Origin of the sequence: Paenimyroides viscosum (assembly GCF_003858535.1) — a bacterium.
GTDB lineage: Bacteria > Bacteroidota > Bacteroidia > Flavobacteriales > Flavobacteriaceae > Flavobacterium > Flavobacterium viscosum.
In genome coordinates this window covers 57672-112046 of record NZ_RQTJ01000009.1, presented here as the reverse complement: position 1 = coordinate 112046, position 54375 = coordinate 57672, and the positions used below count along the sequence as shown (strand labels likewise).

The window sequence follows — 54375 nt, the reverse complement described above, 5'->3', positions numbered from 1 at the left end:
CAATACAATATACTGATTTTTAATCTTTTGAGCAACTTTTTCTATAATGCACTACGGGTTAAAATTGTAAATTAAAATACTATGCTGCTAGTGAATATTTTATATTTGAAAGTTTTAATTACAACTTAAAAATGCTTATGAAACTATTATTTAGTGCAATAATCTTGCTTTTATTAAGCATCTCACTAAATGCTCAAACTAATTGTAAAGAACTATTAGCGCAGAAAATTAATTTTTATGATGGTGATTTTGAAAAAACGCAGCTTGAATTGGCTACAAACTTTTCCCAACTTACTGCTTGCGGATTAGACGAAACAGATATTGTCTTTTTTGGACAGCCACCTTTTTTAGCAACATTGGTTATTGGTTGGTTAAATGAGGATTCTGAAATGGTAATCTATAAAAAGCTATTAGATGAAATATTAAAAATGAAAGCAACGCCTGAATATAAAGAGTCAGTTACGTTTTATAATGATTTTATAACCTTACGCAATAAAAAAATTAATCTTGCTAATTGGGAGGCAGACAGTCAAATTTTATTATCGTTGGTAAAGGACGAACGTGCCGTTAATGCCATTTATCAAGTTATTAAAGAAAATCCAGATCAATTTGAAACTTATGGTGACATGATGGATGAATTTAATAAGCTTGCTGATTCAATGATAAGTAACAAAGAACCTATGGTAGAAGAAACTCCTTTTTTTACTGATGCCGAAATAATTGATTACGATGAGTTGCTTTTAACTGCACAGATTTGGGGTAAACCTTTACTGATTTATTTTACCGCTTATGCGGATGTTAATTCTCGAAAAATGGAGGAGGCTTTTTTATATGACAGTGATATACAAGAGTACTTAGAAGCAAATTATTTTACAGTAACATTATTTGTTGATAATAAGAAAGAGGTTTTTAAAGAATTTATTACAAAAAATGAAAAAACAGGAAAATTAATGAAAACCTACGGAGCTTTTTATAGCAAGATACAAGAAGAGCGTTTTAATAATCAAAGTCAGCCTTACTTTGCGATTGTGTCTACAGAAGGAAAAATTTTAAAAACACAAGGTTTCACCCTAAAGAAAAAAGAATTTAAAAAATTTTTAAAGTAGATACTTCTACCACATTAGGTACATGCGAAATTTAGAATTTTAGTAAGCCTATATAAATACACCTAGTTTTAACAATCGGTGTCCTCCTCATCCAAAAAATCAAGCTCCTCGTCTTGTTGCTTGTAATCATGTGCAATGCCTGGTGGGTTGAACAAGCTCCACGAATCGGTAATAAAGTGTTTTTGGTTGAATCTGCCTACCCATTCCACAAACAACAGTCGGAATTCTTCGATTTGTAAACGAATAATCTTGAAATATTCCACCTCTTCAAAACCGAGCATTTTCAGGGTGTGGTACGAAACCATTAAATCACGTGCCGCCTTACGGATTAAAGTCGCATTTTCCATTTTTATATCATACAATTTTACTCCAAAAGCGCCGGTTAATTTAGCCTGAATGAGCATGGCATCGCCTAACAACTGCCCTTTTAAATCGGATAAAATAAGATCATCTTCTGGAAATAAATCAGTAATTGCTTTTAGTGTTTCAAAAATTTCTTCGGATTTTTTATAAATGGGTGTTTGCAAATAGTTTTTCATCTGTTACCGTTTGTATAAACATACAAAATTTTCTTGAATTGTAATGGCATAAAAGTTATTTACTTTCTTAAAACCACCTTCATTATTTTTGCTACATTGTTATTAAACTCTTGTACCCAGCCGGTTTTGTAAATTAACAGCATAAAAGTACCGGCAAAGAAAGTACATCGGACAAGAAAAGAGAACATTCCGAAAACGTTTAAAGGCAAAGCAAAAGCAATTGCCAATAAAACCAAACTGCTTACAATAGTTTTTATGTAATTAGCATTTATAGGCAGCATATTAAATTTGCGGTAAATAAACCAAAGTTTGGTACTATTGAAAACCAGCATAGCGAAGAGCGATGCCCATGCTACACCGATGATTCCGTAAGTAGTCTGCGTTAAAACGTAATAATTTAAGCCGACGTTTAAAATAGCAAGTATTACGATTGCTATTAAATTAAATCGGTAAAATTTTGAATAGGCAATAATTTCGGTATTAAAACCGGTTGCCATATTTAACACCACATTTCCGCCTAAAATATACAGTACGGGTAAAACAGGCAGTAACTTATCGGCAGTTGGTAAGATCTCAAAAAAATCTTTCATACCTAAAAGCACGCAACCATATAGTATAATTCCTATAAAAAAGAGGTTTTTGGCTACATCGGCATACTTTATTTTTAGTACTGATAAATCGTTTTTCTTTAGGGCTTCTGAAATTAACGGACTGTACAAGGCAAACACTCCGGCAGCCGGAATCATTAAGGCATTTGCCAAATTTACCCCAATATTAAAATCTCCGTTGGCTGTATTTGATAGGAATTGCGGAATCATAATAGAATCAATTCTAAACGCAAAAAAAGATCCTAAACTTGCCGAAAAAGCGTACAGGCTGTATTGATAGTATTGTTTTTTGGGGATTTCTTGAAACAGATCTTTGTAGTTTAAAGTATATACCGGCTTAAAATATTTAAAAAGATAAAAACCAATGGCGATCAACATAACTGCAAACGATACCACATACCATGAAAAACCAACTATTTCACTAACATAGCCGTATATTATCAATAAAAAAACGAGTGGTAATGTAATTTTAGGGATAATTTTCTCGAAAAAAGTGGGTATTGCCAATTTCTGTAAATTAGTTGCTTGTCGTTTAAAAACATCAATATACGCAAGGCAAATCGCTATAAAAAAACCGTAAATAAAATATTGTTTGTTTTTTAACTCTCTAAAAAAAAAGTCATCTATAAAGTACACTAACGATACACCAATGGCACAGAAAAATACCATCCAAACAACAGAAATCATACTGTACGAAAATAATTTTCGCTGTAATAAATCGTTCAGTTTGGGTTGAAAATTTAATAAAGCAGTTGATGCACCCAAAACCATAATTGGATAAAGAATCTGTGCAAAACCATCGACAAAACGAATAATACCCAGTAAATCTTTATCGTTTGGGTAGATGAATAGCGTGGACACCGTGCCAATTAGCACGCCGAAATAATTTATCAGCGTAAACCACAAAGCCTGTTTACTAGAAAACTTGGTATCCATTCTACATTTTTTACAAATATAATCGTTAATCTTTAAATTGATTTTAATTACTTTTACCAATTACAATTTTCTATTATGTACGAAAAAACCTATCCGAAAGAACGCTTTAAAATTACCATGGATTTTTTAAGGAAAAACCTTTCTAAAGATGCAAAAATTTTAGATTTAGGTGTAGAAAATCCGCTATCTGTATTGATGAAAGAGGAAGGATTTAACGTACAAAATACCACCGGAGAAGATTTAGATGAAAACCAGGAAGCATTGCAACAAACAAATTATGATGTTTTGACTGCTTTTGAAATTTTTGAACATTTGTTGAATCCATATACCGTTTTAAAAAACTGTAAGGCTAAGAAAATTATTATTTCGGTTCCGTTGCGTTTGTGGTTTTCGCCGGCGTATCGCAGTAAAACAGATGTTTGGGACAGACATTATCACGAGTTTGAAGACTGGCAGTTGGATTGGTTGCTTGAAAAATGTGGTTATAAAATCACGGCTCGAAAAAAATGGGCGCATGCTGTGAATAAAATCGGGATACGTCCATTGTTGCGAAAGTTTACTCCGCGTTATTATATGATTTTGGCAGAAAAAATATAGTATGAAGGTTTATTGTGTAATACCTACTTATAACGAAGAAGCTTTTATTGCCCAAACATTGAATTCGTTGGTGCAGCAAACCGTTGTACCCGATAAAATTGTGGTGGTAAACGATAATTCTACCGATAGCACTGCTGATATTATTGCCGATTTTGAAAAGAAACACGCGAATATTTCGCAGGTTTTTAACGCATCTGAAAACAAACATTTACCCGGAAGCAAGGTTATTCGGGCTTTTAACAAAGGTTTTGAAACATTAGACGATTCGTTTGATATTATGGTGAAATTAGATGCCGATTTGATTCTTCCCGATAATTATTTTGAGCGAATCATTGAAACATTTAATAAAGACCCCAAAATTGGAATGGTGGGCGGTTTTGCTTATATCGAAAAAAACAACGAATGGGTTTTAGAAAGTTTAACCAATAAAGACCATATTCGCGGAGCTTTTAAGGCGTATCGCAAAGCCTGTTTTTTAGAAATTGGCGGATTGAAACCTGCCATGGGTTGGGATACGGTTGACGAATTGTTGTGCCGTTTTTATAATTGGAAGATTGTTACTTTAGAAGATTTAAAGGTAAAGCACTTAAAACCAACTGGTGCTACGTACGATCAATCTGCGCGATACAAACAAGGCGAAGCCTTTTACACCTTGGGATATGGTTTATTAATTACTACAATTGCCAGCTTAAAATTAGCTTTACGCAAACAAAAACCTTTGTTGTTTATTGATTATTTAAAAGGATTTTTTAAAGCCAAAAGCAATCAAACTCCGTTATTGGTGTCAACCCAACAAGCTAAATTCATTAGAAAATACCGTTGGAAAAAAATGAGAGAGAAGTTCTTTTAATTTAAAAAACTATTCATTATCAAAATCTATAATAGCAATATCATTCTTTAATCGTAAAGTATAGTAAATATTTCTGTCTATAACTGGGTAATCATCGATGTTTTTGAGAATCTGCTCACGTTTTTCACCTCCTATATATTCACTTGCAATATTATTAAATTTATTCATTCTTATAATTCCCCAACCCCAGCCGTTATTTTCATAAACTGGTGCTAATTTATTAATGAAAGGCATTGTTTTGTCGTTTACCGTGTTATTACGGTGAGCCCTTTTAATAGTACCTTTTATTACTAACTTTATACGCTGATGCTCTGTAACCTTTACACGCTCATAATCTACAAGCTTGGGAGATACTAAATTTATAATAAAGTCTGAGAATTCATCTTGGTTTTTTAAATACATTCCTAGCTGAGAAGAAATAATAAAAGAATAATAAATCATTGGTGTAAACGCTGTCACTAAAAGCACGTTCTTAAAAAAAGTTTCTTTATTAATAATTATTAAAAAGTAAAAAGCATATATAGCAAATCCCCAGCCAATCATTCCTCTTGGCACCCATCGTGGTTCATAAACCACCATATTTATACCAGCAGCAAATATTATTATTAGCATAGACAAAATCGAGACAGCAACTACTTTAAATATTAAAATATTATTAAAATATTTTTTAACATTAGTTTTCAAATAAATTAATAGCCCAATAGCCGAAAAAGTAAGCAAACAATAAAGGGTATATCTATATGATGAATTAGTTAATGTACCAACAAGTTCTTGTAATCCCACATAACGATCTTTAAATACCTGTTTTAAATTTTCATCTTTAAAAACAAAACTTCCTCTATCGTCTTTCAACAATTCTAGCTTTAGAATTTTAACTAAAGTTTGATAACTTAAAAAACCTAAAATAAATGATATAAATGACAAACCACCATTTATAATTACATTTCTAAATTCATTATTCCAAATATCTTTAATAAGAAAAAAACATAATACAATACAATAAGAAAGGGCTGTTGTTTGATAAAAACTTAAACTTAAAAGCACCCCTAATAAAGATGTTATAAAAAATATTTTTTTGTTTTTATAAAACAAAAAAGGCAATACAACACATAGAAATGATAAACTAATAGGGATACAATCAAATCTATAAACTAAAATTTCTAGGATAAACGGACAAGTTGTTAAAATTAAACTCCCTATAAACAACTGAGTTTTATTACGAACACCAATTGCATAACATAAAATAAAACCTGAAAGTGATAAAATTAATACACTTGAAATATTTGAAAAAGGAAATAAACTATAAACAATCTCACTTTGAAAAGACAATAAGTGCATAATGAATGAGCTACTAAACCTACCATCATGCTCCCAATCATAACCCTCAACCGTACGGTTTAAATCATCTACATAATATGTATTTGCTAAAAGTATAGGTAGAATATATATTATTGAAACTATACCTATTAAGAAAATAAAAGTTTTATTGTTATTGATTTTATCTACAATACGGTAATATTTTTTTAATAAAAATGAATTCTCAAACATTATTTACTTTTTTAATTAATTTATGTTTTATAATATAACGTGGTCTGCGTTTGCTTTCTAAATAGGTTCTGCCTAAATATTCGCCTAAAACTCCGATCCCGATGAGTTGAACTCCGCCAAAAAATAGGATAGCAACCATTAACGACGCGTATCCCGATGCGTTTATCCCAAAGAATAGTTTTTCAATGATGATTTTTAATCCGTATAAAAAAGATATAAAAGCAATGACACTTCCAAAATATGTCCAAACTTTTAAGGGCAAAGTAGAAAAAGACGTGATTCCTTGTACTGCTAAATTCCATAATTTAATGTAGTTGAACTTGGTTTTTCCTTCTTTACGGCTTGGACGTGTATAATCAACTACAACCGTTTCAAAACCAACCCAGCTCATTAATCCTTTCATGAATAGTTGATTTTCCTGTAAACTCACAATTTCATTTACAACTTGGCGGGTCATTAATCTAAAATCTCCTACGTTTTCTTCTAGTTTTAAGGTCGACATTTTATTGTTCAATCTGTAAAACCATTGTGCCGAAAATCTTTTTACAACGGTATCGGTTCCTCTGTTGGCTCTTCTTGCCAAAACAACATCGGCTCCAGTTTCGTGGGCTTTAATCATTTCAAAAATCAATTCAAAAGGATCCTGCAAATCAACATCCATAGGAATCATTAAATCGCCTACAGCATGTTCCAAACCAGCAAATAAAGCGGCTTCTTTTCCAAAATTTCTTGAAAAAACTAATGCTTTACAGTTTACATTTTCTTTAATCAATTTGTTTAAAATGGCCGCTGTTTTATCTTTACTTCCATCATCAACAAATAAAACGCTAGCAGTATATTCTGTTTTAACTAAAGTTTCTGTAAACTTTAAAAACGCGTTAAAAAAGGTTTCAATACTTAATTCTTCGTTGTAAACCGGGACAATTACAGAAATTTGCTTCATAAATAAATGCCTTTATAAGCAACCAAAAATACATTTTTTAAAACGATATCTTTTAATTTTACTAAACTAAAATATAATTTTATTTGGTAAATTAGCAGACTAAAATAGTGTTATGATTAAAATGTTAGCTAACATTGGGAAATATTTCATCATGCTGGGCGAAATTTTTCGTAGACCAACAAAATGGCGCATAATGAAAAATCTTATTTTTAAAGAAATCGATGAGTTAATTATTGGTTCTTTAGGAATTGTAGCCTTTTTATCGTTTTTCATTGGCGCGGTTGTAACCATACAAACAGCCCTAAACTTAAACAACCCTATCATTCCTAAATATTTAATTGGTTTTACGGCTAGGCAGTCAATTATTTTAGAGTTTTCACCTACGTTTGTATCAATTATCATGGCAGGTAGAATGGGTTCTTATATTACATCGAGTATAGGAACCATGCGAGTTACCGAGCAAATTGATGCCTTAGAAGTTATGGGTATTAACCCGTTAAACTACCTAGTTTTCCCTAAACTAATCGCCTCTATAACCTACCCTTTTGTAATTGCTTTAAGTATGTTTATTGGTATTTTTGGAGGATATATTGCAGGATCTTTAGGTGGTTATTTAGCTCCCGAAGAATTTGTAAAAGGTTTGCAAGACGATTTTACGCCGTTTCACATAGTATATGCTTTTATAAAAACAGCCGTTTTTGGATTTATCTTAGCCACAGTACCGTCGTTCTACGGATATTATATGGAAGGCGGCGCATTAGAAGTTGGTAAAGCATCAACCAAAGCATTCGTTTGGACATCGATTTCCATTATTATCTGTAACTATATCTTAACCCAAATGTTATTAACCTAATGATAGAAGTAAAAGACTTAAAAAAATCTTTTGATGAAAAAGAGGTTTTAAAAGGGATTACCACCACCTACGAAGCCGGAAAAACTAATTTAATTATTGGACAATCGGGCTCTGGTAAAACCGTTATGCTTAAAACATTGTTAGGTGTGCACTTACCAGACAGTGGACAGATTTTGTTTGATGGTAGAGATTTTTCTACGTTAGATCCTAATGAAAAAAGAAATCTTAGAACAGAAATGGGGATGGTTTTTCAAGGAAGTGCTTTGTTTGATTCTATGACTGTTGAAGAAAACATTGGTTTTCCTTTAAAAATGTTCACTAAAAAAACCAATGCTGAAATTAGAGATCGTGTACAAGAAGTAATTGACCGTGTAGAGCTGATTGATGCTAATAAAAAAATGCCTTCTGAAATTTCGGGTGGTATGCAAAAACGTGTGGCTATTGCACGCGCTATTGTTAATAACCCAAAATACTTGTTTTGCGATGAGCCCAATTCGGGTCTTGATCCTAAAACAGCAATTGTAATCGACGAACTTATTCAGGAGATTACCCACGAATACAACATTACAACGGTAATTAATACCCACGATATGAACTCGGTTTTACAAATTGGCGAACACATTGTTTTCTTGAAAGACGGCAAGCTGGTTTGGGAAGGTACCAATAAAGAAATCATGGTAACCGATCATGAGGATATTGTTGACTTTGTTTATTCGTCTGAATTATTGAAAGAGATTCGTCGTTTTCACACAAATAAAAAATAATCGGGATTTTTCTCGATTTTTTGTTCGATTTAAATTGATAAATATGTTTTCGTTTTTTAAAAGCAGTATCGAAAAAGATTTGATAAAACTAGGGTTTGAAGAATTAGTGAAAGGATACAAACAAAAAGTAAAAAGCAGCGAATGGAGCAAACTTCAGTATAACGACGCTTTAAAAAGTTTGCACACCAAACATAAAAACCAATTAAACAATATTGGCAATGTTAATGTAGCAACCCGACAGTCTTTTGATGTTGATGATGCTATAGTGCCATTGAACCTGCAAAACATTCAACAAGAATTTATAGATTACGATTATATTTACAGCACGCTGCTTTTTGAATATAACAGTAACAACCGCATACATACTAAGGCGTTGCATGAACTTGATAAATTACTTCAAGAGAATTTCCCCGATGCTGAAATTTTGAAAGAGGAAGAAGCAAATGTAAAACAGCTTACTTTACAACAGTTAATTAACGAAGCTACCTTACCATTTTCGGCTGAAAACAGTAATTATTTAAAAACGGTTTTTAGCGAGCTGCTTTTAAGAAACAAGAGCCTTATCAAAGAATAATTTATTAATAGGGTTCTTGTTTTTCTTACAGCTTTGTGTTACTTACAACAAAACTTACTTTAAGCCATTATTTAACGCTAAAAACAAAAAAGAAAAACGAGAAACTTTCATTTCCCGTTTTCACTACTAACAACAATAACCATTCTTTTTTTTCAATTCCCTAAATCTCTTCAGTAATACATAAAAAACTATTGCCCAATGTTTTTTATGTTTATTCAACTGCTTCAACAATTCAAAAATACAACAGATGAAAATAGTCTCGTGTAGAATGATTTCTTCAATAAATGTAGAACTAATTCTACACGATTATATAGCATATTTATGCTATTTTTTGGTGAAATAATAATATCATGGTTTATGAGTATTCTGTTAAAATACCGAAAACCAGTGATTGTGCTGCTTTAATAAACGTAATACTTTTGAAGTACTAACATTTAATTATTTACATCATGAAAAAATTAGTACTAAGTGCAGCAGTAGCGTTTTTAGCAACAGCTTCGGCAATGGCACAAGACAATCGCGATTATTCTGCTCAAATGGGCAATGATAACACCGCAACAACAATCCAAGATGGAGATTCAAACGTGAATTTCTTACTACAAAGTGGAGACGACAACACATTTACAGTTACACAAACTGAAGAAGGAAACGTAAGTGGAGCTATCCAGTTTGGTAATGAGAATATCGGAATGACGACACAAGAAGGAATCGAAAACACTAGCACTATGCTACAAACAGGAGATTCCAACGAAGCAACTGTGGACCAATGGGGTGCAAATAACATCTCAAATCTATCACAAGATGGTACTGGAAACGAGGCTACTATTACACAAGCTAGAAGAGATGCATCTCCAAGTAGCTCAAATTCAAACACTTCTAATGCGACACAAAGCGGAACCAACAACGAACTGATTGTATCTCAATATGGTGTGGGAAATCATAATGCAGAAACTTCTCAAAGTGGTGATGACAATTTCGCACGTGTTAGACAAGGTGGTAATGGTCATAATGCCTTAATATCGCAAAGCGGAAGCGATAACGATGTGTATAGCCAACAATCTGGAAGTTTAAACCAATTAACTATAGGTCAAGATGGTAACAACAATTTTTCAACAGAGTTTACATACGGAACTGAAAATATTGTAAATATAACTCAAACAGGAAATAACAATACATCAGAAGGTTATAGAATGGGCGACAATAATAGAACTTTTGTAACACAAACCCTTAATAATAACAAAGCTGATGTAGATCAGTTGGGAGATTTAAATAGTGTAACTATCGATCAATATGGTTACAGTAATGATGCTGGCGTTGATCAAACCGGAGATGCACACGTTGCAACTATTGGTCAAATCGGAATCGGAAATAATGCGGGAATTGCTCAAACCGGAAATAACCACACTGCAGAAATTAATCAAATAGGAAGTGATAACAACGCTACGATTGAGCAAAGAGGGCATGTGAGCAGCTTGATGAATTCAGTTAATAACACTGGAACTATTTCTCAATTCGGGAATGCAAACGATGCTTTACTACTTCAAGTTGGAGGCAACAATAGCGGAAGTTTAGCACAATTAGGAAATTCAAATACAATAGATGCGTTCCAAAACGGTAATTTTAACACGGCATCAGCAAATCAAATCGGTTCTCAAAACAGGTTGGATTTAGTGCAAACAGGTGCTTGGAATACTGCAACAAATACGCAAATAGGATCAGAAAATATTGCTGATATTTATCAAGCATCTTCAGGACATTTTCATTTCGGTGTACAAGTTGGAACTGGAAACGAAATTTCTGTAACACAATCTAACTAATATCCTTTTCAAAGATATTATTGTTTAATTGTTAAAAAACTGTTCTTAATAAATTTCTGTGTGATTATATGAATTTTATTAAGGCAGTTTTTTTTTTAAAATAAAACTAACAGCATTTAAAGCATTCTTTATGAAAAATACTGCAACATTACTTTTTACATTTTTCTGCGTATTTACTTTAAGTGCGCAAACAAGTCAAGCATCTTTTTTAAATGATAAAAAAGAATTACAAAAAATACATCCGGAGGCTTTAATTCTTACCGAATTAAACAGAGTAGATGGTACACAGGTGGTGCAAATTGGTGATTATAACTTAGCAACTATTGAAAGTCAACAGATGCAGGTTAACCAAATTGGTAATCATCAGTTATTGTATTATAACGAAACATCGAAACTACAGCCATCTAACCTTAACGTAAACATGGAAGGTGCTAATAATTACATTGAAATTTACGGTAATAACAGCATTATGGAAAACATGAGTATAAACGTACAAGGTAATGACCGTAGCGTAATAATAAGAAATTACTAATGAGCAGATTAATATTAATATTCGCTTTTTGTAGCATGTTTGCTAACTTTTGTTTTGCACAAGAAAACAGAGATAGTTTAATTGTTGCAAGAATTGAGGTAGTACAATCTGAAAACACCTTAACTTTTAGACCAACAGTTCAAAACAACGGCGGGTATCATTATGAATTAGATTATTTATTACTTATAAAAAAAACAGATGAGAACAAAAACTTATCTGTTAATCAACAAAAAGGAAAGTTTACGTTAGAGCCTAATCAAATTGAAAGCCTTTCAACAACTACCATTAATCAAACAGAAAAACAAAAAATAACTGCGATTATATTTATTCGCGACGAAGTTCAAAACCGGTTAATAACTAAAGATTCTATACAAATTACTACTAAAGAGTTAAGACCGATTAATGAATCTTCGTTAACCGTTATGAAAGGAATTGTTACCGATGATTCTAAAACAAAAATGGGCAAAGACTATTACGATTTTTTTTATTCAACCTATAACCTATACCCTACCAAATTCGATTTTATTATTAATGTAAGCGAATTACCATACAGGGGATTATCAAGCATAATACAAGTAAAAGTAGACCAAGACCTTATTCACGAATTTTTTACAAATCCAGATGAAGAATTTATTAAAGAACAAGTGGCAACTACTTTTCAGCGATTAATTAATTATGCAAGCCATAGGGGGAAATTAAAAAATGAATTTACATATTAAACAATTAATCACATGAAAACAATATTACCTACTATAATTTTATTGTTGTTCGCAGGCAAAATAAGTTATGCACAACAATTAGTATATACACCAGTAAACCCAAACTTTGGCGGAAATCCGCTAAATTACAGTGGTTTATTAGCATCTGCAAATGCACAAAATAAATTTGATGACAACCAAAGATCATCAAACAGTAGTTTACTAGATAATTTCTCTGAAACCGTTAAAAGGCAGATTTTATCGCAACTTTCAAGAGGTCTTTTTGATAATAACGAAAATTTAGAAAATTTAGAAGAAGGAACTTTTGAAATTGGCGATTTAATTATATCTATTGATGAAACCAGAACCGGAACCGTTATAAGAATTATAGATAACAAAACCGGCGAAACAACTGAAATTATTCTGTAAACAAGTATCTTAATCACACATGAAATTATTTAAAACAAATCGTTTGCTTGTTTTAATATCTTTAGTTACTCTGCAAAGCTGTGGTGTGTTTTTTACACCGCCTGCCGGAATAGAAGCAAGTTCCGTTATTGGTGAAGTAACGCCAACCGAAAAAGATTTTAAAAAATTACCAAAACCACAAGAACCTATTGTTGTAGGAGTATATAAATTCCGCGATCAAACCGGACAATACAAAGCTAGTAACGTAGGTGCCAACTGGAGTACAGCTGTACCCCAAGGCTTAACTACAATTTTAATAAAATCGTTAGAAGACAGTAAATGGTTTGCACCAATAGAACGCGAAAACATTGGAAACTTACTAAACGAAAGACAAATAATTAGAACTACCCGTCAAGAATATTCTAACGGACAAAGCACAGACAACCTACCTCCTCTGCTTTTTGCAGGAATTCTATTAGAAGGTGGGGTAATATCTTACGACACCAATATATTAACCGGTGGTGCAGGTGCCCGATATTTTGGCATTGGCGGATCTAGCGAATACAGACAAGATCGTATAACAGTGTATTTAAGAGCAGTATCAACAAGTTCGGGTAAAATATTAAAAACCGTTTACACGTCTAAAACCATACTTTCACAATCTATTAACGCTAGTATGTTTAGATATGTTGATGTAGAGCGTTTAATGGAAGCCGAAGTAGGTATCACCAACAACGAACCTGTACAAATGGCAGTTACCGAGGCTATAAACAAAGCCGTATATTTAATGATTTTAGAGGGTATTAAAGACGACGTTTGGGCTACCAAAAATGAAGAAAAAGCCAAAGTAGACCTTTTAATGAAAGAATACAATCAAGAAATTATAGAAAGCAATAAAAGAGTTGCAGGTAAAGGAGATTGGGACACTAACAGACGTTCACGTTATGCTATTGGCGGTAGCTTTACATTAAATTCTTTAAAAGGTGATTACCCTGATATTGCAACCCACACTGGTGCAACAGGTAATTTTAAATATCTTTTTTCAGACTATTTTAATCTTGAATTATCATACGGATATCAAAATTTAGGATCCGAAAGATACTTTAAATCACAATTTACATCAGGCGAGGTTAATTTAGAATATCTTATGTTACCTTTTAACAATTTCACCCCTTATTTTTCTGCCGGTGTAGGTTCTATGAGAGATATGGAAACCCCTCTTAGAAAAATGCAATTTAAGTCGCAAGTGGGTGTTGGTTTGGAATACTTAGTATCTAAACAAGTTGGCATTAGGGGTTTTGGCAAATACCACATGGGCTTTAACGATGATTGGGACGATATGATATCTGGCAAAAGAAACGATCACTTTTTACAATATGGCATAGGTATACAAATATATCTAGGTAAATAACAACAATATATCTTATAAAAAATGAAATCAATATACTTTTTAATAATAACTTTTCTCTCACTTATTTTTATTAGCTGTAGCGAAGATGTTATAGATGGTAACGCAAAAGGGACTTTAACAGGAAGTGTGCGTTTAGAAGCAACAAATGAGCCATTAGCCAATGTTAAAATTACAACAACCCCTGCAACTACAACGGTTTTTACTGATGAAAAGGGTAATTTTGAAATTTTAGGCACACTTCCTTTGGGAGATTTTTCTGTACGTGCAGAACTTAAAGGTTATGTAACAGAATACCAAGCAATAACTATTAGCGAATATGAACAAAAAGTACAGATTGTTTTTGAAATGATTACAGACGAATCATTAAACTCTCCACCAACTGTTCCTGTACTAATTGCACCTAAAAACTTATCTACCAATCTTGTAAATAATGTAGAGTTAGAATGGGATGCTACTGATATTGATAAAGATGAACTTTTATATAAGCTAATCTTCATTAATAACAAAACCAATAACCGAGTTGAAATTCCTAACATTAAAACCAAAAAAATTGCAATGACGCATTTAGATTTTGGTACAACTTATACTTGGCAAATTATAGCATCAGACAGTATAAATGCAGATGTTTACAGTGAAGCTTTTCAATTTACAGTACGTCAAAATCCAGAATACCGCTATCATTTTGTTAGTAAGGGCTTAGGGAATTATAACATTATGGCAACCAATTTAGATGAAGTAATTACCATAACACCGCTAAGCAACACAACCTGGAGACCCCGCAAAAACAACACAGCTAATAAATTGGCTTATTTACAAACTTACAACGGGCAAACACATTTATTTACGTCTGGTTTAGATGGACAAAATGAGAAAAAAATAAGTCAAACTCCAATTAATGGTTTTAAAAGTGACCAATTATCGTACGCTTGGAAAACAGACGGTAGCCAATTTATCTATCCAAGTTTCGATAAATTATATAAAATTAATAGTGATGGAACCGGGCAAACGCAAATTTACCAAACCGCAGACGGACATTTTATATCGCGTTGTGCATGGAGTAATGACGGAACTAAAATTGCCATTACTACAAATAATTTAAACGGATACAAAGCAAAAATAATTATTTTAGATGCAAATGGTAATTTGTTACATACTATCTTTCAAGGAAAAGCTGGAGCTGTAGGCGGATTAGATTTTGATAGTACGGGAACAAAATTGCTTTATACACATGATGTATCAGAAAACGAAGATTGGCAGTATCGCCAACTTGACACAAGAATTTTCATGTACGATTTTACAAATAATACACATAAAGACATTTCTTTTATAAGTTTAAAACCAATGGGATCGGTAGATATAGATCCAATATTTTCACCAAATAGTTCAGAAATTATTTTTACTAGTACATCTAACGATATGATTTCGCAAAAGAACATTTATAAAATTAATTTAAACGATGACGATGTAAGAGATTTAATAATTTCGAATGCAGAAATGATAGATTATAAGTAACATTGTATTAATATTTGGGCAAAAAAAAACCGCTTTTTAGCGGTTTTTTTGATTTATATTTTTTTTACAATGCGTACAACTTGGTTTTAATAGCAACCTTAACCATTGAAGCCGTATTTTTAACTCCTAATTTGGTAAGTATTTTTCTACGATGCGTTTCAACAGTGTGTAAGCTTATAAACAAATTCTCAGAAATTTCACGGGTGCTTTTACCATCGCATATATAACCTAGTATCTCTTTTTCACGGTTTGTAAGCTCATCGTACAACATCATCTCTGTTTCTATATTATCACACTTATCTTTTACTAAATTGGCATTTTCTACAGAATGAAAAAAGTATTCTACAATTAAGTCCCAATATTCTTTTGATAGTATTTTAGTGCCATCTAAAATCTTCTTCACAAACTCAACAAACTGATCAGATAATGTATTGTTTTTAATAACCCCCATTACCCCAATTTCAAACAACAACTTTACATCGCTTATACAAATGTTTGATGTTATTATTAAAATTTTAAATTTTGGATTTAATGAAGTTAATTGTAAAAGATAATTAAAGTCTTTATTTGTAAATTTAACTACATCATAAATTAAAATTTCGCTTGTATTTATGTCTAATTCTCTTTCTTTTATGAGTGTCTTTAAATTTTCTTTCCTTATAATATTTGCGTCAGCTGAAATTTTATTAACCATTAAATTCTCAATACCTTCAGAATAAATAGGATTGTTGATTATCATGTAAACTTGTAATTTTTTAGCCATATTTATGTTTTTTTAGTGTTTTAAAATTTAAACCTAAAAGCCATATAAATGCAATTAAATAAATACTATTACAGAAAATATTCTGAAAATTATAAGTACAAAACCCAACCTATGCATGTTAATTTAGTTGAGTATTAATTTATGTAATAGCTTTTTGGTTCATTAACAAAAATGTTAAAAAAAAGCCAATACTTTAAGGTAGAAATTACCTGAAATAAAAAAACAGGTAAAAATACCTGTTTTAATTTTTTTATATATTATTTGAAACTCCTATCAAAGACAATATATGAATTTTCGTCGGTTCGAACTTATCAACAACTTATCATTTATTGACTTCTCGATAGCCTGTCTTGAGCTTGTCGAAAGGCTTCACTGCGTTACACTACTCGAATTAACGGATTCTACATACAAATAATTCGTGTAAATATACTTTGTTAGTTTAACGAAAGTTCTTCGAGGGTTACAATATGTTTTTGTAGTGCATAAACAATGAGCCCTGCTACGTTGCGAACGCCGATTTTTGTAAACAGATTGTTCTTGTGTCCTTCTACAGTACGTTGGGTTATAAAAAGATGCTCGCCAATTTCTTTCGCCGTTTTTTGCTGGCACAAAAGTTTTATGATTTCTATTTCTCGTTCGGTTAGTAATTCGACTTCATCAATCATTGGTTTTGATACTTTAGAAGAAATTTGTTCGCGCAGAATTTCCATTTGATCTTTATTCAGATAAAAACCATTTTTATGAACCTGCTTAACGATATCGAGCAGTTCAAAAGGAGACATCCCTTTGGGTAAAAAGCCGGCAACACCTTCTTTAGTCATAAATCCTATGGAATTATCCTGATAGTGCGATGATACAACGACAACCTTTAATTCGGGATGATTTGTTTTAACATGTTTAAGTACTTCTAGCCCATCTATTGTCTTCATTTTTAAATCGAGCAGCAGAATATCTATCGGCTCGGTATTTTTTTCTTCTAAATAATTGAATAACTGGTATCCGTCTGTAGTATCATATACCACCTGTGTTGACTGATCCTGGTTAAAAAAACTCTTCAACAATGTTACAATAAGGTAATCATCGTCTACTAGTGCTAATTTTATTTTTTCCATTCTTTACAAAAAAAATAAAACGGGTTCCTTTTTCTTTTGAACTTTTGTATTTGTATTTAGCATTTAAATTATCTGCCCGCAGGGCGATATTTTGTAAACCAATGCCATTTTTTACTGTTGAACTGTTAAAGCCAATGCCGTTATCTATGACTAATAACACTATAAATTTATCTGTTATACGTAATTTTAAATTAACTTGCGATGCTTGGGCGTGTTTGTGTATGTTGTTAAGCAATTCCTGTAAAATACGTACCAATTGCAATTTTATGGTTTTATTTATAGGTCGATCTGTTCGAACATCAACATCAGGATCAATATGATAGAAGCTTTTCCAACTTTTTAAAATGGTTAACAATATGTTTTCTAACGGTTTTTCTTCGTATAAAGGCGGTGATAATTCATGCGAAATCCTTCGTGATTCATCAATCGCTGTTCCTAACAAATGATCTAACTCTTGCTGGTTGGATCCTATTGCGGTTTTTAACCGTATAACGGTTAGGGTACTGATGATGTTATCGTGCAAATCTGCAGCTATGCGAACACGCTCGTTTTCTTGCGCTTCTAAACTTACTTGCAGTAAAGAACGCTGATAATCCATTTTTAACCTAATCTCTTCATCTTTAGACCGTAATACTTTTCTGTACGATATATAAAAAACGCTTATCAAGGTACCCACAAGTAGTATCATTACCCCAATAATGATAACAACCCAGAGAAGAAATGTGTCGGAATTCTGCCATTTTTCCATAAATAATGCCCATTGAATATTTATAATTTTAATTGTGCCTTTTTAAGATTTCTAAACAGAATAAATCCTAGTGCAGCGTAATAAACAATATGTAAAAGCACATAACTGGAATAAAACAGCACAAAACTTTTATCGCTAAAAGACTGGTTTATAATAAAATTCTGAATAACCGTATATACTAAATGTATAGAAAAATAGGCTAAAAATATCATACACAGCATTTGGTTAGTCACACTGAATTCTTTACCCTTTCTTAGCTGTTTTAAGAGATTTGCAACAATCAATCCAACTAACAATATGGTAGCTATTGTTTGACCTCGTGCTTCATAATTGAGAATACCTTTTGACTGAAAAGTAAATAAATCATACAATAAATATAGACTGCTTAATATCATCAAAATCCACACTATTTTACTTTTCAGCCAATGTTTATTTATTATATAACCAATTATAAGTAATTCTATTAATCGGAAAAGTATTGTAAGAATCATTGAAGAAAACCCTTCAATAAATCCTTTCTTTAAAAGAAAAACAATTAAAGCAGTGATTATATCCATAGAACAGCAAATTATTAGATAACATGCTACTAATTTTAATATTTTACTTTTATTATTTCGTAATAAAAATATACTTACAATACTGGATATCACAAGTACAATAGTATTTACATCAGTTAAAGCATTGAAAAAAGCATGGCTTTGCATAATAATTATATTAATTCTAACACAAAATATCTTTTTGTCTCATCTACAAGTGGAGGATACGCACGCATACTATCATAGAATAATCCATTATTATTATCAAAAACTAAATCTGCAGCTTTAACTGCCGGATTTTCTATATTATTTTTTAAGCCAAAATAAACAGTATAGTTCTGCGCTGTTAAACTATAAGTTGGCATATGAAAACCTTGATAAATCAATATAGTTTCTTTTAACCAATTTGCATAATTGGTATTCCAATCTTTAATACGATTTATAGCATCGGCAGCTTGAATGTATTGCGTAGGTAAGGGAAATGTATAACTTTCATACGTTTGCTCTGTTAATTCTACAATATCTGCATAATGAAGATCTACTATTTTTATATGATTAATTAAGCTATCTTGGTAAATTTCCTTATCGTAAATTTCTGATATAACTGCAAACTTCAACTCCCCATTAAGAATACACGCATAAGCATGTAAAGCACTACCCTGCGGAAACTGTGACATATCTAAATTGAAAGCATTATTACTTTCGAAATAATATAATAACGCATCTCGGTTAATACGCAAACTGTCCCATTTACGCATTCCGTTTAAAACTTCTTCTAAACTGTAGGTAGCAACACTGTTTGTTTGATAAATAGAATTATTTTGTTCTTCAATAATAATGTCTAGATTACTTTGATCACTGCTGCAACCAAAAAATGTAAACAATAGTATTATTAAAGAATTTTTTAAAATTTTCATAATAGAATTTTTAGTTTATATCAAGCTTAGAATATAGTATTTTGAAGTGTCTGTATAAGGAGGTTCGCTACGAATAGTATCAAAATAAGCCTCTTGATTATTTGTCAAAACTAAATCTGCAGCTTTAATACCAGATGTTATAACATTATCTTTTAAAGCAAATAATGCTGCATATTTCTGTGGTTGCAAATCTGTCGTTGGTATGTGAAACGTTTGATACATACCAAAAGGCATATTAATAACCTGATGAATCCAATCTTGATAAGTTTCATTCCATGATTTAACTCGAATTTCTGCCTCCTCTTTAGAAATTTCTTGTCCTCCTCCTAAAGCATGTACACACGGACACCAAATACAGTTGCTACTTAAGGTTTGGGGCGAAGATGTATTTACATCATTAACTTCTGATATAACGTAAAAACCCAATTCGCCGTTTTTAACACCTGCATAGGCATGCAAAGGTACTGTTTGAGGAAAAAGATTCATATCAAGTTTGAATCCCAACTTGTTTATGAACAATTGCGTTAATACATCAGGATTGCTACGAACAGCTTCCCAATGTTGTAGAGAAGCAAGTATTTCTTCCATTTTTATTATGTTTTTAGGTTTTCATTAACAAAAATAAACATAAAATTGGATAATTACCTATAATCTATGCAATAATATTCACTAATTTATTCAATGATTATCAAACCTGCCTTTGAAGTTTTTACGTAAGCGCTGCAAGGCATCATTCACTACGTCGACTTTTATGTTTAAAACCAATGCAATTTCTGCAGGTTTTAAGTCCATTTTATTTAAAATCACAATGCGTAAGTTAAGTTCGCTTAAATCAGGAAAGTTTTGAAGCAGAGCATTATAGTAGTCGTTTTCTTCTTTTACAAATGTATTCTTTAATGCCAACCAGTTGGTTCCCGACATTTTTTGCTGATCCAATAATTCTTGCAAAAACAATTTAGCCTGATCTTTACTAACGGTATTTGTATTTAGTTTATCAAGTTCATTTTCTATCAGATCCATTTGTTTGTTTTGATCTGATAAATAGCTTTGGTAGGATTTCAAGGTAAGATCGTATTCGTCTAACTTACTTTTAGATTGTAATTGATTGATCTTATATTGCAGGATATTTTTCTCGTACTGCGTTTCTTTATTTTTAAATCGTAACTGAATAGATCGAACAATAAAAATAGTTACCACAATTATAAATACAACAATACCGCAAATAATTAAAATTTTTAAGTTAGCTTGTTCAACTTTGGCTTTTTCTGCTTCTAACTTGGTGTTGAACTGCTCTTTCTGGGTTTCCCAACCAACTAATTTAATAGCTTCTTGTCCGTCTTTAGTAACAATATCGGCACCTAATACATCTAACGCTCGGCGCGCTTGCAATTCTAAAACAGTATCATTCGTTTTTAAAGCAATTGCAAGGTTAATTTGTGCAATTTCGTAAGCATGACTTTTTAAATATTCTTTACTTAAAACATACTCGTTTGCTAATGCAAGGGTTTGCTTTGCTTTATCAAATTCGTTCGTTTCAACATAAGCTTTAGTCAATAAAATTTGAGCATACATGGTGTTTCGGTCTGCATTATTTTGTATAGATATTTCTATATCTTGCTGTAAAAGTGTAATAGCTTCTTGATATTGCTTTTGATCGAAATGAATCAATGCCAGATCTCCCAACGTTTTTGCATAACGCACTTTATCATTATTTTCTAACGATACTTCTTTTGCTTTTATAAAATAATTACGAGCATTTTCAACAGCTCCCATTTTATAGTAGCTTGACCCGATATTGTTTAAAAAAGTTGCGTAAAGTTTAGAGTTTGATGGCGTAAATGTTAAGGCTTTTAAAAGATAGTCGATGCTTTTTTGATGCTCGTTTACGCTTCCAAAAAAATAAGCATTTTTTTTATAAACATCTGCCGGCTGAATAAGATCTTGGATAGTATTTTTATCTAACAAATTAGACGATTTTATAAAAAACGGTATTGCCTTAATATATTCATTATACGAATAATAAAAAAAGCCGACTTGTGTGTTTACATACACCAATAAATTTTCATCATTGATTTTTTCGGCTTCACTTAAAGCTTCCATATAAAGTGAAATACTTTGATTGTTTATGTTATCAAAATTTTTAGAATAAGCTTCGGCTTGTAAAACTTTACTAACAACCTGTAAAACCTGACTATCGTGCGTTTTAAACGTTTTTGCTTTTCGTAAATAATTTTTATTAATGGTCGCAGGTTCTAAAACTTCCTTATTTTCATTAATAAAATCATTCACCAATTTAGCGTTGGTATTGGCAAAAATATTGGTAGCACAAAAAAGCAAAAAGAAGATTATTAAAAAACTACGTCTGTAATTATTTAATAAATAAGGTTTTAGAAAGTTATTTTTTAAAAGCATTTTTGTGATACACTAATATTGTATTTTAAATAAATTTACTACAATTATTTTTACTATTTACACGTAATTTTACTCAAAACTAACATTCAGGTAATATTACGCACAAAAAAAGCCGGAATTTATTCCGACTTTTTAGCATTCATTTTTGCAACGATCTGCTTTATTTCTTGTTCTTTCTTTTTAGGATAAATCAACAAAACATCGTCTTTATCTACAATGATAAAATCGTCTAAACCTCCAATAACCACCATTTTATTTGGATTTGTTCGAATGATGTTATTTGTGGCGTTTTCTACAAACAAATTTCCGTTTACCATGGCATTGTCGCATTCATCTTTAGGCAGTTTATCATACAAAGACCCCCAAGTTCCTAAATCGTTCCAATCAAAAGTAGCGGGTAAAATAAATACATTGTCTGCCTTTTCCATCACGGCGTAATCAATAGAAATATTTTCTGCCTTGCTGTAATTTTCTGCAATAAACTGTTTTTCTTCTTGGGTATTGAATGTTGAATATCCTGCTTGAAATAATTGATACATTTCTGGTTGAAACTTCTCGAAAGCTTCTAAAATAGATTTAACATTCCAAACGAAAATTCCTGAATTCCAAAGAAAATTTCTACGCTGAATAAATGTTTTTGCGGTTTGATAATCTGGTTTCTCACGAAACTGAACTACCTTTTTAATCTGACGGGAATCTAACTTGTTGAATTCGATATATCCGTAACCTGTGTTTGGAAATGTTGGAATAATCCCCAAAGTCATCAATACGTTATCCGATTCACAACTGTCAAACGCACGCTGTAAATTCGATACAAACTGTACTTCGTCTTCAATCCAATGATCAGACGGAGCCACAATCATTACTGCATTTGGGTTTTCCTTTTTAATTTTCATCGACGCATACAAAATACACGGCGCCGTATTGCGCATATCTGGTTCTAAAACAATTTGCTCATTGGTAATCATGGGCAATTGTTCTTTTAAAATATCGCTGTATTTATCGTTCGTTAAAATTAAAATATTCTCTTTAGGAATAAGCTGACTTAAACGTGTAAAGGTTTTTTGAACCAAAGTTTCACCCGTGCCCAACATATCGTGAAACTGCTTAGGAAATTCGGGTGTGCTTACAGGCCAAAAACGCGATCCCACGCCGCCTGCCATTATTACTGCATAATAGTTTTTATTCATTTGTTAGCCATTCAAAAGTTCTACCTGCATATTAGGTTTAAACAAATATACTTGGTTATTTTTTATATCGGTGCATTCAAAGAGTTTCACACGAAGTTTTCCTTTCTTAAACACACGTCCGTTTTCAATTCTAAACAAGGTTCCCAAAGGCAGTTCGTCTACAAAAACTTTAGTTGTTGGAGGATCGAATTTTTTAAGTTGCATTGATAAAATAGCATCGGTATCGCTGCTCGCCGATGGATTTTTAAAATGATTTGCCACAAAAGGCACAACTTCTGCCGGAAAAACAAGCGGATTGATAAAAGGAAGCATCAATAATCGAAAGGTTTGTTTCCATTCCAAACCATGTGGTTTTATAAACCGACCATATTTTTGAAAAGCCACTAAATGCGCAATTTCGTGTATGGTTGTTATTAAAAATCGATATTTATTCAGCGTGGCATTTACCGTAATTTGGTGTGATCCGTCGGGATTTTTTCGATAATCGCCATGACGAGTTAAGCGTCCATTTACAATTTTAAAATGAATGTGGTTTGCTTTGATCAGTTCAAAAACTGCATCGACCGAATTTTCGGGTAAATATGTAGCTAAAACGTTTTTCAATTAAGGCGTGCTTGATGAAACTTCTAAAACCTTTCCGTTAAAAAAACGATTTCCGTTTAAGGCAAAATCTTTAATGTAATCCGCCATTTCGTTTGGATAAATCGGCGCTTGATAACCTGGAAATGCCTCTTGAAGCATATCGGTTTGTACCGCTCCCAATGCCAGAACATTAAAAGCCACGCCTTGTTCTTTGTATTCTTCTGCCAATAATTCGCTCAACGTAATCACAGCTCCTTTGCTGGAACTGTACGCCGCCAAACCGGGAAATTTAGAACTACCCTGAATACCGCCCATACTACTAATGGTAACAACATGACTGCCATTAGTCATTAAAGGTAAAACAACTCTGGTTAATGCTGCAACACCAAAAACGTTTACTTTGTAGACATATTCAAAATCGGCAGACGAAATTTCGGCAAATGGTTTGTTGATGATTGTTCCTGCGTTGTGAATTAAAATATCGATGTTTTTAAACTGATCTTTCAATGCCACTGCGAATGCAGCTACAGAAGCATCGTTGCTTAAATCTACCGATTGGTAATAAACATTTGGCAGGTTTTCTAATTCAGGATTTCTGTTTCGTGAAAGTGAAATAACCGTATGACCTTCGGCAGCGAATTGCTTAACCAACTCTGCGCCTATTCCACGACTTGTTCCTGTTATTATTATGGTTTTCAATTTTAGTGATTTTAATATTTAATGATGAAAGATTCAAAATCTAATTCATTTTTATTTCCTTAGTTTCAGCGTTGATCATTTTTGTTACAACCGGGAGCATTTCTTGAGTAATGGTGGTCATAAATTTTGTATCCATTACCTGAAACTCATCTTTTGGATGGTGGTAAAAATCAAAGTTCGAAAAATCGAAGGCAGAAACAGTATGTGCAGGAATTTTAAATTCTTCGTAAAAAGGGTAATTGTCTGATGCTTTGAAAAGGTCGTACTTTTCTGCACCTTCAGACATTCCTATTAAATTACTTCCTGCATATTCATTTAATTTAGCCGCCATGTTCGATTTAGTATATCCTGTTAAAAACAGTTTAAAATCGTAATTCATTGGCACACCAACCATTTCAAAATTCAACATACTGTAAACATTCATATTTTGTTGTTTTAACTTTTTAGCCAAATGTTTAGATCCTAACAAACCTTTTTCTTCGGCAGAGAAAAACACAACCAAAATACTACGTTTGTTGTTTTTTACTTTTCCTAAATACTTTGCAACTTCAGCTAAAACGGTGGTTCCAGAAGCATTATCATTTGCACCGTTGTTAATGTAATCGTCTTCAAAACCTTTTTCAGTAATTCCGATATGATCATAATGTGCACCTAAAATCACAAATTCGTTTTTCAGTTTTGGATCCGTTCCTTCAATGTATCCAACCACATTAAACGAGTTGTCGTAATTGGAAAGTGTATCTTTATAAGTAGAAAAATAGGGTTTAACGTTTGCTTTCTTTAGAATTTCTTCCAAATAATTTGCTGCTTTTTCAATTCCTTTAGAGTTTGAATCTCTACCTTCCAATTCATCAGACGATAAATATTTCAAGGTAGTACTTACATTGGTTTCTTGTACTTGATAATTTACCGCATCTATACTTTTAGTTTTACAAGCAACTAATGTTAACGACAAAGCTGCAAACAGAAGAATTCTTTTCATTTTTTTACGTTTTAAACAAAAATACAAAAAAACCCGTTCTGAAAAATCAAAACGGGTTTTTATAAATAATATTCTATTTATTAAGCCAGCATGGTAACCGGATTCTCTATAAAATGTTTCAATGTTTGTAAAAATTCCGCTCCTGTAGCACCGTCAACCGTTCTGTGGTCGCACGCCAACGTAACTTTCATGGTGTTACCCACTACAATTTGTCCGTTTTTAACAACAGGTTTTTCAATAATTGCACCTACCGATAAAATAGCTGAATTTGGCTGGTTGATGATCGAAGTAAATTCTTCGATACCAAACATACCTAAATTAGAAACCGTAAAAGTAGAACCTTCCATTTCTTTAGGCTGCAGTTTTTTACTACGTGCTTTTCCTGCCAAATCTTTAACAGCTGCACCAATTTGCGTTAAACTCAACAAATCGGTATGGTTTACAACCGGCACAACCAATCCGTCTTCAACAGCTACAGCTACACCAACATTTACATGATGATTAATAATGGTAGCGGCTTCTGTCCATTGCGAATTTACCTGCGGATGTTTTTTCAATGCCATGGCACATGCTTTCACAACCATATCGTTAAACGAAACTTTAGTATCTGGCAATGAATTGATCAATTTACGAGATTCCATTGCATTATCCATATTAACTTCAATAGTTAAATAATAATGTGGCGCTGTAAATTTAGATTCGCCCAAACGACGCGCAATGGTTTTACGCATTTGCGAGTTTTTAACTTCTTCTGCATAAACTTCTCCCGTAGGAACTGCTTTTGGAGCTGAAGTTGACGTTGGAGCTTTCTTTTCTGATTTAGTTTCTGCTGTTGCAGTTTTAGCAGATGGAGTAAAGTTTTCAACATCGTTTTTCACGATGCGTCCGTTTTCACCCGATCCTTTAACATCAGAAAGATTAATGCCTTTATCTTGAGCAATTTTTTTAGCCAAGGGCGAAGCAAAAACCCTGTTTGAATCATTTGTAGATGATGAACTTTCTGTTTTTGCAGTAGTTTCTTTTTCTGTGTTTGATTCTTTTTTATCTGATTTATCTTTTGATGCTTCTTCTTTAGATTCGGTTTTTGCTTTTGGTTTTGATCCGCCAGACAAAATACCAGAAACATCGGTTCCAGCAGGACCAACAATAGCTAAAACACTATCAACCGGTGCCGATTCGCCTTCTTGAATACCAATATGCAACAATGTTCCTGCATAAAAAGATTCGAATTCCATTGTAGCTTTATCTGTTTCAATTTCAGCTAAAATATCACCTTCCTTAACATCATCTCCAACTTTTTTCAACCACGTAGCAACCGTTCCTTCCGTCATCGTATCACTTAAACGAGGCATTGTTACAACACTAACATTATCAGGTATTTCCGAAGAAGTTTCCTCTGATTGTTCTTTTTTTACTTCCTCTTTATCAGATGTATCAGCTTTTGAATCAGATGCTGTTGATTGTTCTTCTTTGGTATCAGTTGGTTCATTTTTTTCACCTTTAGAAGAAGATCCTTCTAATAAAGATTTATAATCTTCCCCTTCTTTTCCGATAATTGCCAAAACACTGTCAACATTTGCTGTTTCACCTTCCTGAACGCCAATATATAAAAGGGTTCCAGAATGAAACGATTCAAATTCCATTGTAGCTTTATCAGTTTCAATCTCTGCTAAAATATCACCTTCAGAAATTTTATCACCAACTTTTTTTAACCAAGATGCCACGGTACCTTCTGTCATAGTATCGCTTAAACGAGGCATTGTAATAATTTCAGCCATTTTTTATAATTTATGAGGGATAAACGGATAATTTTCTTGATCATAAACCACATCGTACATCACGTTTGTTTCAGGATATGGAGATTCTTCAGCAAATTTTTCACATTCTGAAACCAAATCACGAACGCGTTGGTCTATCGTTTCGATTTCTTCATCGGTCGCCCAGCTATTTTCTTTAATAACGTTTAAAACCTGAGTAATAGGATCAATTTTTTTGTACTCTTCTACCTCGTCTTTTGTACGGTAATGTTGCGCATCAGACATTGAGTGACCTCTGTATCTGTACGTTTTCATTTCCAAGAATGTTGGACCTTCGCCTCTACGAGCTCTTTCCATAGCATCGAACATTGCTTCTGCAACCTTCACAGGATTCATAGCATCTACAGCGTAAGAAGGCATTTCGTAACCTAAACCTAATTTCCAAATATCGGTATGGTTTGCAGTACGTTCTACCGAAGTTCCCATTGCATAACCATTGTTTTCACAAATAAACACCACAGGGAGTTTCCACAACATTGCCATATTAAATGCTTCATGTAAAGATCCCTGACGTGCGGCACCATCACCAAAATAAGTTAATGATACACCACCAGTTTCTAAATATTTATCGGCAAAAGCCATACCTGCACCTACAGGAATTTGCGCACCTACAATTCCGTGACCACCATAAAAACCGTGCTCTTTAGAAAAAATGTGCATAGATCCACCTAAACCTTGAGAAGTACCTGTTGCTTTACCTAATAGTTCAGCCATAACTCGGCGAGGATCAACCCCCATACCAATTGGCTGCACATGGTTACGATAAGCGGTAATCATTTTATCTTTTGATAAATCCATTGCGTGTAAGGCACCAGCTAAAACTGCTTCCTGTCCGTTATATAAGTGTAGGAAACCACGCACTTTCTGTTGAATGTATAAAGCCGCCAGTTTATCTTCGAACTTGCGCCAGAACTGCATGTCTTCATACCACTTTAAATATACTTCTTTAGTAATTGCTCTCATAATAGTAGATAATGTTTAATTACCAATATTTATTGATTTGTTAATTTGGCAATAAGCAAAAATAAGACTTCAATTGTATATCTGAAAATAAAAAAGGTTATTTTTAATTAAAGCCTGTTATTTTACAAAAAAAACAAAGCTAACCAGTGTTAGCTTTGTTTCACTATAAAAAAACGAGAGGCAATTGCCTCTCGTTCTATATAATTATTTTTTTACAATTTTAACAAATTGTGAACCTGTATCAGTTTGAACTTTTACCATGTAAGTTCCTGCCGATAAATTAGAAACATCTACTCTTACTTCGTTTGCTTCGAATTTTTGTGCTTTAATCATTTTTCCTAAAACATCATAAATTTGAATAGCTTTAATTGCTTCTTTGTAAGAGATTGTTAATTCTGAATCAACTGGGTTAGGATAGTATCTTAATGAAGCTAAATCTAATTCATTTAATCCTAAAACAATTTTCACAGTAACTGCTATTGGTAAACTTGTACAACCAGTTGGTCCTATAAGAACACCGTAATACACTCTATCATTTTGTAATGGTGTGTTAAATGGCAATGGGTTACTATTGTTTACTGCATCGTTATAAGAATCAAACCATACTACGTTTGGTTCGTTTGCTTTTAAATCCTGAACTACTCCAGAATCAACAATAGTTTGTGTAATATTACCTGTTGGAGCATTTGGTCTTGCGCTTACAGTAATATAGACTGTCGCTCTTCCTGTTTCACAACCATTATCTACTAATGAAACATAGTACGTTCCTGTTGTTATAGGATCATTTTGTCCCATATCTGTAGTAGCAAAAGGCGACGCGTAAATTTTATAGTTTGTTCCTGCCGTTGGATTTAACGGAAGCGAAGAAACAGTTGCGTCTCCACAAATATTAATCGGGTTAATTACTGGTGGATTCACACTTAAAATTCTTACACTAACTGCTCTTTTTGGAGAATCACAATCACCTACCGATTGACCCACATAATACGTACCACTTGTTAATGGAGTTGTATTTGCTAAAGGTGTATCAGAAGCACTGAAACCATACCAATAAACATTTGCGCCAGTTGTAGTAGGCGAAGCTGTTAAGCTACCTATTATTGCAGAACCACAGAATGTTTGAATGTTTGCAGCCGTAGGCATTGTTAAATTTTGAACTGTAGAAACATTCACAGCAGTTCTTGATGATTCGCAATTATTTATCTTTTGTGATATAAAATAAGTTCCTGTTAATAACACTGTTGTATTTGACAATGGCGTAACATCTGTAATATTTTGATACCAATTTACTGTAGCTCCTGGTGCAGAAGACACAGCTATATCAGCGATAGTTGATATTCCACAAATATAAACATTGCTTAAAGAAATAGCTGCAGGCAATACCCCAACAGTTACATTAACTGCTACTCTACTTGGAGACACACACACACCGTTCGTTAATTCACCATAATATGTTCCGTTATTAATTGGTAAATTAGCTGCTAATGGCGTTCCTAAAGTAGCTGTTGTATACCATTTAATTTGGAAACCTGACACCAAATTATAAACTAAATCATTTACTGTTGCAGAACCACAGAAACTTTGTGACGCAGTAGCTGTTGGAACTGGCGCTATAGCATTTATAACAACTGTAAATGGAACTCTTGCAGATTTACATCCGAAAATTACTTGTTCTACATAGTAGATTCCAGAAGTTGTAATTTGCGTTATAGGTGCACTAGAAGTTTGACTAGCGTAGTAGTTTAGTGTTCCGTTTGGATTTTTACCAAAGTTTGTAGCTGAAACATTAATTGCACCACAGCTATCAAGATTAGTTACAGTAGGAGCTTCATTTAACCCTATACTTACTGTAAAATTCTTCTCGGCTTTACATCCATATTGATTAGTTACTTCCACTTTATATGGAACATTCATACTATTTGTTGATCCTTTTAAATAAACGATACCTGAATTTATACTTCCGTCATAAGGAACCGTAGCATTTTGATCATAATATAAATTAGCAATTGGCGTCCATGTAACTTGGTTATTACTTATTGGTGTAATTTTTAAATTATCAATATACCATCCAGGGAATTGTGTATTACCGTCGGCACCCATTCTAAAACGTACTTTAAAAGTGCCCGTTCCAGTAAAATCTGCTGCTGGAACTACAAATTTTTCAGATTTCCAAGGTGTTGTAGATGGAACTGAACTTTGTTGAATGCCACTCCAATCTGCATAAGAAGTTCTTGTAAAGAACATTGCTTGCAAGGTAGGACTACCAACTGGTTTTGTTAGCGCTGTACTAGCCGTACCAATATAATTTGCAGGCAAGAAAGGTTTCCAAGTTGCACCATTATCTGTTGTATATTCTAAATACGCATAATCCATTACAGCTGTACTTGTTGCTTGGAAAGCAGCTATATGGTCAAATTCAACTAAAATTGATTTTAAATTTACCATATTAACAGATGTTGCAACATCAACAATCGCATTTGTTTGTGCAGCGTAAGTAACTTTTAAACTACCTGTACCCTCAGAGAACAATGTTGTTTCATTAGCAATAGCATCACCTATTACACCATTACTTAAAGTTACACCTGTAATATTTCCATTAAATAAATTTCTAACCGGAGTTTCATTTACAAAATTATCAATCTTAAGTTCTTGAATGTCGGTAGTACATAAACTATAACTACTTAGTATTTGTGACATTTGTGGAGCAGGATTATTTTCAACACTTATATGTTTTGTTACTAAACATTTTAATCCTAAAGTACTAGACGCAACCAATGTATACTCCATTGGTCCGGTAGTGTTAAAAGTCCAACCAATATTTTGATCCCCTACGATTGCGTTGTCTGGATGATCAGGATGTGTATTATCGTTAAATCCAGGATGAGTAGGGTCTGTAATAGTCCATGTATAAGTATTAAAATCACCTGCGCCTGTTAAAACATATAGTTTAGTTAATGGAGATCCCTGGCAATTGTTTACTAAATCAGCAGACAAGACAAATTCTGGTGCTTCTGTAAAGATTAATTCCACAGTTATTGGATCATTGAAACAACCTGCGATTACATCAAAATAGCCATTGGTTCTAAGTAAAGAGCGAGTTCCAGTTGCTACAGCATTTATAGACGTCATATCAAGTGCATCACTTTTTGTAAACAACGTACGATTTGAAGATATAGCACTATACGTTGAATAAATATTAGATGTTGCCGTTGGTATAGTTGCCGCAGTTGGATTTGCATAAGTTACTTGAACTACAATATTTGAAGTTCCATTCCAATGAAAAGGAGTATCTAACTTAAACATATTCACATCATTCACAACCAATAATTGGTTAGCTAAATTTTTAACTAATGTTAACCTATTTACTGGTATGAACTTATTATCTGTAGAGAACTCTTCTAATGGAGTTTCCCCCATGTGAATGGTAAAATTATCTCTTTGAAGTGTACCACCTGTTGTTCCTACTTTAAATCCAAAAGATTTGATAACTCCAGCTGAAAAACCTAAAGCCTTTAATTCTTCTGCTAAATAAATATATTGTATTTTTTGTGATTTGGCATTTGTAAAAGGTGTTGCATTATTACCAGATGTAAGACCTGTACCTGCTTGCACAATTCCAAAAAAATTATCATATAAACCTTTAAATACGGTATAGCTATGCGATTCCGAAACTTGCGGAATGTTATATACATTATTATCAGCAAGCACTAAGTTATCATTAATATCATACCAAAAACTTGTACCTGGCCCAGACACCGCTAAAAAAGAATCTTGAATACCACATACTTGTTTTGGTGCAGGTGGAGTAAATGTAGGAGGTAAACATGCAGTTGTCACATCAATACCAGACCAGAAACTACTATCTGTTGAGCTACAATTAGATCTCACATATACTTTATAATTAGTACTTGGAGCTAATCCAGTAATAGCCTGTTGCAAATTATTAGTTGGATTTCCTGAAACAGTTGTTGCTGGAGGAGTCGTATTAACCAAACCTACTGGTCCACTACCTGGCGCACCACTTGTTCTTACTTCCCAATCATAATTAGGCGTTGTTTGCCCAATAGCACTTGTCCAGTTTATTGTAAATGAATCAGCTTTTTTATTTGTTATATAAATCTCATCTGGTATAATACACGTCGGTGGTGGTCCTTGATCTATAGTTATATTATCTAAATAAAAATAATTATCTGCAGTAGGCGTTGTATTTTTAACAGTTATCCTAACAAATAAAGCTCCTGGTTTTGGTGCAAATGTAGCTGTAACAGTATTACACCCTGCTGAAAGAACATGGTTTGTTCCATCTACAGTACTAAAACTATTCCATGGTCCAGTCGCCGTATTAGCCCATTCCCATTTTAAATCTAATTGATTACCCGAACTAGCTATCGGCGCTTGACTTAAACTTGTATTGTAAATCAACCATTTGTAATCATAAGAAAAGGTGATAACCCCACCTGTAGCTGTGAATAATGATGGTGATCTAAGAACTACAGTTCCAAGATTTTGACTAGTTCCATTTAGTCTGGTTCTAAGAGAGTGTGTTCCTTGACAAGGTCTTTCAGAAGCAACACTAAAAACATTTGTTACTTGAGTCCATGGCGCTACAGAGGTTGAGCCGTCCCATGTCATTGAATAAGGCTGTCCCCAATTAACAAACGGAATTAAGAACAAAAAAATTAGTATAAATTGTCTCATAATATTGATTTTATTTTTTTTTAAACCAAGAGCAAGGACATTGCTCTTGGCTAATTTAAAACTATTTCTTTACAATTTTAATAAATTGACTATTTTCTTTCGTTTTTACGTTCAGCATGTAAGTTCCAGCGCTTAAACTGCTAAAATCTAACTGAACTGTTTGATTATCGAAAGTGCGTTGTATTACCATTCGTCCGTTTAAATCAAACACTTCTACATTTGTTATTACATCTGCATAACTAATTGTTAAAACATCGTTTACCGGGTTCGGATAATAATTCAACTTACTTAAATCAAAATCATTCACACCTAAAACAATCAATACCTCTATCGGTGTTGGTAAACTTGGACAGCCGTTCGCTCCAATAATCACCGCATAATAAGTGGTATCTTTTACCAATGGCATGTTTGGCGACAATGGATTTATACCTTTCATGGCATCATCGTACGTTGCATACCAAACCACATTTGGTTCGTTCATTACCAAATTACTTATTTCTGCGTAATCTGTGAATTCTTGTGGTGTTGCGCCGCTAGGACTGCTTGGTCTGCTGTTTACCGTAATTTGTACTTGTGTACGTAATGATTCACACCCGTTTTCTACACGCGTTACAAAGTAATATCCAGATTGTAAAACATCTGTTCCCGGTAATGGTGTGGTTGATGTACTGTTTAAATACCATTTGTACGATACTCCTGATGGTGTTGGCAAACTTATGTCGGATACCGTAGATCCCGCACACATTGAAATTGCGCTAACCGCCGGAGCACTGGTACTGATAACACGTACTGCCACCGGTACTTTTACCGATACACAGTTACCTACTCGTTGTGATACATAATATGTACCGTTTACCAACACTGCTGTTGATGCTAACGGCGTAGTTGATGTGGCGCTGTTGTACCATTCTGCTGTAGCATTTGGTAAGGTTTGCGCTGTTAATTGAGCTACCGTTCCGCTTCCACAAATATTTTGGATACCTGCCGTTGGTGCAGCAACACTACCTTGTGCTGTAGCGATGATTTGTACTCGTAACGATTCACAGCCGTTTACTTTTTGCGACACATAGTACGTACCATTTACAATTTGTGTTGTATTTGGTATTGGTGTTTGCGAGGTTGCAGATGGATACCATACCAAATCAGCACCTGCTATTTGGCTTAAGTTTACACTTCCGTAAGTTAACGATCCGCAAATTGATATGGTTTGTGGTGTTAAAGCTGCCGGTGCGGTGTTGATATCAACCAATACTGCTACACGACCCGATTCACACGCGCCTAATACTTGCGATGCGTAATAAATGGTATTATCTACTAATGGTTGTGTGCCTGCTAATGGTGTGGTTGATGTTACAGAATCATACCATTTTATTTGGGATCCTGTTACTCCTGATGCCATTAAAGCAGACACCGTTCCGCCACCACAAACTACTTGCGTAAATTGTGCTGTTGGTAAGCCTAATGGAGTTACAGTTGCTGTAAAAGGTATTCTTACTGATTTACATTTGCCTTGAACTGCTTCTACATAATACGTTCCTGTTTGTGAAATTGTAGTAATTGGCGTAGTTGCTGTTGCTGAATTATAGAAATTATATGTTGCTGTTGGTGCACCCGTTACAACTACACTTGAAACAGGTGTTGCCTGACAAAATGTTTGACTTTGAACAACAGGTGTTACAACATCGGTAACATTAACGGTAATTGGTTTTTCTAACGCACAACCCGATGGTGCCGTTAAGGTTGCATTGTAAACCTGCGTGCCACCCAAACTAGATACTACATATACTGTAAGAGCATTTACTCCTGTAGTATACGGTATAGTAGTTGCTGCATCTAAATATAAATTAGCCGTTGGTGACCACGTTACAGCAGACTGTTCTAATCCAAAGGTAGCGTTTAGACGGCTTGTTGTTCTTGTTCCTGTTGCAGGGTTAGCATCGGTAGCACTTGTAGTATACATACCTACATTTGTACCTGTTACTGCTGTAAAATACGTTTGGGCATTATTACCTGCACCGGCACCTTCTTGAGTAATTTCTACTAAGATATTCGATTGCCCATCCCAATAAAACGGGCTGTCGAAAACCATGGTTTGTGTTCCTTGGAACGTATGCGTATGGTTCTCTTTTGAGAAAACCGTTGCTAAATTTCCAGTCTCAAAATTTGTTGTTCCAAATGACGTATTAGGAGTTAACATCATTTTGATCGTGTATTTTGGATTACTTAAACTTGCTCCTGAATTAATTGTTTCAAAAGATAAATCTGTAATGTAACCCGGAATCGTTAAGCCTTGTGCCAACAATTCTGCTGCACTGTAAATATATTGTTGTTTAGAGTAAACAGCACTTTGTACAAATGCTGAGATAGCACTTGTTGAAGCCGTTGTTCCTAAACCTGCTCCTATAGATACCGATGCCGGTAAAGCCTCTAAAGCTTTCATTTCCTGAACTTCATTTTTACATAAATCATACGTACTTGCTAAAGTAGAAAGCGCTTCTGGTTTTTTGCCTGCAAAAACACGTACTGTTTTTAAATGCTCGCAAATACCGCCTGATTGGCTTGCCGATAATACATATTCTTGTTCTGTAGCTGTACTAAATGTCCAGCCGTTTACTGCATCGCCACTCACGCCTGTACTTGGTGTCCATACAAAAGTATCATACCCTCCTAAGTTGGTTGTAATTGTTACCGGAGTGGCAGATACACCTCCTTCACATGAGGTTGCTGTTGAAGATGATAATTCAAAAGCCGGTTTGGGTGTTACGGTAATTGGAACTTCAATTCTTGGTGATTTACAACCTCCGCCACCAACTTCCCAATTGTAGAAGTAGTAATAATAAGCCGCATTGAAGCTGTTTCCTGTAATCGATAATTCCGGAATAGAATATGGATAAGAAGCGCCTGATGTATTTCTAAACATACTTATAGTTGTGTCGGTTTTCATGTAATAGTCACCAGGTGCCAATTGAACATCAAGAATTACTTTTTGAGGAGTAGCTGTTCCGCTAACCGTAGTTGTAACAGGAACAGAAAAAACTTTCACATTGGCAGAAGTATAGATATCAATTGTTCCATTTGATCCAACTGCATTCGGATAAATATCTACAGAATGTATCAATGAAGCCGTATGAACAGTAAACAAAACCTGATAGCTTGATGCTGTAGCGCCACCTCCAGCAATAGACGTGTCAACAGGTCCAACAAAAGAAGAAGCGGAAATGGTATCACCTGCGCTTACCCAATAACTGGTACTTGAAGATAATGAAGGTGTGGTGAATTGTGGTCCTGTGTGTACTAAATTTCCATCTTCTTTAGCATCAAACCATTGAACGGTACCGCCGTCAAAAATAGCAGTTAAATCTACAGGTCCATATCCGCAAACAACTACTGGCGGTGCTGCTAATAAGTTTGGATAATCACAAGTTGTACTAAAAGCATCACCTCCCGCCCAATCGCTTTTATCGGTAGGGGAACATATAGCACGTACATAAACGTAATAGCTTGTTGTAGGGCTTAGTCCCGTAACATTAATAGAGGTTATTCCTGGGGCTGTGGTTCCTAAAAAAGAAGCGCCCGGATCGCCAGGGTCTCCTGTTTCACGAACTTCTACTTCATAGGCAGTGCTAGGTGTATTCATCATATCTACCCAACTAATAGTTGCGCCATTCTTTAGAATACTACTTATAGAAATGTTCTTAGCAAGTACGGGTTTACATAGTGGGGTGTCTTCATAATAAACGTCATCTATGTGTACTGTACCTGCAGTAGTTGTGCCGTTATGCGGCAAATTGAATCCAAAAAAATCATCAGTTGTTTGTGGTAGATATATTGTATAATCTTGATAAGTTGTCCCACTCACTAATATGGTATCCAATACGGTGAAGTTAGCAGCCGAAGTAGTTCCGTTTGCAGTAAATACTTCTAATATTTGTTGAGCTGTTCCTGTACTTCTGGCAGAAAAACGTATTTGTTTTACCCAATTACCATTTCCAAGATTATTTGTTTCAGGTGAAATTAGTCGTAAGTTTTGACCTTGATTTGCAGTTGTATTTGTACGATACAACCTGTAAGAATTACTCGGTGATTGTGCATTAGTCGCATTTACATAGCCATAACCTGTTGATGCAACTTCATCAACATAACTCCAACAATAAGGGAAGTTATTGTTGGTGGATGTGCCTGTTTCTGTAGTGTCAAAGCTTTCGTAGAAATTTGAAGTAACAACACCGCACAATGTATTAAAAACCTGTGAAACAGGATTCCATATACCTTCTGTAGCTCCACAAGTACTGCGTATATATACGGTATACGCTAATGAAGGCGATAAACCTGTTACAGTGGTTGATGTGCCCGTAACGATACCAGTTGCGCCTAATCCGGTTGTTCCCGATCCTGGTGCGCCAGAAGAACGAACTTCGTATTCATAACCAGTAACGCTGGCTGAAACCGATGCGGTCCAAGACAAATCGGCGCCTGTCTGTGTTATGTTATTTATTGTTAAAGCAGTTGGGAAAAAACAATCTGCTAAGTCTTCATAATAGATATCATCTAAATGAACGGTAGATAGTGCTGTTGCTCCGTTATGTGCCAATCTAAAACCAAAATAATCGTCGGTAGTAGTAGGCAAAGGGATAATATATTCTTGATATGTAAGATAATCAACATTAATGGTTCGCAATACGGTAAAAGTTGCATTTGCATCATCTCCGCTTGCTGTTACTATTTCTAAATTGTTTACATTCGAAGAGGCGCCCGCGCGAACAGAAAAACGTAATTGTTTTGTTCCGTTACCCAAGTTATTTGTTTCGGGAGAAATTAAAATTAAATTCTGTCCTTGGTTGGTGGTAGAGTTGGTTTTGTACAAACGGTATGAATTACTGCCCGATTGTGCATTTGTTGCATTTACATAACCATAACCGGTTGTTATAACTTCGTCAACATAACTCCAGCAATTTGGAAAATTGTTATTTGATGTAGTTCCTGTGTCAGTAGTGTCAAATCCTTCGTAAAAATTAGCAGTTAGAACGCCGCATAAAGTATAAAACGATACGGTGTTTGGATTCCATCTTCCTGTAGAGGTAGATCCGCAAATACTTCGTACATACACCGTGTAGTTAACCGATGGAGATAAACCTGTTATATTCGCGGTAAGTGCATTAGTTGTACCTGTGGCTGCCAAGCCGTTTGATCCTGAGCCCGGATTGCCACTTGAACGTACCTCGTACTCATAAGTTGTCACATTAGGGTCTACTGAGGCTGTCCATGAAATGGTAGTTGTATTTTGCGTAATTGCGGAAACATTGATGTTTGTAGGAAAAAAACAAGGTTCTAAGTCTTCATAAAAAACATCATCTATATAAGCATACGGATAGTTTGTGGTAGTAGAACCATTGTGTGGAACTCTAAATCCAAAATAGTCATCGGTTGTAGCAGCTAGCGGAACAATATATTCCGAATAGGTGTTGCCTGTAATATCAAATGTGGCTAAAACTGTAGCTGTGGCTGCAGAAGTGTTTCCGTTTAATCGAACAACTTCTAATATACTTGTAACGGTTGTTGAATTTCCGCGAGCGAAAAATCGAAGTTGTTTTGTGCCGTTACCTAAATTTACAGTTTCGGGAGACACAAGTGTTAAATCTTCATTTACATTTGCTGTAGAGCACATTCTGTAAAACCTGAAAAAATTTGGAGGTGACATTACGGTTGTTGTTGAAGAAGCAGTGTATCCGTAACCTGTTGTAGACATATTGTCAATGTAACTCCAGCAATTGGGGACAGAAGGGTTGGTTGAGCTACCAGTAGACGTTGTGTCAAAATTTTCACTGAAGTTCCCTGTTATTGCAGTACATGTTGGTTGCGCGTACATTTTGGTTAATCCAAACAACATCATTATCAGGAAAATTTTGGGTAATAGGCCCCTGACGTAAAATGGTAAAGATGTTAGTTTTTTGTTCATTGTTTTGATTAAGTTTTGTTTTTAAATCATAAAAGTATAATATATAATTCATTTAAATCATTAAAAATGATGGTTTTATTGAATTTTAACTTATTAAAACTCTGTTTTATTGTTTTTTTATCAAAAAAACGAATTTTTAAAACTTTGGCTTTTTAATAGCATGTTTCTGTATTAATTAAAAATTTACGTTAATTATAAATCAATGTGATTTTAATTTTTAAAAAAAGTAAGGTTTGTTTAAATGTGTTAATTTGGATTAAAACTTTAATAATCACATCAACTTATTTCAAGGTGAAACTTTTTTTAAGTTTGACATTTCTAGAGCTTATTAAAAATAAACCATACAAATTTGTATAGTAAAATAAATTGTTTAATTTTGCACTCCCTTTATTGGGAATGGAATGTTTAATTAAAATTAATTTATTGTGGAAAGTTTAAGCTACAAGACAGTATCAGCAAACAAAGCAACCGTTCAGAAAGAATGGGTTGTTGTAGACGCTGACGGTCATAACTTAGGACGCCTTGCTTCAAAAGTCGCTATGATTTTAAGAGGTAAGTACAAACCAAGTTATACACCTCACGTAGACTGTGGTGATAATGTAATTATTATCAACGCAGAGAAGATCAACTTAACAGGTAACAAATTGAATGACAAAACGTACATTCGTCACACAGGTTACCCAGGTGGTCAAAGAGAATTAACAGCAAAAGTAATGCAACAAAAAAATCCTGCATTATTAGTAGAAAAAGCTGTAAAAGGAATGTTACCTAAAAACAAATTAGGTGCACAATTATTCCGTAATTTAAATGTAAATGTAGGTTCTGCGCACAATCATGAGGCACAAAAACCTAAAACCGTTAATTTAAACGACTTAAAGTAATGGCAGTTATTCACAAAATCGGTAGAAGAAAAACCGCAGTAGCTCGTGTTTATGTTACAGAAGGATCTGGTAACATCACAGTGAACAAAAAAGAATTTGCAACTTATTTCCCAACAGCAACGTTACAGTACAAAGTTATGCAACCACTTTCTATGACAGAAAATGCAGAAAACTTTGACGTAAAAATTAACGTGTACGGTGGTGGAACAACAGGGCAGGCAGAAGCTGTACGTATGGCTATTGCACGTGCTATGTGTGAAGTTGACGCAGAAAACAGAGCAATCTTAAAACCAGAAGGTTTATTAACGCGTGACCCGCGTATGGTTGAGCGTAAGAAATTCGGTCAGAAGAAAGCTCGTAAGAGATTCCAGTTCTCTAAACGTTAATATTTATTATTATTTATTAAAAAATCTAAGTTTTTGTTGCACGCCTGCCGAGGCAGGAGGTAGTTTAGCATCTAAATGTATAAGACCGATTCATTCGCTACTTATTCATTGCTAACACAAGAACGTAAACTATTACAAAAATGGCAAACAAAGTAGAAGTTAAAGAATTACTAGAAGCAGGTGTTCATTTTGGACACATGACTAGAAAATGGGATCCAAACATGGCTCCTTACATCTATATGGAGCGTAATGGTATTCACATTATCAATCTATATAAAACTGCAGCTAAAATAGAAGAAGCTAACGAAGCTTTAAAGAAAATAGCAGCATCAGGTCGTAAAGTATTATTCGTAGCGACTAAAAAACAAGCAAAAGATATCGTTGCAGAAAAAGCAGCAGCAGCTAACATGCCTTACATCACTGAGCGTTGGCCAGGTGGTATGTTAACTAACTTCGTTACTATTCGTAAAGCTGTTAAAAAAATGGCTTCTATCGATCGTATGAAGAAAGACGGTACATTTTTAACTCTTTCTAAAAAAGAGCGTTTACAAGTTGACCGTTTACGTGCAAAATTAGAGAAGAACTTAGGTTCTATCGCTGATATGACACGTTTACCGGCTGCATTGTTTATAGTTGATATTAAAGCAGAACACATCGCAGTAAAAGAAGCTCAAAAGTTAAACATTCCAGTTTTTGCAATGGTTGATACAAACTCTGACCCACGCGAGGTTGATTATGTAATCCCAGCAAATGACGATGCTTCTAAATCAATCGATAAAGTATTATCTTTAGTTACTGGTGCTATCATTGAAGGAAATTCTGAAAGAAAATCTGAAAAAGACGAAGCTACCAAAGTTGAAGCTCCTAAAGCAGAAGCTACTACATCTACTGAAGAGTAATTCTTAACAGTATCTTAAAGTCGTTATGCTGATGGTTCCATATTTTTGTAACTATCGCTAACGACTTTTTTATTTTAAAAAATTAACTAATTATTTAATTCTCAATACAATGGCAAATATTACTGCTGCAGACGTAAATAAATTAAGACAAGTTACAGGTGCCGGAATGATGGACTGTAAAAAAGCTTTAGTTGAAGCTGAAGGAGATTTTGATAAAGCAATCCAAATCTTACGTGAAAAAGGACAAAAAGTAGCTGCTAACCGTTCAGACCGTGATTCTTCTGAAGGAGCTGCTGTTTCTTTCATTAATGCTGATAACACAAAAGGAGCAATCATCACTCTTAATTGTGAAACTGATTTCGTAGGTAAAAACGAAGCGTTTGTTTCTTTAGCGAAAGAGTTGGTTGAAAAAGCAATTAATTTCGACTCTAAAGAGGCTTTCTTGGCTTCTCAATACAACGATTCTATGACGGTTGCTGATAAATTAATCGAGCAAACAGGTGTTATCGGTGAAAAAATCGAAATCGGTGGTTTCGAAATTTTAGAGGGTGCTTTTATTGGAACTTATGTTCACGGTAACAAAATTGCTGCTTTAACCGCGTTATCTTCTAAAATAGACAATGCAGATACTTTAGCAAAAGATGTTTCTATGCAAGTAGCTTCAATGGGAGCTGATACGTTATCTTACAAAGATTTCGATCCTGCATTTGTAGCTAGCGAAACTGCTGCGCGTATTGCGGTTATCGAAAAAGATAACGAAGAATTAGGGCGTTTAGGTAAAACATTAAAAAATGTACCTCAATACATTTCTTACTCTCAAATTACACCAGAAGTTTTAGCTAAAGCTGAAGAAGATGCTAAAGCAGAATTAAAAGCAGAAGGTAAACCAGAACAAATTTGGGATAAAATTGTACCAGGTAAAATTGCTCGTTTTATTTCTGACAACACTACATTAGATCAAGAAAAAGCGTTATTAGACCAAAACTTTATCAAAGACGATTCTAAAAAAGTTGCTGATTATGTTAAAGGATTCAATGTTGAAATCGCAGGTTTCAAACGTGTAACTTTAGGATAATTATTCTTTTTTACAGATAATAAAAACCCAAATCGAATGATTTGGGTTTTTTTCTTGTTTTTAACTCTTATTTTCCTTAATTAGTTTTTTAATTGTTTTACGAATATTGCCTTTGTCAAAACCTATTTCTGTTTTTGCAATTTCTCCTTTTTGATTGATAATAATGAATGTTGGAAACGCATTAATTTTTAAAATTTTAGAAATATCTGTTTCTGTTTTGTAGGTAGAAAAATAATGGATGTTTTTTTTATAAGCATAATAATCACTTATGTCTTCTTTATCATCACGATCATTAATTCCAATAATTACCAAATCGTTTTTAAATTCTTCCTGTAATTTCATTAAAACGGGCGTTGCTTTTAAACAAGGTAAGCAACCACGATACCAAAAATCCAACAAAACTACTTTTCCTTTTAAATCGTTTAATTGAATTGTTTTTCCGTTGTTTAAAACAAATTCTTTGGGAGGATTTGTGCTTGTTTGTGCTATTCCTGTTTGTTGTAAAAAAACAAAAGTAAATAGTAGTACCGTGTATTTAAATAACTGTCTCATTTTACGGGTTAATTTTACTTTTAAAGTTCTTATACAATTCTATGGCATTAAGCGATTTGCTTTCATCAATTTTAAAATCGTCGATCGAAATATTGCTATTAATAGATAAGTACTCAATTTCGTAATAGTTATATTGTTCCATATTTTCCCAACGTAAAAATGAATAAAATGCAATTGGTAAAAAATCAATTTTTCTTATATAGTGTTTTTCTACATTATCTCTCGTGCTATCCTTTCTATCCTTATAATAAATATTTAAAACATAAACAGGTGTGCCGTGTAATAATTCTTCTTTGATGTCAATTTCATTGAGAAAAGCTTGTACAATCTTTGAAGAATATGAACTAAAATTGGCTTTCTTACCAAAATACTTTTTTAAAAGTAGATTACTATAACCTTCTACTATAGAATGTTTCATTTTTTTATCGCTGTATATTTCTGGTTTTTCATTTGTAGTTAAAGAGTCAACCATTCTGTTATACCAAAGTACTTTATCGCCATTGTATTTTCTTTGACTAAAATATTTCTTACCACCATTTTCGACTTCAAATTCTAAATCGATATTATGATATGATTTCATTTTGTCTTTTGGCATACGGTATAAAGAACAAATGGCTGTTGAATGCAATGTATCTTTTCTGGCTAAATATTTATTAAAGTAATTTACTTTATAAGTTACTGTGTTAATGCTGTTTAAAGAAATGTCAACTTGCTGTACCAATTCTTTAAGCTCAATAGGTTGAGCAAACGAAATGTTTGTGGCTAAAAAAAGAGTAATAAGCAGTAAAAAAATATTTTTTTTGTTCATCGTGGTTTTTTTTAATGATTGATCCTGCTGATTTTTGCTGTCTATTATAAATTATATTTCTGCATTTCTTCAAAATACGCTTTTGGTTCTATTTCTTTTACTAAAGGGTCAATTTTAAAAGTTTCTAAGGATATATCAGGATTAATTTCTAAATATTCAATTTCGGTAAATTCTGTTTGTTTCATACCTTGAAATTCACCGTAAAAGCTATAAGCTATTGGGAGATAGTCTTCTTTTCTTATATAGTATTTGATAATAGAATTACTTATACTAGAATCGCTATCTTGGTTATTACCGTAAATAGAAAATATGTAAACTGGGGTATCTTTAAAATAATATTCTTTTATTTCAACACCTTTTGCAAACCAAGTTGAGTAAAATTTGCGATAGTAGTTAAATACATTTTTTTTTGTAAAAAATGGATTAATGTTTAAGTCACGAAGAATTTTGCTTTTATGCGATATATATATTGAATTATTATTATAATAGTAATCAATCTTTTGTAGAAAATCTAAGGAATCAATATTAATTTTTCCAAAAGAAATATGTTTTCCATCATGCTTATATAAAGTGTAGTGTTTGTTATTTTTTGAAATAATAGAATAGTAGGGAGTTTTATTTTTATTTTCAGGAACTTTTAGAATACCAAAGACTTCTTGTTTGATAGTATCTCTTGAAGTGAAGCTCTTTTTTGTTAAAGTTATTTTAAATACTAAAGTCTGTATTTTATTTAAAGATTCATGAGTTTGTTTTGATATTTCTTGTATTTTCGAAACTTGTGCATGTAACAAATTTGTAGGTAAAAAATATAGAATTAAAAATAATAGATATGTTTTTTTTTTATTCGTATAAAACATGGATATGATTTTGTTAAATATTTAATTTTGAGCTACAGTTTATTAAATTTACTGTAGCTCAAGTAATTAAAATATGGCTTTTAATATTTCTAAAACAGTTTTGGCAGTATCTTTGTTTTTGTCTGCTTGATCCTTGTCTGTCACTTTATGATCACAGCTTCCAGTATCATTACAATCGCAACCAGTAATTTTACCCTTTTTACCATTTGATTTAATCTCATACACAAATGAACAAGAACTACACCCATTTCCATCACATTCATGCGTAGCAAAAGTAGTGATTGGTAATTCAGGGGTTTCTGGGTCTGGAAAATATAAATAGTTCCCATCTTTAATAAGTTCAGTTTGAAAAGCTGTTAAAGAATAGTTTACAGGATTCTTACCAATAATATTTAAATAGGATTCATATTCATTAGTTTCCGGATTTAGATCAGAAACTATTTCTATACTTTCTATTTCTTCAAAAATTAAGGATGAAATTAGCTCGCTTTCAAATTCATACAGATCAATTTGTGGAACTAAATTTGCTCCATCAATATGGGCAATTAGTGCATCTCCATCTGACCTACTTTGCAAATTAGCTATTTGCTCTGAATCGTCTTGATTGGAGTTAAGTGTTTCTTCGTTGGAACAAGAATATAAACCAATTGTTACTAATGCCGCACCTAAAATACTAAATGCGAAAATTTTGAATTTTTTCATAATTTTTAAATTAAAATAAATTAATAATATGTTTTTTGTTAGCTAACTATTGTAAAACTACAAAAAAAAAAAAAACTAAAAATAGTTAAAAATATGTTAATTATAGCTGGTAACTAAAATAATGATCTTTTTTTAACAAAATGTTTTTCTATTTTAACTATAAATTATATTTCTGCATTTCTTTAAAATACGCTTTTGGTTCTATCTCTTTTACTAAAGGATCTATTCTAAAAGTTTCTAAGCATAAATCAGGATTAATTTCTAAATATTCAATTTCGGTAAACTCTGTCTGCTTCATACCTTGAAATTCACCATAAAAGCTATGCGCTATTGGTAAAAAATCAGTTTTACGGATATAATATTTATCAACAATACTGTTTATATGGTTTTCACGCTCTCTTTCTTTACCGTAAACAGTTAAAATATAAACTGGAATGTCTTTATAAATACCTTCTTCAGTTATTATATCTTTTATATGAATTTTAGCTAAAACGGAACGATATTGTTTAAAAAGATTATTTTTTCTAAAGTAATCTTGTAATAGAAAATTTCTTACAAAATTACCCTTCATAGTACTATAGTTATTATTTATTACATTTTCAATAAATATTTTTTTTGGTACATTTAAAGAATCTGAATGGAAGTATAGAAAAGAACTATAAGTGCCGTCATATTTGTATTGATTGTATTTTTTGTTACCGTGATTAAAATAAACTTTATGATAAGCTCCCATTTCATCATCTGGAACAATTTTAATAGTACCTACAGCAGATCTTTTTAAAGTATCTTTAGAAGAAAAATATTTATCGGTTCGATGGATTTTATAAGTAAGTGTTTTAATGTCTTTTAAAGATTGCTCCGTTTTCTTTAATAGAGCATTAGGTTTAATTGGTTGTGCAAACGATAAATTAACAGTGAAAAATAGAATAATTAATGTAAGTAGATGATACTTTTTCCTCATAATAAGTTTTTTAAAGTGTTTATTGTAACAAAATGTTTTCTTATGATACTAATATAAAAAAATATTAATGAAAAACATAATATTGGTATTGTCCTTGTTTTTTGTAGGGTTGATAAATGCTCAAAGCATAAAAATTGAGGGAATTGTTACTTTTGAAAGCGAACCTGTTCCCGAAACCTTTATTACCGTTAAAACAAATCAGGTTTATAATGCTACTACAAACGATGAAGGATATTTCTCTGTCGAAATTCCTGAAAATGTAGCGCAATACACCATTACGTGGGAACACTCGCAGTTTAAGGCTCAAACAAAATCATTAAAATACATCGCGGATCAAAAATTAGATTTGCAGTTTACCGAACAGCAGGACGAAGTTTTAGACGCAATCGTAATAGATCAAACCAATAAAAATATTCGCAGATTTGCCGATAAAACGGTGGTTGATGTAGAGAATCTTACGGTTTTAAATTCGGGCAGTGTGTTTGATGCCGTTAATAAATTACCCGGAGTTTTGGTTACAGCTAACGGACAAATTGCGCATAACGGAAAATTGGCGACTATTTTTTTAGATGGCGAACCAACGGGAATGAGTGGCGATCAACTGACAAACTTTCTAAAAAATCTTCCGGCAAACACGGTTAAAAGCATTGAAATTATCGATCGACCGGGAGCAAAATACAGCGCAACTTTCAACGGAACTATTATCAATGTCATTACCAAATCGGCTAAAATTGAAGGCGTAAGCGGAAGTTTTATGCAGCAGAATTCGGTAAACAGCAAGGTTAAAAATACTACATCGGCACAAATCATGTTCAAAAAGAACAAATTCAGCTGGAATATGAATACCGGTTACACGCATCACGAAGGCAATACCAATTCGTTAAACGAATTTAGCTATATGAGTAACGGAACGCAGATTAAAGCGCGCGAAAATTACTGGAATAATCAATGGTATCAAAATTATTATGTACGAAACCACTGGCAGTATAAAGTAAGCGATTTAGCCAATTTAACGCTTAAATATAACTTTAACCATACGTACAGCAAACCAAAAACGCATGGTGATATGTTTAATGCTTTTGGCGATACCGAAACGGCTTACAAGCAACAAATTTTAGGTAAAAGCAACAACAATATGCACGAATTGCAGTTTGTTTATTCGCAGAAGTTAGATACTATTGGTACCAATTTTTCACTGACATCAAACACCGAATTTCAAAACAATACCAACAGCAATCAGTTGTTTGTGCAAGATCAAATGGAATCGACTATTTTGGCTGATAATAATTTTGTGTACAGCCAAACCAAAGCCGATTTTGAAACACCTTTTAAAGCTGTTAATGGAAATTTATCGCTCGGTGCGCATTACACGCATTCGGTTTCAACGAATGACGGATCGTACATTTGGGATCAGGCGCGAACGTATATTCCTTATGATTTTAAATACACCAACAAAGCAGCTTATGCAAGTGTATCAAGCAATATTAGTTCGTTAATGATTTCGGCAGGCTTGCGATTAGAAAATCTAACGTATCAGTCCGAAACTGCGGTCGATTCCTTAAATTTAAAGCAAGATTACACCAATCTTTTTCCTACGGTTACTTTAAAATATCCTGTAATGTCGGGCGTTTATTTAAGTGCGGGTTACAGCAAACGTATGAATTTGCCGGGTGCGCAATCGTTCAATCCTAACGTAACTTCACAAAATAGTTTGCTGGTTTCAAATGCAGGAAATCCCAACTTAAAACCCGAAATCAGTCATAATATGAACGCCACGTTAACGGTGTTCGATTATATTTATTTCAGTTACAATTTATCCAAAATGCCTAATCAAAACGTGGTTTTTTACGAGATCACTCCGAATGGTACGTTGGAATCTAAATCACATAATATCGAAAACGGAATTTCGCAAAGTTTCAACATGGGATTGCCGATTCCTTACGCCATGTTTACCAAAGGAATTAAAAGCATGATTAACGATAGAAACGGATTGAATGTTGATGAATTGTCGTTTACCTATTTAAATGCAGGATATTTTAAAACTACGTACGATGAGGTGATTCCGGATCGATTTCAGAAAGGAGCTTTTTATATTTTTACCTATTCACAGTTTTATTTAGGAAACAATACGCGCGTTTTTGTTACGTATTACAACATGTTTAAAGGGGTAATGAATTTGTACGAGTTAAACAAACCGGCACAAAATTTAAGTGTTACCTTTAATAAAAAGTTTTTGGATAACAAGCTGAATGTAAATGTGGGTGTTGATAACGTACTGAATACTGATGGTTTTGATGTTAACGTTTTTGGAAACGGTTTACAAATGCGCACGCAAACTTTGAACGAACGCCGTATGTTTAAAGTGGGATTAACGTTTAATTTTGGATCGTTTAAAGATCAAAACCAACAGATGTTTCCGCAAGGAACACCACCATTTAAAACGAATTAATTATGGAAAAAATTAGATGCAATTGGGTGTCAAACGATGAGTTATACATAAAATATCACGACGAAGAATGGGGAAAACCTGTTTATGATGATAAAGTTTTGTTTGAATTTTTAGTGTTGGAATCTTTTCAGGCGGGCTTAAGCTGGATTACTATTTTAAAGAAACGCGAGAACTTCCGTAAAGCTTTTGATAATTTCAATGACAAAAAAATCGTGAAATATAACGATGCCAAAATTGAAGAATTGCTACAGAATGAAGGCATTATTCGTCATCGTGGAAAAATTGAAGCTACTATAAACAATGCACGCGTTTTTCAGGAAATTCAAAAAGAATTTGGTTCGTTCTCTGAATATTTATGGAGCTATGTAAACGGAAAACCGATTGATAATAAACTGAAAAGTATTAAAGATGCCGTTGCAAAAACCGAAATATCAGATGCCTTGGCAAAAGATCTTAAAAAACGTGGTTTTAAATTTATGGGATCAACTACCGTTTATGCCTTTATGCAGGCTGTTGGTATGGTAAACGATCATATTACGTCGTGTTTTTGTTATAAAAAGAACTGATTAATTTAATGTTTCTTTTTCAAAGCCACATGCTTTACATTTTCGAACATTTTTATAGTATATTGGATAGGTTTGAAACATAAAGGAAATAATCATTGCAAAAAATCCTTTTAGATTTTTGACAGATTTATAATTATTATAAAAAGTATTACTACCACAATTTTCGCAAGTGATATTAGATTGATTTTGCTCTAAATAAATGTTTTCTTCTTGTATTATTTTTAAAGCGGTATCAAAATCTTCCTTTTTAACTTTTAATTTAATTCCACCAACAGCAAAAGAATACAGAGGATTGGTAGCTACAACACTTTCATCTTGTAAAAAGCAATATATAGATTCACTTTCTAATTTTGTTTTTAAAAGGTGAGCTTCAATGTAATTGTCAAAAGTTTTTAATGTTATCAATTCCATTCTTTTCTGAATTAGAAATAAAAATACAAAAATTACTCATTATAACTTACAAAAAGCTCCTTGTTCAAAATCTGCATAAACAAATCACGCGGAATTTCTTCACAACCCAATTGTGCTAAATAATCGTTGTAAACCTGACAGTCAATTAGCTGATAATTCTCTGCTTTTAATTTATTGGTCAAGTGTATAAAAGCAATTTTAGAGGCGTTTGATACCTTTGAAAACATGCTTTCGCCACAAAAAATATGTCCTAAATCAATACCATACAAACCTCCGACCAATTCATTATCCTGCCAAACTTCAACCGATTTTGCATAACCCAATTCGTGTAGTTTAAGGTACGCATCGTACATATCATCGGTAATCCAAGTGCCTAATTGTCCGTTGCGTTTTGTTTGTTGGCAGTGAGTAATTACATCTTTAAAAGCAGTATTGAATGTTACCTTAAAGATGTTTCTGTTGATAATATTTCGGGTTGATTTTGAGATCTTCAACTGATTTAAAAACAAAACCATTCGTTCTTCTGGAGCAAACCAGGTTATTTCTTCACCATCTTCAAACCAAGGAAAAATACCGCTTTTGTAAGCAAGCATCAATCGTTCGGTTGATAAATCGCCACCAAAAGCAACAATGCCCGACGAATGGGCTGTTTCAACATTTGGAAAAAAGAGTTCTTTGGTAAGTTTGTACATAAAAAAATCCCGATTACAAATGTAATCAGGATTCAAAATTATTGTTTTTATTTCAAAATTAAAAAGGCAAATCGTCTTCTGCTTCTTGATTTTGATTAAAATTCGGAGCAGGAGGGAAGCCTGAATTGTTATTATTCGCATAACCACCGCCTTGGTTTTCAAAAGGATTTGGCTGACCGTATCCTTGACCTTGCTGTGGTTGTTGATTGTAACCTTGTTGCGGTTGACCGTAACCACCACCTTGTTGTGGCTGTGCATAGCCTTGTTGTGGTTGTTGCATTTGTTGCGGACGATCAATTCTCCAACCTTGAATTGAGTTAAAGTAACGTGTTTCTCCTTGCGGATTAACCCATTCTCTACCACGTAAATTAATGCCTACACGAACTTGCTCACCAATTTGGAACTGATTTAACAGGTCACATTTGTCTTGTGTAAACTCAATCATAATGTGTTGCGGATATTGCTCTTCGGTTGTTACTACCAATTCTCTTTTTCTAAATGTTGGACTTACATCTTGTACGGGACCAACCATTTTAATTCTTCCTAAAACTTCCATTTGTATTATATTTTTGCTGCTAAAATTGTTTTCCAAGCCAATGTTACATCGTTAGTGCTTAAAAACGTTTTCGCTTTTTTGTAAATTAATTCGTTGTTATTATTATTAACCCAGCTTGCAATTTCAGGGTTTTCATTTAAAAATGCTTCAACTTCATTGGCAGTTGGCAGTACTTCTACGTTGCCTAAAATACCTAAATCGTTTCCTGCAAATATACCACTTTTTTTTGCATCTTCGGGTATGGCATCAACGCCAATTCCTAAAGTGGTTAGTGGTTTTTCAACCTCGAACATTCCCGGTGTGGCGCGTGTGTACCAGTTACCACCCATACGAGCAATTAAATCTATTTTATGCTGATCGATACCGCCTTTACCATCTAAAACATCTTCAGAAATATGAATTTTTACTACTTCGCAAATAATCATGTTTCCGGCTCCACCCTGATCGCCCAAAGCAATAATGTCGTTCACTTTACATTCTAACTGAACCGGACTTTCGGCAACTCGGAATGGTTTTACAACATCAGAAGCTAGTTTTGTAAAGCCCGATTTTATGAATTCATCAACACCATCGCCATATTCAGTAGACGATAACGAAAGTTGCTGTACCATATCGTAATTTGCAATGTTTACAACCACTTCTTTAGTAGTTTCGCAGTTTAACAACGTGTGTTTTACGGTATTGTTACGAACTCTGCGTGCTGGAGAAAAAACCAGAATAGGCGGATTGGAGCTAAACAGATTAAAAAAACTAAAAGGTGATAAATTCGGATTTCCTTCTTCATCAACCGTGCTGGCAAAAGCAATTGGGCGCGGACCCACAGCGCCCTGCAAATACGCCTGAACTTGAACCGGAGTTAAATCTGCTGGATTAATGCTTAACATACATAAATTGGTTTAAACAAATATAAGTATTGCGTTGAAAATTTTAGGTTCAATTTTCAAAATATTATCAACAAAATAACGTTATAAAGCAGTATCTTGCTAAACGCATTTCAAATTTTACTGCATGTCAATACTTAAAAGAAGCTTGTACACCCGTTGGTTTCTCTTGATTTTTTCGTTGGGAATTTTAATTTTAATTCTTTGGAATACGTATTTGCTTTTCCAGACATTTAAGCATGAAGAACGTGTGAAAATGGAAATTTGGGCGGAAGCAAATCAAAAAATTAGTGATCTTTCTGATTTAGACGGGGATATTGAACTGCCTTCTAATATCGTTATAAAAAATACCACTATTCCTGTTATTTTGATAACTAAAACTGACAGTATTAGAAGTTTTTCAAACTTACCGAAAGAAGTTGCAGAAGATACCGTTTTGATAAGGAAAATGCTTTTGGATCTTAAAAAACAAAATGCACCTATCGAAATTGTACATCCAAGCGGAAATCAATATGTTTATTACGGAAATTCATCTTTAATTACCAAGTTAAAATATTATCCTTTGGCGTTGGTTGCTATTTTGGTTTTGTTTGGATTGTTGGTTTACAGTTACTTTCGTGCCAGTAAAATGTCATCTGAAAATAAATTGTGGGCAGGTATGGCAAAAGAAACGGCGCACCAAATTGGCACGCCACTTTCTTCTTTAATGGGATGGATTGAAATAATGAAGTTAGAAGAAATAGATGAAAATATTGTAGAGGAAGTGCAGAAAGATGTTGATCGTTTGCAGACTATTGCCGACCGTTTTTCTAAGATAGGATCTGAACCTAATCTGGAGTTGCTGAATATTGTGGAAGAAACCAAAAAATCGTTTGATTATTTACAATCGCGCAGTTCTAAACAGATTAATTTTAAGTTTGAAACCAATACCGATATTGTAAATTTAATGCTGAACCCAACCTTGCACAGCTGGACCATTGAAAACCTTGTGAAAAATGCTATTGATGCCATTAAGGGAAAAGGAAATGTGGAAGTTGAAATAAGAAACAACGAAAATACGCTGCAGATTTTAGTAAGCGATACCGGTAAAGGAATTCCTAAAAATCAGTTTAGAAAAGTTTTCGAACCTGGTTTTTCAACCAAAAAACGCGGTTGGGGATTGGGACTTTCGCTTACCCAGCGCATTGTTCAAAAATACCATAAAGGAAGTATTAAAGTTTTAAAATCTGAAATTGGCAAGGGAACTACATTTTCTATTCAATATAAGAAAGTTTAAAAAGTTGAATAAAAAATCCCTTTGAAATTTCAAAGGGATTCATTTTATAGATTCGCAGCTATTTGCTTGGCTGTTTCTTCAAATTCTTCTGGTGTTAACGATGCTTTTCGCTGAAAACGCATATCATCCATATCCTGTAACGGAATTAAATGTACATGTACATGAGGCACTTCTAACCCAACAACGGCAACCCCAACACGCTTGCAAGGAACTGCTTTTTCTATGGCTTGTGCCACATCATAAGAAAATTCCATTAAACAGGTGTATAAACTTTTATCCATATCAAAAATCTTGTTGATTTCCTGTTTTGGAACACACAACGTATGACCTTTTGCATTTGGATTGATGTCTAAAAAAGCAATAAACTCATCGTTTTCTGCTACTTTGTACGATGGAATTTCTCCGCTGATGATTTTAGTAAAAATACTCATGGCTTAAAGGTTTAGTCTCTTGTTATTTCTAAAACTTCGAACTTTAATGTTCCGTTTGGTACGCTGATTTCTGCAATTTCGCCAACCGATTTTCCTAACAAACCTTTACCAATTGGTGATGTTACCGAAATTTTACCCGCTTTTAAATCGGCTTCGCTTTCTGCAACCAGTTTGTATTTTATTTCCATTCCGTTGGTTTGGTTTTTAATACGCACGGTAGAAAGTACCAAAGCTTTTGATGTGTCTAATTGCGATTCATCAATTAAACGGGCATTTGCCAAAACCTCATCCATTTTAGAAATTCTTAATTCTAACAAACCTTGAGCTTCTTTTGCTGCATCGTATTCTGCATTCTCAGATAAATCACCTTTATCTCGCGCGTCTGCAATTGCTTGTGATGCTTTAGGGCGTTCAACATTTTTTAAATACTCTACTTCATCTCTTAATTTCTTCAAGCCCTCGGCAGTATAGTAGGATACGTTACTCATTTTTCATTTCAATTTATAAAACAGAAAAAATCCCATACATACGGGATTTTGCTCTTATACGTTTATTGTGTTAATATTTCTACTTTAATAATTATTCAAAGTTAAATAATTAAATTTGTTTTCCAAATCTTTTATAATGAAAAAGCTGTTTGTGTTAACAATATGTTCGGGTTTATTTTTACTGTCGTGTGCAAAAGACGATTGGGACAACCGCAACCCGTATTTGCCTGAAATTGCGGTGAATGTACCTATAAATACTTCATTGCCTACTTATAATAAATTAGAATATCCCGGTAATGCGATATACATACCAACTTATGGAATAAACGGTATTTTAGTAATTAATACAGGTACCGGAGTGCGCGCTTTTGATGCTACTTGTGCCAATCACGGAATAAGTAATTGTTCTAAACTTACGTTGAACGGAGTAGAA

Annotated in this window: 51 protein-coding genes (1 of these 51 cut by a window edge); 20 read left to right on the top strand and 31 right to left on the bottom strand. The window is 33.4% G+C overall.

All coding sequences use genetic code 11. The features are described from left to right. Positions 1-137 precede the first annotated feature (137 nt). Positions 138-1106, top strand: coding sequence for a thioredoxin domain-containing protein (locus EG242_RS06205; RefSeq protein WP_124899033.1), 969 nt, complete (start codon positions 138-140; stop codon positions 1104-1106). Between the two features lie 68 nt (positions 1107-1174). Here the strand turns inward: EG242_RS06205 and EG242_RS06200 are convergent, their stop codons facing one another. Both EG242_RS06200 and EG242_RS06195 read right to left on the bottom strand, forming a co-directional pair. Then, positions 1175-1645, bottom strand: coding sequence for a hypothetical protein (locus tag EG242_RS06200; protein WP_203227685.1), 471 nt, complete (start codon positions 1643-1645; stop codon positions 1175-1177). 59 nt (positions 1646-1704) lie between these two features. Beyond that, the gene (locus tag EG242_RS06195) at positions 1705-3189 is read right to left on the bottom strand and encodes a lipopolysaccharide biosynthesis protein (protein WP_124899032.1); all 1485 of its coding nucleotides are present in this window, start codon (positions 3187-3189) and stop codon (positions 1705-1707) included. 75 nt (positions 3190-3264) lie between these two features. Here EG242_RS06195 and EG242_RS06190 point away from each other — a divergent pair, with 75 nt between their 5' ends. Both EG242_RS06190 and EG242_RS06185 read left to right on the top strand, forming a co-directional pair. Next, the gene (locus tag EG242_RS06190; protein ID WP_124899031.1) at positions 3265-3786 is read left to right on the top strand and encodes a methyltransferase domain-containing protein; all 522 of its coding nucleotides are present in this window, start codon (positions 3265-3267) and stop codon (positions 3784-3786) included. 1 nt (position 3787) lies between these two features. Further along, positions 3788-4636, top strand: coding sequence for a glycosyltransferase (locus tag EG242_RS06185; protein WP_124899030.1), 849 nt, complete (start codon positions 3788-3790; stop codon positions 4634-4636). A 9-nt stretch (positions 4637-4645) separates the two neighbouring features. Here the strand turns inward: EG242_RS06185 and EG242_RS06180 are convergent, their stop codons facing one another. Together EG242_RS06180 and EG242_RS06175 are read right to left on the bottom strand one after the other, a co-directional pair. Next, positions 4646-6184, bottom strand: a complete 1539-nt coding sequence (locus EG242_RS06180; RefSeq protein WP_124899029.1) for a glucosyltransferase domain-containing protein — start codon at positions 6182-6184, stop codon at positions 4646-4648. Next, positions 6177-7127 (bottom strand): glycosyltransferase family 2 protein, encoded by a 951-nt coding sequence (locus EG242_RS06175; RefSeq protein ID WP_124899028.1) that lies wholly within the window; start codon positions 7125-7127, stop codon positions 6177-6179. Before EG242_RS06175 ends, EG242_RS06180 begins: the two co-directional genes overlap by 8 nt. Positions 7128-7239: 112 nt before the next feature. Between EG242_RS06175 and EG242_RS06170 the strand changes: the two genes are divergently transcribed. From EG242_RS06170 to EG242_RS06130, 9 genes are all read left to right on the top strand, one after another. Next, entirely contained in the window at positions 7240-7980 is a 741-nt protein-coding gene (locus EG242_RS06170) for an MlaE family ABC transporter permease (protein WP_124899027.1), read from the top strand. After that, positions 7980-8744, top strand: a complete 765-nt coding sequence (locus EG242_RS06165) for an ABC transporter ATP-binding protein (protein ID WP_124899026.1) — start codon at positions 7980-7982, stop codon at positions 8742-8744. Before EG242_RS06170 ends, EG242_RS06165 begins: the two co-directional genes overlap by 1 nt. Before the next feature lie 43 nt (positions 8745-8787). Next, positions 8788-9318 (top strand): hypothetical protein, encoded by a 531-nt coding sequence (locus EG242_RS06160; RefSeq protein ID WP_124899025.1) that lies wholly within the window; start codon positions 8788-8790, stop codon positions 9316-9318. 449 nt (positions 9319-9767) lie between these two features. Then, positions 9768-11135, top strand: a complete 1368-nt coding sequence (locus tag EG242_RS06155) for a hypothetical protein (RefSeq protein ID WP_124899024.1) — start codon at positions 9768-9770, stop codon at positions 11133-11135. Positions 11136-11265: 130 nt separating this feature from the next. Beyond that, entirely contained in the window at positions 11266-11667 is a 402-nt protein-coding gene (locus EG242_RS06150; protein ID WP_124899023.1) for a hypothetical protein, read from the top strand. Next, positions 11667-12386 carry a CsgE family curli-type amyloid fiber assembly protein gene (locus tag EG242_RS06145; protein ID WP_124899022.1) on the top strand — a complete coding sequence of 240 codons (720 nt, stop codon included), beginning with the start codon at positions 11667-11669 and terminating at the stop codon, positions 12384-12386. Before EG242_RS06150 ends, EG242_RS06145 begins: the two co-directional genes overlap by 1 nt. A 12-nt stretch (positions 12387-12398) precedes the next feature. Further along, positions 12399-12794, top strand: a complete 396-nt coding sequence (locus tag EG242_RS06140; protein WP_124899021.1) for a curli assembly protein CsgF — start codon at positions 12399-12401, stop codon at positions 12792-12794. A gap of 19 nt (positions 12795-12813) precedes the next feature. Further along, positions 12814-14184 carry a CsgG/HfaB family protein gene (locus EG242_RS06135; RefSeq protein ID WP_124899020.1) on the top strand — a complete coding sequence of 457 codons (1371 nt, stop codon included), beginning with the start codon at positions 12814-12816 and terminating at the stop codon, positions 14182-14184. Positions 14185-14205: 21 nt separating this feature from the next. Further along, the gene (locus EG242_RS06130) at positions 14206-15696 is read left to right on the top strand and encodes a carboxypeptidase regulatory-like domain-containing protein (protein ID WP_124899019.1); all 1491 of its coding nucleotides are present in this window, start codon (positions 14206-14208) and stop codon (positions 15694-15696) included. Between the two features lie 64 nt (positions 15697-15760). Here the strand turns inward: EG242_RS06130 and EG242_RS06125 are convergent, their stop codons facing one another. The 16 genes from EG242_RS06125 to EG242_RS14825 all read right to left on the bottom strand — a co-directional run bounded on the left by EG242_RS06125 (position 15761) and on the right by EG242_RS14825 (position 39123). After that, the gene (locus EG242_RS06125) at positions 15761-16459 is read right to left on the bottom strand and encodes a helix-turn-helix transcriptional regulator (RefSeq protein ID WP_124899018.1); all 699 of its coding nucleotides are present in this window, start codon (positions 16457-16459) and stop codon (positions 15761-15763) included. 434 nt (positions 16460-16893) lie between these two features. Next, on the bottom strand, positions 16894-17571 hold the full coding sequence (locus EG242_RS06120) for a response regulator transcription factor (protein WP_124899017.1): 678 nt from the start codon (positions 17569-17571) through the stop codon (positions 16894-16896). Next, complete coding sequence (locus EG242_RS06115; protein ID WP_124899016.1) at positions 17537-18319, bottom strand: sensor histidine kinase; 783 nt, start codon at positions 18317-18319, stop codon at positions 17537-17539. The genes EG242_RS06120 and EG242_RS06115 overlap by 35 nt, the downstream gene beginning before the upstream one ends. A gap of 20 nt (positions 18320-18339) precedes the next feature. Beyond that, on the bottom strand, positions 18340-18876 hold the full coding sequence (locus tag EG242_RS06110; protein ID WP_124899015.1) for a hypothetical protein: 537 nt from the start codon (positions 18874-18876) through the stop codon (positions 18340-18342). Positions 18877-19028: 152 nt separating this feature from the next. Further along, the gene (locus EG242_RS06105) at positions 19029-19772 is read right to left on the bottom strand and encodes a hypothetical protein (RefSeq protein WP_124899014.1); all 744 of its coding nucleotides are present in this window, start codon (positions 19770-19772) and stop codon (positions 19029-19031) included. A 15-nt stretch (positions 19773-19787) separates the two neighbouring features. After that, positions 19788-20360, bottom strand: coding sequence for a hypothetical protein (locus EG242_RS06100; protein ID WP_124899013.1), 573 nt, complete (start codon positions 20358-20360; stop codon positions 19788-19790). A gap of 90 nt (positions 20361-20450) precedes the next feature. Beyond that, positions 20451-22184 carry a tetratricopeptide repeat protein gene (locus tag EG242_RS06095; protein ID WP_124899012.1) on the bottom strand — a complete coding sequence of 578 codons (1734 nt, stop codon included), beginning with the start codon at positions 22182-22184 and terminating at the stop codon, positions 20451-20453. A gap of 119 nt (positions 22185-22303) precedes the next feature. Further along, positions 22304-23374: a mannose-1-phosphate guanylyltransferase gene (locus EG242_RS06090; protein ID WP_124899011.1), complete on the bottom strand. Its 1071-nt coding sequence runs from the start codon at positions 23372-23374 to the stop codon at positions 22304-22306. A gap of 3 nt (positions 23375-23377) precedes the next feature. Continuing rightward, the gene (locus EG242_RS06085; protein ID WP_124899010.1) at positions 23378-23977 is read right to left on the bottom strand and encodes a SprT-like domain-containing protein; all 600 of its coding nucleotides are present in this window, start codon (positions 23975-23977) and stop codon (positions 23378-23380) included. Beyond that, complete coding sequence (locus EG242_RS06080; protein ID WP_124899009.1) at positions 23978-24655, bottom strand: SDR family NAD(P)-dependent oxidoreductase; 678 nt, start codon at positions 24653-24655, stop codon at positions 23978-23980. Between the two features lie 40 nt (positions 24656-24695). After that, positions 24696-25637 carry a M28 family metallopeptidase gene (locus EG242_RS06075; RefSeq protein WP_124899008.1) on the bottom strand — a complete coding sequence of 314 codons (942 nt, stop codon included), beginning with the start codon at positions 25635-25637 and terminating at the stop codon, positions 24696-24698. An 80-nt stretch (positions 25638-25717) separates the two neighbouring features. Further along, positions 25718-27415 carry a pyruvate dehydrogenase complex dihydrolipoamide acetyltransferase gene (locus EG242_RS06070; protein ID WP_124899007.1) on the bottom strand — a complete coding sequence of 566 codons (1698 nt, stop codon included), beginning with the start codon at positions 27413-27415 and terminating at the stop codon, positions 25718-25720. A gap of 3 nt (positions 27416-27418) precedes the next feature. Then, positions 27419-28417, bottom strand: a complete 999-nt coding sequence (pdhA, locus tag EG242_RS06065) for a pyruvate dehydrogenase (acetyl-transferring) E1 component subunit alpha (protein ID WP_124899006.1) — start codon at positions 28415-28417, stop codon at positions 27419-27421. A 204-nt stretch (positions 28418-28621) separates the two neighbouring features. Then, positions 28622-33115: an Ig-like domain-containing protein gene (locus tag EG242_RS06060; protein ID WP_124899005.1), complete on the bottom strand. Its 4494-nt coding sequence runs from the start codon at positions 33113-33115 to the stop codon at positions 28622-28624. A gap of 61 nt (positions 33116-33176) precedes the next feature. After that, a complete protein-coding gene (locus EG242_RS06055; protein ID WP_158608851.1) occupies positions 33177-38861 on the bottom strand; it encodes an Ig-like domain-containing protein in 5685 nt (1894 codons plus the stop codon). A 73-nt stretch (positions 38862-38934) separates the two neighbouring features. Continuing rightward, on the bottom strand, positions 38935-39123 hold the full coding sequence (locus EG242_RS14825; protein WP_158608850.1) for a hypothetical protein: 189 nt from the start codon (positions 39121-39123) through the stop codon (positions 38935-38937). Between the two features lie 373 nt (positions 39124-39496). Between EG242_RS14825 and rplM the strand changes: the two genes are divergently transcribed. The 4 genes from rplM (at position 39497) to tsf (ending at position 42312) form a co-directional block, all read left to right on the top strand. Next, positions 39497-39952, top strand: coding sequence for a 50S ribosomal protein L13 (gene rplM, locus EG242_RS06050; RefSeq protein WP_124899003.1), 456 nt, complete (start codon positions 39497-39499; stop codon positions 39950-39952). After that, positions 39952-40338, top strand: coding sequence for a 30S ribosomal protein S9 (rpsI, locus tag EG242_RS06045; protein ID WP_124899002.1), 387 nt, complete (start codon positions 39952-39954; stop codon positions 40336-40338). The genes rplM and rpsI overlap by 1 nt, the downstream gene beginning before the upstream one ends. A gap of 140 nt (positions 40339-40478) precedes the next feature. Beyond that, a complete protein-coding gene (rpsB, locus tag EG242_RS06040; RefSeq protein WP_124899001.1) occupies positions 40479-41237 on the top strand; it encodes a 30S ribosomal protein S2 in 759 nt (252 codons plus the stop codon). A gap of 109 nt (positions 41238-41346) precedes the next feature. After that, entirely contained in the window at positions 41347-42312 is a 966-nt protein-coding gene (gene tsf / locus EG242_RS06035) for a translation elongation factor Ts (RefSeq protein ID WP_124899000.1), read from the top strand. Between the two features lie 60 nt (positions 42313-42372). On the opposite strand, the gene EG242_RS06030 is transcribed toward tsf, so the two are convergent. From EG242_RS06030 to EG242_RS06010, 5 genes are all read right to left on the bottom strand, one after another. Next, on the bottom strand, positions 42373-42864 hold the full coding sequence (locus EG242_RS06030) for a TlpA family protein disulfide reductase (protein WP_124898999.1): 492 nt from the start codon (positions 42862-42864) through the stop codon (positions 42373-42375). 1 nt (position 42865) lies between these two features. Next, the gene (locus EG242_RS06025; RefSeq protein ID WP_124898998.1) at positions 42866-43672 is read right to left on the bottom strand and encodes a hypothetical protein; all 807 of its coding nucleotides are present in this window, start codon (positions 43670-43672) and stop codon (positions 42866-42868) included. A gap of 44 nt (positions 43673-43716) precedes the next feature. Beyond that, positions 43717-44463 carry a hypothetical protein gene (locus EG242_RS06020; protein WP_124898997.1) on the bottom strand — a complete coding sequence of 249 codons (747 nt, stop codon included), beginning with the start codon at positions 44461-44463 and terminating at the stop codon, positions 43717-43719. A gap of 132 nt (positions 44464-44595) precedes the next feature. Then, on the bottom strand, positions 44596-45231 hold the full coding sequence (locus EG242_RS06015; protein ID WP_124898996.1) for a hypothetical protein: 636 nt from the start codon (positions 45229-45231) through the stop codon (positions 44596-44598). Positions 45232-45388: 157 nt separating this feature from the next. After that, positions 45389-46192, bottom strand: coding sequence for a hypothetical protein (locus EG242_RS06010; RefSeq protein WP_124898995.1), 804 nt, complete (start codon positions 46190-46192; stop codon positions 45389-45391). A 67-nt stretch (positions 46193-46259) separates the two neighbouring features. On the opposite strand from EG242_RS06010, the gene EG242_RS06005 reads away from it, so the two are divergent. Then, a complete protein-coding gene (locus EG242_RS06005) occupies positions 46260-48641 on the top strand; it encodes a TonB-dependent receptor domain-containing protein (RefSeq protein ID WP_124898994.1) in 2382 nt (793 codons plus the stop codon). A gap of 2 nt (positions 48642-48643) precedes the next feature. After that, complete coding sequence (locus tag EG242_RS06000) at positions 48644-49207, top strand: DNA-3-methyladenine glycosylase I (protein ID WP_124898993.1); 564 nt, start codon at positions 48644-48646, stop codon at positions 49205-49207. On the opposite strand, the gene EG242_RS05995 is transcribed toward EG242_RS06000, so the two are convergent. The 4 genes from EG242_RS05995 to EG242_RS05980 are packed head-to-tail and all read right to left on the bottom strand — an operon-like array spanning position 49208 to position 51750. Beyond that, positions 49208-49618: a putative signal transducing protein gene (locus EG242_RS05995; protein ID WP_124898992.1), complete on the bottom strand. Its 411-nt coding sequence runs from the start codon at positions 49616-49618 to the stop codon at positions 49208-49210. 32 nt (positions 49619-49650) lie between these two features. Continuing rightward, complete coding sequence (gene aat / locus EG242_RS05990) at positions 49651-50310, bottom strand: leucyl/phenylalanyl-tRNA--protein transferase (protein WP_124898991.1); 660 nt, start codon at positions 50308-50310, stop codon at positions 49651-49653. A 58-nt stretch (positions 50311-50368) separates the two neighbouring features. Continuing rightward, positions 50369-50866: a DUF3127 domain-containing protein gene (locus tag EG242_RS05985; RefSeq protein ID WP_124898990.1), complete on the bottom strand. Its 498-nt coding sequence runs from the start codon at positions 50864-50866 to the stop codon at positions 50369-50371. Positions 50867-50871: 5 nt separating this feature from the next. Beyond that, positions 50872-51750 (bottom strand): flavin reductase family protein, encoded by an 879-nt coding sequence (locus tag EG242_RS05980; RefSeq protein WP_124898989.1) that lies wholly within the window; start codon positions 51748-51750, stop codon positions 50872-50874. A gap of 124 nt (positions 51751-51874) precedes the next feature. Here EG242_RS05980 and EG242_RS05975 point away from each other — a divergent pair, with 124 nt between their 5' ends. After that, positions 51875-53023 carry a sensor histidine kinase gene (locus EG242_RS05975; RefSeq protein WP_124898988.1) on the top strand — a complete coding sequence of 383 codons (1149 nt, stop codon included), beginning with the start codon at positions 51875-51877 and terminating at the stop codon, positions 53021-53023. 44 nt (positions 53024-53067) lie between these two features. On the opposite strand, the gene EG242_RS05970 is transcribed toward EG242_RS05975, so the two are convergent. Both EG242_RS05970 and greA read right to left on the bottom strand, forming a co-directional pair. Next, complete coding sequence (locus EG242_RS05970) at positions 53068-53454, bottom strand: HIT family protein (protein ID WP_124898987.1); 387 nt, start codon at positions 53452-53454, stop codon at positions 53068-53070. A gap of 11 nt (positions 53455-53465) precedes the next feature. Then, positions 53466-53942 (bottom strand): transcription elongation factor GreA, encoded by a 477-nt coding sequence (greA, locus tag EG242_RS05965; protein WP_124898986.1) that lies wholly within the window; start codon positions 53940-53942, stop codon positions 53466-53468. Between the two features lie 136 nt (positions 53943-54078). Here greA and EG242_RS05960 point away from each other — a divergent pair, with 136 nt between their 5' ends. Beyond that, positions 54079-54375, top strand: the 5' portion of a protein-coding gene (locus tag EG242_RS05960) for a Rieske (2Fe-2S) protein (protein ID WP_124898985.1). 129 nt of this gene lie beyond the right edge of the window; only the first 297 of its 426 coding nucleotides appear in the window; the start codon lies at positions 54079-54081; its stop codon lies off the right edge, out of view.

What these genes read in the sequence shown, in the direction of transcription:
- EG242_RS06205 (WP_124899033.1), top strand. Translation starts at nt 138, where the DNA reads ATGAAACTATTATTTAGTGCAATAATCTTGCTTTTATTAAGCATCTCA.
- EG242_RS06010 (WP_124898995.1), bottom strand. Translation starts at nt 46,192, where the DNA reads ATGAGGAAAAAGTATCATCTACTTACATTAATTATTCTATTTTTCACT.
- EG242_RS06140 (WP_124899021.1), top strand. Translation starts at nt 12,399, where the DNA reads ATGAAAACAATATTACCTACTATAATTTTATTGTTGTTCGCAGGCAAA.
- EG242_RS06000 (WP_124898993.1), top strand. Translation starts at nt 48,644, where the DNA reads ATGGAAAAAATTAGATGCAATTGGGTGTCAAACGATGAGTTATACATA.
- EG242_RS06100 (WP_124899013.1), bottom strand. Translation starts at nt 20,360, where the DNA reads ATGGAAGAAATACTTGCTTCTCTACAACATTGGGAAGCTGTTCGTAGC.
- greA (WP_124898986.1), bottom strand. Translation starts at nt 53,942, where the DNA reads ATGAGTAACGTATCCTACTATACTGCCGAGGGCTTGAAGAAATTAAGA.
- EG242_RS06195 (WP_124899032.1), bottom strand. Translation starts at nt 3,189, where the DNA reads ATGGATACCAAGTTTTCTAGTAAACAGGCTTTGTGGTTTACGCTGATA.
- EG242_RS06095 (WP_124899012.1), bottom strand. Translation starts at nt 22,184, where the DNA reads ATGCTTTTAAAAAATAACTTTCTAAAACCTTATTTATTAAATAATTAC.
- EG242_RS06145 (WP_124899022.1), top strand. Translation starts at nt 11,667, where the DNA reads ATGAGCAGATTAATATTAATATTCGCTTTTTGTAGCATGTTTGCTAAC.
- rpsB (WP_124899001.1), top strand. Translation starts at nt 40,479, where the DNA reads ATGGCAAACAAAGTAGAAGTTAAAGAATTACTAGAAGCAGGTGTTCAT.
- EG242_RS05995 (WP_124898992.1), bottom strand. Translation starts at nt 49,618, where the DNA reads ATGGAATTGATAACATTAAAAACTTTTGACAATTACATTGAAGCTCAC.
- EG242_RS06150 (WP_124899023.1), top strand. Translation starts at nt 11,266, where the DNA reads ATGAAAAATACTGCAACATTACTTTTTACATTTTTCTGCGTATTTACT.
- EG242_RS06135 (WP_124899020.1), top strand. Translation starts at nt 12,814, where the DNA reads ATGAAATTATTTAAAACAAATCGTTTGCTTGTTTTAATATCTTTAGTT.
- EG242_RS06155 (WP_124899024.1), top strand. Translation starts at nt 9,768, where the DNA reads ATGAAAAAATTAGTACTAAGTGCAGCAGTAGCGTTTTTAGCAACAGCT.
- EG242_RS06060 (WP_124899005.1), bottom strand. Translation starts at nt 33,115, where the DNA reads ATGAGACAATTTATACTAATTTTTTTGTTCTTAATTCCGTTTGTTAAT.
- EG242_RS06030 (WP_124898999.1), bottom strand. Translation starts at nt 42,864, where the DNA reads ATGAGACAGTTATTTAAATACACGGTACTACTATTTACTTTTGTTTTT.
- EG242_RS06005 (WP_124898994.1), top strand. Translation starts at nt 46,260, where the DNA reads ATGAAAAACATAATATTGGTATTGTCCTTGTTTTTTGTAGGGTTGATA.
- EG242_RS06165 (WP_124899026.1), top strand. Translation starts at nt 7,980, where the DNA reads ATGATAGAAGTAAAAGACTTAAAAAAATCTTTTGATGAAAAAGAGGTT.
- EG242_RS06125 (WP_124899018.1), bottom strand. Translation starts at nt 16,459, where the DNA reads ATGGCTAAAAAATTACAAGTTTACATGATAATCAACAATCCTATTTAT.
- EG242_RS06075 (WP_124899008.1), bottom strand. Translation starts at nt 25,637, where the DNA reads ATGAAAAGAATTCTTCTGTTTGCAGCTTTGTCGTTAACATTAGTTGCT.
- EG242_RS06190 (WP_124899031.1), top strand. Translation starts at nt 3,265, where the DNA reads ATGTACGAAAAAACCTATCCGAAAGAACGCTTTAAAATTACCATGGAT.
- EG242_RS06070 (WP_124899007.1), bottom strand. Translation starts at nt 27,415, where the DNA reads ATGGCTGAAATTATTACAATGCCTCGTTTAAGCGATACTATGACAGAA.
- EG242_RS06025 (WP_124898998.1), bottom strand. Translation starts at nt 43,672, where the DNA reads ATGAACAAAAAAAATATTTTTTTACTGCTTATTACTCTTTTTTTAGCC.
- EG242_RS06090 (WP_124899011.1), bottom strand. Translation starts at nt 23,374, where the DNA reads ATGAATAAAAACTATTATGCAGTAATAATGGCAGGCGGCGTGGGATCG.
- pdhA (WP_124899006.1), bottom strand. Translation starts at nt 28,417, where the DNA reads ATGAGAGCAATTACTAAAGAAGTATATTTAAAGTGGTATGAAGACATG.
- EG242_RS06185 (WP_124899030.1), top strand. Translation starts at nt 3,788, where the DNA reads ATGAAGGTTTATTGTGTAATACCTACTTATAACGAAGAAGCTTTTATT.
- EG242_RS06015 (WP_124898996.1), bottom strand. Translation starts at nt 45,231, where the DNA reads ATGAAAAAATTCAAAATTTTCGCATTTAGTATTTTAGGTGCGGCATTA.
- EG242_RS06180 (WP_124899029.1), bottom strand. Translation starts at nt 6,184, where the DNA reads ATGTTTGAGAATTCATTTTTATTAAAAAAATATTACCGTATTGTAGAT.
- EG242_RS05970 (WP_124898987.1), bottom strand. Translation starts at nt 53,454, where the DNA reads ATGAGTATTTTTACTAAAATCATCAGCGGAGAAATTCCATCGTACAAA.
- rpsI (WP_124899002.1), top strand. Translation starts at nt 39,952, where the DNA reads ATGGCAGTTATTCACAAAATCGGTAGAAGAAAAACCGCAGTAGCTCGT.
- EG242_RS06115 (WP_124899016.1), bottom strand. Translation starts at nt 18,319, where the DNA reads ATGGAAAAATGGCAGAATTCCGACACATTTCTTCTCTGGGTTGTTATC.
- EG242_RS05980 (WP_124898989.1), bottom strand. Translation starts at nt 51,750, where the DNA reads ATGTTAAGCATTAATCCAGCAGATTTAACTCCGGTTCAAGTTCAGGCG.
- EG242_RS06175 (WP_124899028.1), bottom strand. Translation starts at nt 7,127, where the DNA reads ATGAAGCAAATTTCTGTAATTGTCCCGGTTTACAACGAAGAATTAAGT.
- EG242_RS06200 (WP_203227685.1), bottom strand. Translation starts at nt 1,645, where the DNA reads ATGAAAAACTATTTGCAAACACCCATTTATAAAAAATCCGAAGAAATT.
- EG242_RS06055 (WP_158608851.1), bottom strand. Translation starts at nt 38,861, where the DNA reads ATGTCTACAACAGGTTACGGATACACTGCTTCTTCAACAACAACCGTA.
- EG242_RS06130 (WP_124899019.1), top strand. Translation starts at nt 14,206, where the DNA reads ATGAAATCAATATACTTTTTAATAATAACTTTTCTCTCACTTATTTTT.
- EG242_RS06170 (WP_124899027.1), top strand. Translation starts at nt 7,240, where the DNA reads ATGATTAAAATGTTAGCTAACATTGGGAAATATTTCATCATGCTGGGC.
- aat (WP_124898991.1), bottom strand. Translation starts at nt 50,310, where the DNA reads ATGTACAAACTTACCAAAGAACTCTTTTTTCCAAATGTTGAAACAGCC.
- EG242_RS05985 (WP_124898990.1), bottom strand. Translation starts at nt 50,866, where the DNA reads ATGGAAGTTTTAGGAAGAATTAAAATGGTTGGTCCCGTACAAGATGTA.
- EG242_RS06110 (WP_124899015.1), bottom strand. Translation starts at nt 18,876, where the DNA reads ATGGATATAATCACTGCTTTAATTGTTTTTCTTTTAAAGAAAGGATTT.
- EG242_RS05975 (WP_124898988.1), top strand. Translation starts at nt 51,875, where the DNA reads ATGTCAATACTTAAAAGAAGCTTGTACACCCGTTGGTTTCTCTTGATT.
- tsf (WP_124899000.1), top strand. Translation starts at nt 41,347, where the DNA reads ATGGCAAATATTACTGCTGCAGACGTAAATAAATTAAGACAAGTTACA.
- EG242_RS06160 (WP_124899025.1), top strand. Translation starts at nt 8,788, where the DNA reads ATGTTTTCGTTTTTTAAAAGCAGTATCGAAAAAGATTTGATAAAACTA.
- EG242_RS06105 (WP_124899014.1), bottom strand. Translation starts at nt 19,772, where the DNA reads ATGAAAATTTTAAAAAATTCTTTAATAATACTATTGTTTACATTTTTT.
- EG242_RS06120 (WP_124899017.1), bottom strand. Translation starts at nt 17,571, where the DNA reads ATGGAAAAAATAAAATTAGCACTAGTAGACGATGATTACCTTATTGTA.
- EG242_RS14825 (WP_158608850.1), bottom strand. Translation starts at nt 39,123, where the DNA reads ATGAATTATATATTATACTTTTATGATTTAAAAACAAAACTTAATCAA.